This is a genomic window from Agrobacterium sp. 22-226-1 (assembly GCF_053522345.1).
Map to the genome: position 1 here is coordinate 1 of NZ_JBNWCP010000024.1, position 56,035 is coordinate 56,035.

54 protein-coding genes (1 of these 54 cut by a window edge) are annotated in these 56,035 nt (G+C 57.8%); 21 read left to right on the forward strand and 33 right to left on the reverse strand.

Annotated features, from left to right (window positions below):
* The first annotated feature begins 332 nt into the window (after window positions 1-332).
* Both ACQZ5K_RS25155 and ACQZ5K_RS25160 read left to right on the forward strand, forming a co-directional pair.
* Window positions 333-1,727: a hypothetical protein gene (locus ACQZ5K_RS25155; RefSeq protein ID WP_448741789.1), complete on the forward strand. Its 1,395-nt coding sequence runs from the start codon at window positions 333-335 to the stop codon at window positions 1,725-1,727.
* A gap of 25 nt (window positions 1,728-1,752) precedes the next feature.
* The gene (locus ACQZ5K_RS25160; protein ID WP_448741790.1) at window positions 1,753-2,265 is read left to right on the forward strand and encodes an N-acetyltransferase family protein; all 513 of its coding nucleotides are present in this window, start codon (window positions 1,753-1,755) and stop codon (window positions 2,263-2,265) included.
* Between the two features lie 256 nt (window positions 2,266-2,521).
* On the opposite strand, the gene ACQZ5K_RS25165 is transcribed toward ACQZ5K_RS25160, so the two are convergent.
* The 3 genes from ACQZ5K_RS25165 to ACQZ5K_RS25175 are packed head-to-tail and all read right to left on the reverse strand — an operon-like array spanning window position 2,522 to window position 5,957.
* Entirely contained in the window at window positions 2,522-4,180 is a 1,659-nt protein-coding gene (locus tag ACQZ5K_RS25165; protein ID WP_448741791.1) for a hydantoinase/carbamoylase family amidase, read from the reverse strand.
* Window positions 4,180-5,115: a dihydroorotate dehydrogenase gene (locus ACQZ5K_RS25170; RefSeq protein WP_448741792.1), complete on the reverse strand. Its 936-nt coding sequence runs from the start codon at window positions 5,113-5,115 to the stop codon at window positions 4,180-4,182. The genes ACQZ5K_RS25165 and ACQZ5K_RS25170 overlap by 1 nt, the downstream gene beginning before the upstream one ends.
* Complete coding sequence (locus ACQZ5K_RS25175; protein ID WP_448741793.1) at window positions 5,115-5,957, reverse strand: dihydroorotate dehydrogenase electron transfer subunit; 843 nt, start codon at window positions 5,955-5,957, stop codon at window positions 5,115-5,117. Before ACQZ5K_RS25175 ends, ACQZ5K_RS25170 begins: the two co-directional genes overlap by 1 nt.
* 435 nt (window positions 5,958-6,392) lie before the next feature.
* Here ACQZ5K_RS25175 and pyrF point away from each other — a divergent pair, with 435 nt between their 5' ends.
* Together pyrF and ACQZ5K_RS25185 are read left to right on the forward strand one after the other, a co-directional pair.
* Window positions 6,393-7,250: an orotidine-5'-phosphate decarboxylase gene (gene pyrF / locus ACQZ5K_RS25180; RefSeq protein WP_448741794.1), complete on the forward strand. Its 858-nt coding sequence runs from the start codon at window positions 6,393-6,395 to the stop codon at window positions 7,248-7,250.
* A gap of 70 nt (window positions 7,251-7,320) precedes the next feature.
* The gene (locus tag ACQZ5K_RS25185) at window positions 7,321-7,617 is read left to right on the forward strand and encodes an NUDIX domain-containing protein (protein WP_448741795.1); all 297 of its coding nucleotides are present in this window, start codon (window positions 7,321-7,323) and stop codon (window positions 7,615-7,617) included.
* A gap of 362 nt (window positions 7,618-7,979) precedes the next feature.
* Here the strand turns inward: ACQZ5K_RS25185 and ACQZ5K_RS25190 are convergent, their stop codons facing one another.
* From ACQZ5K_RS25190 to ACQZ5K_RS25205, 4 genes are all read right to left on the reverse strand, one after another.
* Window positions 7,980-8,888 carry a helix-turn-helix domain-containing protein gene (locus tag ACQZ5K_RS25190; RefSeq protein ID WP_448741796.1) on the reverse strand — a complete coding sequence of 303 codons (909 nt, stop codon included), beginning with the start codon at window positions 8,886-8,888 and terminating at the stop codon, window positions 7,980-7,982.
* 324 nt (window positions 8,889-9,212) lie between these two features.
* Complete coding sequence (locus ACQZ5K_RS25195; RefSeq protein WP_448741797.1) at window positions 9,213-10,454, reverse strand: MFS transporter; 1,242 nt, start codon at window positions 10,452-10,454, stop codon at window positions 9,213-9,215.
* Between the two features lie 333 nt (window positions 10,455-10,787).
* Window positions 10,788-11,357 (reverse strand): pyridoxamine 5'-phosphate oxidase family protein, encoded by a 570-nt coding sequence (locus tag ACQZ5K_RS25200; RefSeq protein WP_448741798.1) that lies wholly within the window; start codon window positions 11,355-11,357, stop codon window positions 10,788-10,790.
* Window positions 11,358-11,392: 35 nt separating this feature from the next.
* Window positions 11,393-12,364: an MBL fold metallo-hydrolase gene (locus ACQZ5K_RS25205; RefSeq protein WP_448741799.1), complete on the reverse strand. Its 972-nt coding sequence runs from the start codon at window positions 12,362-12,364 to the stop codon at window positions 11,393-11,395.
* A 125-nt stretch (window positions 12,365-12,489) separates the two neighbouring features.
* Here ACQZ5K_RS25205 and ACQZ5K_RS25210 point away from each other — a divergent pair, with 125 nt between their 5' ends.
* Entirely contained in the window at window positions 12,490-13,386 is an 897-nt protein-coding gene (locus tag ACQZ5K_RS25210) for a LysR family transcriptional regulator (protein WP_448741800.1), read from the forward strand.
* A 68-nt stretch (window positions 13,387-13,454) separates the two neighbouring features.
* On the opposite strand, the gene ACQZ5K_RS25215 is transcribed toward ACQZ5K_RS25210, so the two are convergent.
* Window positions 13,455-13,829: a VOC family protein gene (locus ACQZ5K_RS25215; RefSeq protein WP_448741801.1), complete on the reverse strand. Its 375-nt coding sequence runs from the start codon at window positions 13,827-13,829 to the stop codon at window positions 13,455-13,457.
* A 40-nt stretch (window positions 13,830-13,869) separates the two neighbouring features.
* A complete protein-coding gene (locus ACQZ5K_RS25220; RefSeq protein WP_448741802.1) occupies window positions 13,870-14,676 on the reverse strand; it encodes an AraC family transcriptional regulator in 807 nt (268 codons plus the stop codon).
* A gap of 74 nt (window positions 14,677-14,750) precedes the next feature.
* Here ACQZ5K_RS25220 and ACQZ5K_RS25225 point away from each other — a divergent pair, with 74 nt between their 5' ends.
* A complete protein-coding gene (locus ACQZ5K_RS25225) occupies window positions 14,751-15,122 on the forward strand; it encodes a hypothetical protein (RefSeq protein WP_448741803.1) in 372 nt (123 codons plus the stop codon).
* 198 nt (window positions 15,123-15,320) lie between these two features.
* Here ACQZ5K_RS25225 and ACQZ5K_RS25230 read toward each other — a convergent pair whose 3' ends face one another.
* Window positions 15,321-15,632: a hypothetical protein gene (locus tag ACQZ5K_RS25230; protein ID WP_448741804.1), complete on the reverse strand. Its 312-nt coding sequence runs from the start codon at window positions 15,630-15,632 to the stop codon at window positions 15,321-15,323.
* A 193-nt stretch (window positions 15,633-15,825) separates the two neighbouring features.
* Window positions 15,826-16,218, reverse strand: coding sequence for a winged helix-turn-helix transcriptional regulator (locus ACQZ5K_RS25235; RefSeq protein ID WP_448741805.1), 393 nt, complete (start codon window positions 16,216-16,218; stop codon window positions 15,826-15,828).
* 81 nt (window positions 16,219-16,299) lie between these two features.
* On the opposite strand from ACQZ5K_RS25235, the gene ACQZ5K_RS25240 reads away from it, so the two are divergent.
* Window positions 16,300-17,031: an SDR family NAD(P)-dependent oxidoreductase gene (locus tag ACQZ5K_RS25240; protein ID WP_448741839.1), complete on the forward strand. Its 732-nt coding sequence runs from the start codon at window positions 16,300-16,302 to the stop codon at window positions 17,029-17,031.
* Between the two features lie 532 nt (window positions 17,032-17,563).
* Window positions 17,564-18,049: a hypothetical protein gene (locus ACQZ5K_RS25245; protein ID WP_448741806.1), complete on the forward strand. Its 486-nt coding sequence runs from the start codon at window positions 17,564-17,566 to the stop codon at window positions 18,047-18,049.
* Here the strand turns inward: ACQZ5K_RS25245 and ACQZ5K_RS25250 are convergent.
* Window positions 18,046-18,690, reverse strand: coding sequence for a response regulator (locus ACQZ5K_RS25250; RefSeq protein ID WP_448741807.1), 645 nt, complete (start codon window positions 18,688-18,690; stop codon window positions 18,046-18,048). The genes ACQZ5K_RS25245 and ACQZ5K_RS25250 overlap by 4 nt on opposite strands.
* On the reverse strand, window positions 18,687-20,120 hold the full coding sequence (locus tag ACQZ5K_RS25255; RefSeq protein WP_448741808.1) for a sensor histidine kinase: 1,434 nt from the start codon (window positions 20,118-20,120) through the stop codon (window positions 18,687-18,689). Before ACQZ5K_RS25255 ends, ACQZ5K_RS25250 begins: the two co-directional genes overlap by 4 nt.
* Before the next feature lie 279 nt (window positions 20,121-20,399).
* On the opposite strand from ACQZ5K_RS25255, the gene ACQZ5K_RS25260 reads away from it, so the two are divergent.
* Complete coding sequence (locus ACQZ5K_RS25260) at window positions 20,400-21,029, forward strand: hypothetical protein (protein ID WP_448741809.1); 630 nt, start codon at window positions 20,400-20,402, stop codon at window positions 21,027-21,029.
* A 660-nt stretch (window positions 21,030-21,689) separates the two neighbouring features.
* On the opposite strand, the gene ACQZ5K_RS25265 is transcribed toward ACQZ5K_RS25260, so the two are convergent.
* The 8 genes from ACQZ5K_RS25265 to ACQZ5K_RS25300 all read right to left on the reverse strand — a co-directional run bounded on the left by ACQZ5K_RS25265 (window position 21,690) and on the right by ACQZ5K_RS25300 (window position 32,223).
* Window positions 21,690-23,114 carry an amidase gene (locus ACQZ5K_RS25265; protein ID WP_448741810.1) on the reverse strand — a complete coding sequence of 475 codons (1,425 nt, stop codon included), beginning with the start codon at window positions 23,112-23,114 and terminating at the stop codon, window positions 21,690-21,692.
* 10 nt (window positions 23,115-23,124) lie between these two features.
* Window positions 23,125-24,255: a M20/M25/M40 family metallo-hydrolase gene (locus tag ACQZ5K_RS25270; protein WP_448741811.1), complete on the reverse strand. Its 1,131-nt coding sequence runs from the start codon at window positions 24,253-24,255 to the stop codon at window positions 23,125-23,127.
* Window positions 24,256-24,329: 74 nt separating this feature from the next.
* Window positions 24,330-25,490, reverse strand: coding sequence for a M20 aminoacylase family protein (locus tag ACQZ5K_RS25275; protein WP_448741812.1), 1,161 nt, complete (start codon window positions 25,488-25,490; stop codon window positions 24,330-24,332).
* A gap of 33 nt (window positions 25,491-25,523) precedes the next feature.
* Window positions 25,524-27,026 (reverse strand): M81 family metallopeptidase, encoded by a 1,503-nt coding sequence (locus tag ACQZ5K_RS25280; protein WP_448741813.1) that lies wholly within the window; start codon window positions 27,024-27,026, stop codon window positions 25,524-25,526.
* Window positions 27,027-27,044: 18 nt separating this feature from the next.
* A complete protein-coding gene (locus tag ACQZ5K_RS25285) occupies window positions 27,045-28,715 on the reverse strand; it encodes an ABC transporter ATP-binding protein (RefSeq protein WP_448741814.1) in 1,671 nt (556 codons plus the stop codon).
* Complete coding sequence (locus ACQZ5K_RS25290; RefSeq protein WP_448741840.1) at window positions 28,712-29,569, reverse strand: ABC transporter permease; 858 nt, start codon at window positions 29,567-29,569, stop codon at window positions 28,712-28,714. The genes ACQZ5K_RS25285 and ACQZ5K_RS25290 overlap by 4 nt, the downstream gene beginning before the upstream one ends.
* Window positions 29,570-29,598: 29 nt before the next feature.
* Window positions 29,599-30,540: an ABC transporter permease gene (locus ACQZ5K_RS25295; protein WP_448741815.1), complete on the reverse strand. Its 942-nt coding sequence runs from the start codon at window positions 30,538-30,540 to the stop codon at window positions 29,599-29,601.
* A gap of 72 nt (window positions 30,541-30,612) precedes the next feature.
* Entirely contained in the window at window positions 30,613-32,223 is a 1,611-nt protein-coding gene (locus ACQZ5K_RS25300) for an ABC transporter substrate-binding protein (protein WP_448741816.1), read from the reverse strand.
* Between the two features lie 380 nt (window positions 32,224-32,603).
* Here ACQZ5K_RS25300 and ACQZ5K_RS25305 point away from each other — a divergent pair, with 380 nt between their 5' ends.
* Window positions 32,604-34,202: an IclR family transcriptional regulator gene (locus ACQZ5K_RS25305; RefSeq protein WP_448741817.1), complete on the forward strand. Its 1,599-nt coding sequence runs from the start codon at window positions 32,604-32,606 to the stop codon at window positions 34,200-34,202.
* A gap of 499 nt (window positions 34,203-34,701) precedes the next feature.
* Here ACQZ5K_RS25305 and ACQZ5K_RS25310 read toward each other — a convergent pair whose 3' ends face one another.
* The 4 genes from ACQZ5K_RS25310 to ACQZ5K_RS25325 all read right to left on the reverse strand — a co-directional run bounded on the left by ACQZ5K_RS25310 (window position 34,702) and on the right by ACQZ5K_RS25325 (window position 38,610).
* Window positions 34,702-35,451 carry a GntR family transcriptional regulator gene (locus ACQZ5K_RS25310; RefSeq protein ID WP_448741818.1) on the reverse strand — a complete coding sequence of 250 codons (750 nt, stop codon included), beginning with the start codon at window positions 35,449-35,451 and terminating at the stop codon, window positions 34,702-34,704.
* A 138-nt stretch (window positions 35,452-35,589) separates the two neighbouring features.
* Window positions 35,590-36,720 carry a sugar phosphate isomerase/epimerase family protein gene (locus ACQZ5K_RS25315; protein ID WP_448741819.1) on the reverse strand — a complete coding sequence of 377 codons (1,131 nt, stop codon included), beginning with the start codon at window positions 36,718-36,720 and terminating at the stop codon, window positions 35,590-35,592.
* A gap of 78 nt (window positions 36,721-36,798) precedes the next feature.
* Window positions 36,799-37,671 carry an amino acid ABC transporter permease gene (locus ACQZ5K_RS25320; protein WP_448741820.1) on the reverse strand — a complete coding sequence of 291 codons (873 nt, stop codon included), beginning with the start codon at window positions 37,669-37,671 and terminating at the stop codon, window positions 36,799-36,801.
* A 3-nt stretch (window positions 37,672-37,674) separates the two neighbouring features.
* Window positions 37,675-38,610, reverse strand: coding sequence for an ABC transporter substrate-binding protein (locus ACQZ5K_RS25325; RefSeq protein WP_448741821.1), 936 nt, complete (start codon window positions 38,608-38,610; stop codon window positions 37,675-37,677).
* 528 nt (window positions 38,611-39,138) lie between these two features.
* Between ACQZ5K_RS25325 and ACQZ5K_RS25330 the strand changes: the two genes are divergently transcribed.
* From ACQZ5K_RS25330 to ACQZ5K_RS25365, 8 genes are all read left to right on the forward strand, one after another.
* The gene (locus ACQZ5K_RS25330; RefSeq protein WP_448741822.1) at window positions 39,139-40,353 is read left to right on the forward strand and encodes an ABC transporter ATP-binding protein; all 1,215 of its coding nucleotides are present in this window, start codon (window positions 39,139-39,141) and stop codon (window positions 40,351-40,353) included.
* 19 nt (window positions 40,354-40,372) lie between these two features.
* Entirely contained in the window at window positions 40,373-41,413 is a 1,041-nt protein-coding gene (locus tag ACQZ5K_RS25335) for an extracellular solute-binding protein (protein WP_448741841.1), read from the forward strand.
* A 9-nt stretch (window positions 41,414-41,422) separates the two neighbouring features.
* Window positions 41,423-42,250: an ABC transporter permease gene (locus tag ACQZ5K_RS25340; protein WP_448741823.1), complete on the forward strand. Its 828-nt coding sequence runs from the start codon at window positions 41,423-41,425 to the stop codon at window positions 42,248-42,250.
* Window positions 42,243-43,064: an ABC transporter permease gene (locus ACQZ5K_RS25345; RefSeq protein WP_448741824.1), complete on the forward strand. Its 822-nt coding sequence runs from the start codon at window positions 42,243-42,245 to the stop codon at window positions 43,062-43,064. The genes ACQZ5K_RS25340 and ACQZ5K_RS25345 overlap by 8 nt, the downstream gene beginning before the upstream one ends.
* Window positions 43,065-43,095: 31 nt before the next feature.
* Window positions 43,096-44,520: a M24 family metallopeptidase gene (locus ACQZ5K_RS25350; RefSeq protein ID WP_448741825.1), complete on the forward strand. Its 1,425-nt coding sequence runs from the start codon at window positions 43,096-43,098 to the stop codon at window positions 44,518-44,520.
* 1 nt (window position 44,521) lies between these two features.
* Entirely contained in the window at window positions 44,522-45,196 is a 675-nt protein-coding gene (locus ACQZ5K_RS25355) for a flavin reductase family protein (protein ID WP_448741826.1), read from the forward strand.
* 280 nt (window positions 45,197-45,476) lie between these two features.
* On the forward strand, window positions 45,477-45,863 hold the full coding sequence (locus ACQZ5K_RS25360) for a phage integrase N-terminal SAM-like domain-containing protein (RefSeq protein ID WP_448741827.1): 387 nt from the start codon (window positions 45,477-45,479) through the stop codon (window positions 45,861-45,863).
* A 6-nt stretch (window positions 45,864-45,869) separates the two neighbouring features.
* Window positions 45,870-46,163 (forward strand): tyrosine-type recombinase/integrase, encoded by a 294-nt coding sequence (locus ACQZ5K_RS25365; protein ID WP_448741828.1) that lies wholly within the window; start codon window positions 45,870-45,872, stop codon window positions 46,161-46,163.
* 144 nt (window positions 46,164-46,307) lie between these two features.
* On the opposite strand, the gene ACQZ5K_RS25370 is transcribed toward ACQZ5K_RS25365, so the two are convergent.
* The 3 genes from ACQZ5K_RS25370 to ACQZ5K_RS25380 form a co-directional block, all read right to left on the reverse strand.
* Window positions 46,308-47,222: a helix-turn-helix domain-containing protein gene (locus ACQZ5K_RS25370; protein ID WP_448741829.1), complete on the reverse strand. Its 915-nt coding sequence runs from the start codon at window positions 47,220-47,222 to the stop codon at window positions 46,308-46,310.
* A gap of 122 nt (window positions 47,223-47,344) precedes the next feature.
* On the reverse strand, window positions 47,345-48,067 hold the full coding sequence (locus ACQZ5K_RS25375) for an alpha/beta fold hydrolase (RefSeq protein WP_448741842.1): 723 nt from the start codon (window positions 48,065-48,067) through the stop codon (window positions 47,345-47,347).
* Window positions 48,068-48,323: 256 nt separating this feature from the next.
* Window positions 48,324-48,497, reverse strand: a complete 174-nt coding sequence (locus ACQZ5K_RS25380) for a nucleotidyltransferase family protein (protein WP_448741843.1) — start codon at window positions 48,495-48,497, stop codon at window positions 48,324-48,326.
* A 303-nt stretch (window positions 48,498-48,800) separates the two neighbouring features.
* On the opposite strand from ACQZ5K_RS25380, the gene ACQZ5K_RS25385 reads away from it, so the two are divergent.
* Complete coding sequence (locus ACQZ5K_RS25385) at window positions 48,801-49,367, forward strand: ATP-binding protein (protein ID WP_448741830.1); 567 nt, start codon at window positions 48,801-48,803, stop codon at window positions 49,365-49,367.
* 141 nt (window positions 49,368-49,508) lie between these two features.
* Window positions 49,509-50,114 (forward strand): GNAT family N-acetyltransferase, encoded by a 606-nt coding sequence (locus ACQZ5K_RS25390; RefSeq protein WP_448741831.1) that lies wholly within the window; start codon window positions 49,509-49,511, stop codon window positions 50,112-50,114.
* A gap of 143 nt (window positions 50,115-50,257) precedes the next feature.
* Here ACQZ5K_RS25390 and ACQZ5K_RS25395 read toward each other — a convergent pair whose 3' ends face one another.
* Window positions 50,258-50,761 (reverse strand): GNAT family N-acetyltransferase, encoded by a 504-nt coding sequence (locus ACQZ5K_RS25395; RefSeq protein WP_448741832.1) that lies wholly within the window; start codon window positions 50,759-50,761, stop codon window positions 50,258-50,260.
* Window positions 50,762-51,264: 503 nt separating this feature from the next.
* On the opposite strand from ACQZ5K_RS25395, the gene aspS reads away from it, so the two are divergent.
* The gene (aspS, locus tag ACQZ5K_RS25400) at window positions 51,265-52,581 is read left to right on the forward strand and encodes an aspartate--tRNA(Asn) ligase (RefSeq protein ID WP_448741833.1); all 1,317 of its coding nucleotides are present in this window, start codon (window positions 51,265-51,267) and stop codon (window positions 52,579-52,581) included.
* 159 nt (window positions 52,582-52,740) lie between these two features.
* Here the strand turns inward: aspS and ACQZ5K_RS25405 are convergent, their stop codons facing one another.
* The 4 genes from ACQZ5K_RS25405 to ACQZ5K_RS25420 form a co-directional block, all read right to left on the reverse strand.
* Window positions 52,741-53,325: a GNAT family N-acetyltransferase gene (locus ACQZ5K_RS25405; RefSeq protein WP_448741834.1), complete on the reverse strand. Its 585-nt coding sequence runs from the start codon at window positions 53,323-53,325 to the stop codon at window positions 52,741-52,743.
* A gap of 183 nt (window positions 53,326-53,508) precedes the next feature.
* Window positions 53,509-53,754 carry a hypothetical protein gene (locus ACQZ5K_RS25410; RefSeq protein ID WP_448741835.1) on the reverse strand — a complete coding sequence of 82 codons (246 nt, stop codon included), beginning with the start codon at window positions 53,752-53,754 and terminating at the stop codon, window positions 53,509-53,511.
* Between the two features lie 35 nt (window positions 53,755-53,789).
* Window positions 53,790-54,068 (reverse strand): hypothetical protein, encoded by a 279-nt coding sequence (locus ACQZ5K_RS25415; RefSeq protein ID WP_448741836.1) that lies wholly within the window; start codon window positions 54,066-54,068, stop codon window positions 53,790-53,792.
* Window positions 54,069-54,091: 23 nt separating this feature from the next.
* Window positions 54,092-56,035: the 3' portion of a prolyl oligopeptidase family serine peptidase gene (locus ACQZ5K_RS25420; protein WP_448741837.1), read on the reverse strand. It continues 195 nt past the right edge of the window; 1,944 of the gene's 2,139 nt are visible here — the last part of the coding sequence; its start codon lies off the right edge, out of view; the stop codon is at window positions 54,092-54,094.

The following is a 56,035-nucleotide window of genomic DNA, read 5'->3' on the forward strand; positions in this document are numbered from 1 at the left end:
AGCCCCCGCTGAAAACACGCAGGGCAAGGTTCAAACATGGGTCAATTCTCGATGGAAATATCCTGGGCTACCGGGTCAGTTCTCAGTGGAAATCAACAGACGTGGAATAGCGGCAATTTTTACACGATTGTCTCGTCGAATTGCCGACGCTCCATGATCGAGTTCGTCACTTCGCTGTTGCATCCGGCAATACCAGCTGACTTCTGCAACGAGCGACTGCCACTGACGCTTGTCGACGACGCCAACGAGCCGCTCCCCAAAAAACATAGATGGCGCGCTCCTCAGGCGGTGACGCCGATAAAAGCTCAATCAACAGGATCGGGTGAGAATTGATGAGTGTCAGCTTTAGAGAATCCCCTATTTCCGCCTCACAAATCAGACAGGCGCTCACCATTCTGATGCCGGAGCTCGAAAGGTTCTGGCAGCGTCCGCTCCTGGACTACGCCCACGCGGTATATGATGATGTCCACAGAGGACAATGCTCCGTTCGTAACGATGCGATGGGGCGTTTGCAGTTGCTGGTCCGCGATGTGGCAATTCGTGCAGGCGTTGATGAGGATCATGCGCTGGACGCTGCCCGGCAGGTATCAGAGATGCCCGTGCTACAAACCGGACCGCATTGCTTCCTGGTTGTGGATCCGGAGGCATTTTACACACATCTGTTCAGCGCTTTGGGTTTAAGTTCCCACAAGCGTCGGTGGCACCTCTACTTCGGCTGTTCGACGGTCAAATTTACGGAGAGACCCGGAAAAGGTCCCGGCTGGCTCGATGTCGGCGGTGAACTCGTCAATGTCTTCGGTTTATCGAAACGGCGCATGGGATCAACCAACCTTTGCGGTCGCAACGGCCCTTATTATCTGGACCTCAGGCCTGACACTGTATCCGCCGCAAACCGGAACGCCGAATGGCTGGGAAACGAGCTGCCCGAGGCCGCGTTCCCGACGGCTGCCGACGCGATCATCGCCGCCAATCGGGCGCTCTGGAAGAAGTCATTCCCCTTGTCACTCCAGTTGCTCCAGTTCAGCGACGCGGACGTGGGGGATCTTGTTGCCGATCACTTCGAAGACCCGGATTCCTGGCTATCGCGACGTTTCACGGGCGATGATCAAGCTGCGGAAAGAATGCTTGCGACCATCGATACGCTGAACCAAGGTCCGTGGGGAGGGTGGATCAGGCGAACAACTGACTTCTTCTGGGGGCTTTTGGACGGGCGGATCGTTCCGCTTCATCTCGATGGCGGTGTCCTGACTGGTTCAACTTCGTCAAGCTTCCGCATCCCGCTTACCCCCGAGCATCTGGCAAGGTCGTTGCGCCAGCGCGAGCTGGTTCCGAATTTGCTTATGATAGCACTCGTCACATCGATCCTGCCGGGCGTCAGGTTACTTGGAGGCAGCCGGCAAACTGTCTACCACCCGCTGATGCGGTACGTCGTTGCTGCCGCACTTGATGTAAACCACGACCGGGCGCTTCTGGCCGCAATGCGTGAAGACCGGCGCTCCGGAATGTGGGGCCATCGCGTTCTTCGTCCGGCAAACGCCTTTCCGCTTCAGGAAACGGAAGAGATTGGACATTGGCTGGCAGTTGCTGCGGCATATGGTGAGCAGCCACTCGAAGTGGCGGCAGGCGATCTTGCTTTCTTCGCCGGCGATCCGATTTGGCGGGAGATGTACGGACATCTTGCAAGCCAGAGGATTACGACAGCGTCACCTGAGTGGGCATGGGCATAGCCAGTATTCACGGCGAGGCAACTTGATGAAAATAACGGGATGGCAGATCCGGAAAATTTCAGATGGAGAGATGGATCTGTTTCGCCAGATCCGACTGGAAGCGCTGAGAAACGAGCCGAACGCCTTCGCGAGTATCTATGGGGACTGGGTAAAATTCTCGGATGCCGAATGGCGTAAACGGATGACTATTCCGATCTTCGTTGCTTTTGCCAAAAGCCGACCGATCGGTTTGATGGCGCTAAAGCAGTTACAACAGTCGAGGATGAGGCACCGCGCAACGCTTACAATGGTTTACGTGAACAAGTGCTTTCGCGGAGCAGGTCTTGCAAACGAGCTGCTGGACACCGCTATAGGGTACGCCAGGGAAAACGGGATAAGACAGATTGAACTGGGAGCGCGAGCCGATCGGACAGCAGCAATTCGATTTTACAAACGTGCCGGCTTTGAGGTGATAGGGACCGTCCCACAGGGATACATTGAGGATGGCCTCGAATTTGAGGAAATCCTTATGGCCAAGCGATTGAAGGCGGGAACTTGAACCCCGTGAGAGTGTCTGAAGGTGCCAGGCAGACGAACGAGCCAGGCACCGGACAAGGTCGATTGTGTACGTCAGGAAGGGAATCGGCCGTTAGAAATAGAGGCACCTAACCCCTTTCCCGGCCGATGGGGCGATGCCATTCAGTTGGATCGAGTGTCCAGCTTTGAAGATAGCGTCTGAGGGGGGCAGATCTTCGGGTCACCTCGCGTCGACCCAAAAGCGGACCGAACAAACACCCACGATGATCCAAGCCAAGTTAGCGGCCTTGTTCTCCAGCAATAAACTTCATCGCCATCATCGATACAGCCTTCAGCTTCTGGTCTGCGTCCGAGCCTTCAAATACCTTATCAAGCATGTCCACGGCGTTTTGGAAGCGGTCCAGTTCGCGGTCAAAAACTTCCGCCTGCGTGGCTTCGCCATAATGCAGATCGGCGAACTCCTGGGCTGCCACCGCAAGAATGAAATAGCCAGCAGCCCGCTCGGGATCCGCCAGCGCGGCCTTCCGGGCCACGGTAGCGGCGCTGTGGTAAGCACGAGAGCCGTTGCCTTTTTCCCGGATGATATCGGTAATCGTATTAAACATGAGGTTCTTCGCCTTTTCTTTTTGCCGAGGGGAGAGCGCCCTCGAAGGTAACGCAATCGGGTTGATCAAAAACTGATAGAGAATGTCCGTCGCGACGTCGAAATCCTCGATTGTCATCGCTTCTTGCGGATTATGTGATCCGTTGCGATTGCGGATAAAGATCATGCCGGACGGAATACCCGCTTGCGAGAACACCGCCGCATCATGGCCGCCACCTGATGCAAGCAGGCAAACAGGTGAACCTGTCGCCCGGGTGGCCTCCCCCAAGTGCGCGATGAGTTTCTTATCGCAGATGGCCGGGCTCGTCCATAAAGCCTCACCGGTATCGAAACGAACGGCGCGCTCGCGCTCGATACGGGCGATCTGGGCAAGAACAAACGAATGCATTCTGTTAAGCATCTCGCTATCCTTGCTACGAATATCGAGACTGAACTCAATAACATCGGGGATCCGGGTCAGTGCATGTTTCTGTTGATCTGTCGAAACCATACCACTGGTTATGACAAGATCACGGCCGGCGGCGACAAATTCATGCCAGGCGGCATCAAGAACGTTGAGAAGTTCCGCCATGGCGAGCACCGGGTCGTGTCTATAGGCGAGGGGAACTGCACCGGAATGACCTGCCTCACCATAGCAAGCGATTTTTCTGTAACGAAAATTACCGCGTATACCCGACACGATGCCGGTCGGCAGATTGCGCTCGACCAAAACAGGACCCTGCTCGATGTGGACTTCGATATAGGCGCTCACCTGGTTCGCGTCGATAATCGCTTTGCCAGCGCGGATCGGCTCCATATTGATACCCACGGCTTCCATATGGTTGGACAGCGTTTGACCGTCACCTCGATGTTTTGCGGCAAGCTCCTCCGGTGAAAGGATGCCAAGCAGGGCTTTGGACCCCACGTAGCAGGGACCAAACCAGGCGCTTTCCTCGCCGCGCATGGCGATGACCTTTACCGGCTGGGAGAAACTGTTTCCCTCTCGCCGGGCGCGAACCAGGCACATAATACCTGACAAAACCCCGGCCAGTCCGTCAAAGTTCCCCCCGCGAGGAACGCTGTCAACATGTGAACCACATAATACAAAGCGATCGGCCGCCTGATGTTCGGGTAGCGAGAATATGACGTTGCGACCCTGGTCCCAAACCGCGGCCAGTCCTTCAGCATGGGCAAAATCCATCAGGAGCTGCAGCGTACCCGTTTCGACATCGGAGAATGCGGGTCGACTGACGCCTTCGAGATCAGCTGATTGTTTGGCGACCTGTCTGAACAGATGGACAGCTGTGCCGGACAGATCGTTAATTTCGCAGGTGTTCGCGAGGGTTGCAGGCATCAGGTATACTCCGCAAGAGCGATCGTTTCTCTGGCAAGTTTTGCAGTGCCGATCAGTGCATCCACACTGGCGAGGCCGCGGGCAATGAGCGCAGCTTCGAGCTCACGAACAAGACGCGGCATGGTAGTCGGCCTGATAAATGTGGCGGTCCCCACCTGCACGGCACGTGCGCCGGCCATCAGGTATTCGATGACGTCGTCAACCTTAGAGATGCCCCCGCAACCGATCACCGGGATGGAAACCGCGTTAGCGCATTGATACGTCATGCGCAGCGTGATTGGTTTTATGGCCGGCCCGGAAAGACCGCCCATAACGTTGCCAAGCCGGATCTCGCCAGTGCGACTGTCAATCGCCATCGCGAGCATGGTATTGGCCGCGACAAGTGCGTTGGCACCTGCAGCTTCGGCTGCCTGAGCCACCTCCACCACTTCACCTGTATTAGGCGACAGCTTTGCCCAGAGAGGCAGATCTGTTGCGTCACGAATTTTCCGAATCACGTTTTCGGTCGAAGCGGGGCGCATGGCGAAGGCCTTGCCATGATCTTCAATATTTGGACAGGAAATGTTGATCTCGATCGCGTCGACACCCGGAATGCTGATTTCCTCGGCGAACCGGGCAAAATCGTCGGCAGTCCCCGAAGATATGCTGACGACAAGAGGCGCCTCATACTGCGTGTAGAAAGGAATTGTGTTTCTGACGAACCAGTCCGCACCCTTGCTGGGTATCCCGATCGAGTTCAGCATTGCACCACTGATCTCACAAACACGTGGCACAGGGTTGCCTGAACGCCTTTCGCGGGTGATGGTCTTGGTCACATGCGCACCAATGCAATCGAGATCGAAAACATCTGCCAGCTCTTCGGAAAATGTGCCGGACGCCGGCATGATCGGGTTTTTTAGCGAGAGAGTTCCGATCCGCGTGGAAAGATCTGTCATCACAGCACCTCGTCGAGGTCAAAGACAGGACCTTCACGGCAGACCCTGAGATTGACTGCCTCTGCCGAACGCTTGAAGGGTCTTACACAGGCCTGACACATTCCAATGCCGCACGCCATATGCTGCTCCAGTGCAACCTGCCCCCCGATGCCATGTCTGGTGGCGATGTCCCGCAGCATGCGCATCAGGCGGGCCGACCCGCAAGTGAAGAACGAATCGACCTGGTGGCTTTTGACCAGCTTATCGACTAGCGGTGTCAGGCTCTCCACGCCGGAATTGCTTTCCAGATCGGTAACGGTGATGACTTCCGCGCCATAGGCGTGAAACAGGTCTGTGGACATAAGAAGTTCGGGAGAGCGTGCGCTGCAAATAGCGGTCAGTCGCCGCCCCGTGTACGCACATTCCCTGGCAAGCGGTGCAAGCGTCGCCAGCCCCACACCCCGCGCCAGAAGAAGAGGCCGCTGCCATTCAGCCTTTAATTCGAAACCCTGGCCAATCGGGCCGACGATATCGAGCGTGTCGCCTGCCTTCAGTTCAGACAGCGCACGCGTACCTGCACCCGCCACCTTGTAGAGGAAGGCAAGCTCTCCTTCTTCCAGGTCATACGAGTAGATACTCATCGGTCGACGGAAAAATGGCTGAAATTGATCCGTCTGCGGGCAAAGAATGTGAAAGAACTGGCCCGGCCGGCAATCGAGCACTGAATCGGGGGCCGAGAGGACAATCAGGCGGTACTGGTCGTTTACCGGTTCGTGTCGTTTTATGATCGTCTCAACCTCATGAATGGATCGATGAGGTGGAAGGGGAGCAGAAGCTGGATAGGCACAAAGACTGGCTGACATGTGTGAATCCGGGAAAAGACGCGCGACTCTCCAGCGGCCAAGTCCGCTGTTGAGGCAAGCATCGACAGAAAGGAAAGTACGCAGACGGAAACACCGGCATCGCGCGATGGAAACTCGGATCAGCGTCGAGCGACAAAGCGATAAAGTGTCATGGGCACTCCTGCGTTCAAAAACAGAACATACGTCTTCAATGCCTGAACAGTCAACAAAAATCTCAATTTTGAGATTTATCGCATTAATAGTCAGTCAAAGGATGCGCTTCCCGGCGACTTCAGTGCAAATCCATCGAGACTGAAGCGCTGTCAGGTTGTCGACGCTGACAAAACCCACTTTTGATATAAGTCTCATCTCTGATAAAACTCTTGGTATTGCGACAGTTTTCATATATATGAGAATAGTATCATTATTAAGACAAAATGGCGACAAAGGGTATTCATGTCATCCACCAGCTTTTTCTCGCGTTTTATGCAGGCCGCCAAAAATGTGTCACCGCTCTGCGTCGGGTTCGACCCTTCACCCACGGTCCTTCAATCCTGGGGGCTTGCGCCCGATGCAAAGGGCGCAGGCCAGCTCTGTCGCGTTCTTCTTGACGCGCTTGACGGGTTGGCTGGTATCGTGAAACCCCAGGTCGCGTTCTTCGAATCCTTTGGCCCCGAAGGCATGCAAGTGCTTTCTCGTTTCATACGCGACGCGAAGTCGCGGGACCTGCTGGTTATCGCCGATGCGAAGCGCGGAGACATCGGTTCGAGCATGGAAGCCTATGCGAGAGCCTGGCTTGGGCCCGAAAGCGCCTTCGGTGCCGACGCGGTCACCGCCAGCCCGTATCTGGGAACCTCGGCGCTATCGCCGCTATACCGGCAGGCGGCTTCGACGGAGACGGCCGTGTTTGTGGTGGTCCGTTCGTCCAATCCGGAAGGTACATCCATTCAAGCCGCCTTGACGCAGGGGCGCAGTGTTGCTCATGACGTCGCGACGTCGGTCACGGCCTGGAACGACGCACTGGAAAATGAGGCCGCTATCGGGCCAGTTGGCGCAGTCGTCGGCGCCACGGGCGGAGCCGAAAATGCGACACTTCTGGATGCGCTGCCCCGATCCCTTTTCCTGTCCCCGGGTATTGGCGCCCAGGGGGCAACGATGCAGGACGCGCATAAAATGTTCGGGTCGAGTGCATCACGGGTAATTCCTACAGTGTCCCGGTCAATTCTTTCAGCAGGGCCCGACCGAGATCGACTTCGCGAGACAATCGCCGACTTCGCCCGTTCAGCTCGCTTCCTGCAGGAGCAGGGGCGCTGATGCCCACATTTTGTCCTTCCTGGAACCCGCGGACATTGCCGAACTCGTTGTGGCCTGCTCACGGCGCGACATGAGTATAACCAATTTTGCAGTTGAAGGACTTGTTCTAAACGACGAAGGGCAAGCGATTCTTATCAAGAGGGGACCGATGTTCCGCGACAATATTGGCCTCCTCGAAGGGATTGGGGGGCAATGCAACAACGCAGGGCGATTTCGGGACGCGTTGCATCGGGAAATCGAGGAAGAAGTTGGAACAGCGGCCGTAATTGAAATCGATCGGTTTTCTCACGTGCGCCTCCAGCATGAAGGGGAAGGAGCGTCGGGAGCTGGCGCGAACTGGATTGTCGTCTCCTATATCTGCTGGTAACGCTCCGGTCCCCTGACAGTTACCGAACCGACAAAGAATAGCGGCTTCCATCTGGTTGATTCGTGCGCATTCAGCGCCGCGGATCTCGCACCTTCGGCAAGATTTTCGCTGGACATTTACCGCGCGTCCACCAAGCAGGCTTCGCCTGACGACGCGACAGAAGATCGACTCACATTGAGGGAGTGACATGGCCGTGGCAAGGCTTGCAACATCGGGTATTTGTCAATTTTTTCTGTCAAACAGGGAAGAGATTCTCTTTAGGAGGGTAGTGGTGATATCTTCTTCAGCAAACGCCCGTGTTGCAAGACGCAGGAAACTGCCCGGTTCCGACGTCGTCGAAAACCCCAACGTTTCGCTCGACCCTACTGGTCGTCATCCACACCGTATTTGGCTATCAGACTATCAATGAAGTCCGCAGCTTCGGTCGCTTTCAGTGCCTGTTCCCACATCTGACGTGAGATATCCTCATGCAGTCGCACTCCATCCTGGGAGCTGGTTATCAGACCGACGCCGACGCGAATATTTGGCTGCTCTCCCAAACGGAACGGACTGATGGCCAGCACCGAGTGATCGGCCTGACGAAAAATCTGGAAGCTTGTGGAGGGGACCGATTGCGGAAGGATACCCAGTTGAACACCCAGCGGCTGCTTTCGGAACAGGCTGCTTATGTGGCGTACTTCCCGGCACGCCATGACCCGGCGGCGCCTCTGAACGTCTTCCGGCAAATCCTGGCGACCAACCAGACCATGGAGGAGAAAACGCTCGAGATCTGAAGAGGCAATCAGGCTTACGAGCAAGGGCCGGCGCAATCGGTAGTTTTTCTTCCGTCCCTTTAACGTATCGATCAACCGGCGGATCGCATCTTCGGTTGCGTCATCCATGGGAGCTGTATCGAGAAAGACCTCCTGAAGCATCTCGTCGTACACTTCCGATGTCAGGAGATAAGAGATCGGACCAAAGAAACCAATGATTTGCTCGCTTTTCTCCTCGAGCTGACGCATGCGCTCAAAGAAGGAGCCAGCGGTGTCAATGTATTCAATGTCAACGCCGAGGAGGCTCTGGATAGAAACGCCCAGAACCTTGGAAATGCTGACGAGGAGCTCGATCTTGAGAATCTCCCCTTTTTCCGCACGATAAAGGGCGGCACGAGAAATGCCAAGACGTTTCGCCATTTCCTCCGGGGAAAGACCGTGACCGATACGATAGGCCTGCAATCGCGCACCAATCTCGTCGATCCGAATCACATCGCCATATGCAGTTTCGTCAGTCATCCTGATGCCGCCGCCAACTTCCAAAGACTAATACATGAGCGATACCGTTCGCATACCGGAAGGATCGGAGCAACATGCCACAATGTCTGCACGGTATTTATACAAATCTAAACTTCTGGACCCCCGGGCAAAATACCGTGAAGCGATGGCTCTATGCGACGACCGTGGAGCCTTTCAGTTATAGGCATGCGGGAATTACGGCGAGAAAATCAATATATGTTCCTGTCGCATTGACAACGCCGCATAGGCGGCGTCAGTCACGTTCACCCTGCCGCGTTCCGCGGCAGGGCCTCGAATTCCCAGGGGTTGCTGCCCGCTCAATCGTCAGGAAAGCTCACGTCCGCGCCGTTCCGGGATCAGGAGCCACATGGCGACCATGTCGAGAATATACAACGTCGCCAACAGAGCGATCGCGAGTTCAAATCCGTAGAACGACGCAATAGTACCGACCACGACGGGGCCAAATCCACCAACGCCGCGTCCGACATTAAAGAGGACGTTTTGTGCGGTAGCGCGGGCCGCGGTCGGAAAAAGCTCGCTGATAAGGGCACCGTAACCGCCAAGCATTCCGTTGACGAAGAATCCCATAACTGCACCTGCCACGAGCAGCTCATAGGGGTCCGTCAGTTGCGAATAGATCACAACCATAACCGCAGCCATGAACATGTACCCGAAGAAAGCAGGACGACGACCGATCCGGTCCGCAATGTGACCAAACATGAAAATGCCCAGTGCCATCCCCGCAATCGTTACGGTCGTCCAGATCGCCGATTGTGTCAGCGCAAAGCCAAACCGGGTAGCAAGATAGTTCGGGAGCCAGATCATCACGCCGTAATAGCCGAAATTCTGAACCGAGCAGAGAATAGCCATCCCGATACTGAGTTTTGTGGTGTCCCAGTCTTCCACCAGAAGTCGCAGCGAGGATTTTGTAGATTTTCCGGCTTTGTTTGCGACAAAAACCTCGGGCTCGTGCAAGGAGTTTCGAATGAAGTAGGCAACGACAGCCGGGAAAATCCCGATCGCGAACATCCCCCGCCACCCGATCACAGGCAAGAGCATTGGCGTCACAATCGCTGCTGCCAGGACACCAAGTTGCCACCCCAGACCGACATAGGATGACGCTCTGGCGCGTTTGTTTGCCGGCCAGGCCTCGGCCACCAGGGCCATCCCGATGCCGAACTCACCGCCAAGGCCGAGACCGGCCATCGTCCGGTAGAAAAGAAGGTCCCAATAGCCCTGTGCAAGGGCGCAAAGTCCAGTGAAGACGGCAAAAAGCACGATGGTCCAGGTCAGAACTTTGACACGGCCCAGTCTGTCGGAGAGCATGCCAAACAGAACGCCCCCGATGACGGCGCCAATGAGCGTCGCGGTAACGAGCGATGCCGCCTGGCCCGGGCTGAGGGAGAGGTCGCTCGAGATTGCTTTCAACATAAACCCGAGGATCAGCAGATCGAACCCGTCCATCGCATAACCGATAGCGGCGCCCAGCATCGCCTTCTTGGCCTTTCCATCCACTTCACTCGGACTCAAACTCACTTCCTCACGATACGCGGTGTCCATGGTCATTTTGTTCCCCTTTTTGACCTAACGGCGAAAAGAAGAATAGATCACACTGATGTCTCAATAGTCAACATTAATCTCAGTATTTAGACGCTCACTTAAAAACATCTTTAGACGAGATAGGCAGGACCGATATTCAATATGGGAAGGGGCACCAGATGCGCCCGATGTCCGGGGGCAATGGTATCAAATTCCGTTTCGTCTCAAAGGCTGCAGCATGAACTTAGGGAACCGATAAGTCCGATCGCCCCAGATTACCCCGTGCACATGGCGGGATGGACAGTGCCGTTTCGGCTCGACAAAATTCCCGAAGCCCTGAAAACGGGGCAGCAACCCTGTTCACTCCATTCGCCAACGTTCCAGCTCGGCAAGTGTAAAGCGCGGTGTTATATGCTGGGGGCAGTTCCAGTCGTATGCTTCCACGGCGATGAGGACAAGACGTTCCACACGAGCGGGATAGTCGGGCACGGTCAGCCTCTTTGCCAGCAACGGATCATCTGCTGCATCGATGATCCGCATACGGGTGAAAATCTTCAGGCGCCGCCGGTGTGCGTAGTCCATCAGGAACAGCGAGACGCGGTCATTGGCTGTCACATTGCCTGTCGTGATGTATTGCCGGTTACCGCGAAAATCCGCAAAACCCAGCAGCGTCGGGTCGAGGACGGTTAGGAAACCGGTCGGCCCACCCCGGTACTGGACGTAAGGCCAACCCGTTTCTGAAACACTGGCGAGATAAAAACCGTCGCGTTCCCGAATGAAGGCTGCTTCTGCGGGGCCGAGGCGCTGGCTTCCGGGCGTCTCGTCCGCGCCACCGCGCGCGGCAATGCGCGCCCATTGTTCGGCGCTTCCATAGTGATCCTGTGCGGCCGCCACGGAGGACGTTGTTGCAATATCAAGATATTTGCTCATTTTCCATCTGCCTCTCCAGGCGGCCGAAACCGACCTCAGTCTTGCAAAGCCCAATCCGCAACCTGCCAACGGATTTGTCCACGGTCGGCAACGACATGGCCTAACCCCGGAAACGGCATGTGCGTGGCGGCAATCAGTGCGCGTTCCGACGCGGCGCGAGGGAAAAAGCGATCACGCATTGCCTTGGCAGCTGCCTGGTCCTGCTCGAACAGAAAGAACACGTCGGTCGCTCCTGGATGTACAACCGGGAAGATCATGTCTGAGACCATGATAAGGCTCTTTCCCTCGTCTTCCACCCGAACGCCGATATGGCCGGGCGTGTGGCCGGTCAGGTCGACAATCGTTACGCCGGGTACAATTTCACGCTCTCCATCGATCGCTTGAAGTCTGGGGTAGAGGCGCACGACCTCTTCCGCCATCTGAAAGCTCGTCTGGAGGAATTCGGGTGCGCCGCTGCGCTTGGCGGGGTCGGTCCAATGCCTGACGTCGCGCCGATCGATATAGACCTCCGCATCCGGGTAATTGTTCTTGCCGCCGGCGATCAGGCCGCCCATGTGGTCCTGATGCATGTGCGTCACGATGACCGCATCGATCTGATCAAGCTGCAGACCAAGTCTGGCGAGGGCTTGCGGCAGGTTGCCGGTTTGCCCGATGGAGCCCGCTGCGCCTGCATCAATCAGGATGCGACGTTGACCATCGTCTACAAGATACTGGTTGAACAGAAACCGCACGCCGCTTGGCCTGGCGGTGAACTGGGCGACTGCCTGCCGTTCCACCTCGGCCGGGGCACGCCCGGGAAAAAAGGTGTAGGGCATATCTGCATAGCCGTCCGTCAGCGCGGTCACAGTGAAGCGGCCGATGCGGATCTGCGCCAGCGGCGTCACGCTGGCCAGCGTCGTGACGGGTTGCGGTGTTGCGGCAAGGGCCCGCGCCCCATGTATCAGTCCTCCCCCGAGGAGGCCAAAAGGAAGAGCGCTGGCGAAGGCACGACGCGAAAGATTGGGCATGACGTCTTTCTCCTTATTCTGACGATGAGGGAAGGTTCCTCGACATCATGAAAGCTAGGATATCCAAAACCGATACGGTATCCTGCAATTTCAAGAGATTCCCTCTCAGTTTATGGAAGGATAGAATGGACCGTTTCGAAGCGATGTCAGTACTGCTCGCAGTGGTCGATGCCGGCAGCCTCTCGGCGGGGGCACGGCGCCTGCAGGCGCCGCTCGCCACAGTCAGCCGCAAGGTCGCCGACCTTGAAAAGCGCCTTGGCGCCCGTCTGGTGCTGCGTACCCGCCGCGGCCTGTCCTTGACGGATGAAGGGCGAAACTACGTCGCCGCGTCACGGCGTATCCTGGACGAACTGGAGGCGGCAGAGCGGCAGGCCAGCGGCGACTACGGCGCGCTGCGCGGGGGACTGCATTTGACCGCGCCAATTGCCTTCGGCGAGCGCCACGTTTTGCCAATCGCGCTGGAATTCCTCAAGGAACAACCCGAAATCGATATGCGGCTGACGCTGACGGACCGCCAGATAAGTCTGGCAGATGAACATGTTGACGTCGCCCTTCGCATCGGACATCTGGTAGACAGCGCGCTGATCGCAACACGTGTTGGTACGGTCCGCCGGGTTGTGTGTGCCAGCCCTGACTATTTCGCCCGGCGGGGCATTCCGCATGAACCTGACGATCTCGCCCGGCACGACGGTATCAGCTTTCAGGGCTTCGCGACCGCGCCCGAAGTGCGCTACCGCCGCGACGGGGCCACTTTCAATGTCGAACCCCGCCCGAGGTTTGCGGTCAACACGACAGAGGCCGCAATTCAGGCGGCCGTATCGGGCATCGGCATCATCCGCGTGCTCTCCTACCAGGTTGCAGACCAGTTACGTTCCGGTGCGCTGCAGGAAGTACTTGTGGAGTTTGCACCTGAACCGCTACCCGTAAATGTCGTTTACGGACCAGCCGATCCCCTGCCAACGAAGGTTCGATGCTTCCTGAACTGGATTACGCCCCGCTTGCGCGATCAAATGGCCCGTTAAATTCCGATCCGGAGCCACCGCCGATTTACATCATTTCATGAAACCAATCGCGTATGAGAACGCCTGCTTCATTTCGTCGGAGGCGTCCGTGTGGTCAGTTTATTTCCGTCAGGGTCGCGAAGATATGCAACGAACGCCCCGTTGGGACGCGCCGTAGGCGGGCTCTCGATTGCTGTTCCACCATGTGCAACACCGGCTGCATGCCAGGCCAGGACATGGTCGGGGGACGCCGCCGCTATACCGATTGTTCCACCGTTGGCAGCGCTCGCCGGTTTGCCATCAATGGGCGTCGTAATCATCAGCCGTCCACCTTCATGGACGTAGATCAATCGGCCTCTGGCGTCCATCTCGCCGGGCTTGCCGCCCAGAGCGACGAAGGTAGCATCGTAGAAAACTCTCGCGCGCTCCAGGTCGTTGCTGCCGATCATGACGTGGGTGAACATGCTTTGTCTCCTCTGGACTGCCCGTCCGTTTTCGTGACTGTTAACGGTCGAAGTTGCCTAGATATCTCGATGGCGACGTTCCGAGCGCCTTCTTGAACATGGTAATGAACGCCGACACCGATTCATATCCGAGGTCGCCCGAAACCTGCTGCACTGTTGCCCCCGCTGAAAGGCTTCGGATTGCGACGATCAATTGCAACTGCTGGCGCCAGCGGCCGAAGGTAAGGCCGGTCTCCTGCTGAACGAGACGTGCGAGCGAATTCTCGCTCATTGCCATTCGCGTTGCCCACTGCGCCATCGTACTGCGATCGGACGGGTTATTCGCCAGTTCCGACGCAATCTGCACAAGCCGCGATTCATCCGTCAGCGGCAGATGAAGATACTCTACCGGCATCCGTGACAAGGCCGACAGAAGCAGCGTCGTCACGAGTTCCGAGTGAGCTGTCGCAACCTCGGACTGATCGGCCATCTCGATGATGAGTTCCCTGACGAGTGGCGAGAGGGAAAGCGTGCAACACCGGTTCGGCAGATCGGCAGCCCCCGGTTCCACGAACAGGAAGAACAAACGCGCGTTGGCAGTGGCGACATTGCTGTGAGGCATGCCCCCTGGCACCCAGACGCCGCAGTGAGGCGGAACCATCCACATGCCGCTCGGAACCCTGCATGTCACACCACCGCGCAGGGGCATGACGAGCTGGCCCTTGCGGTGTTGATGTTCGGGCGCCTCGCGTTCGTTTTGCGGCACGTCGATCCTGACTGCGCGCACGGGCGCAGGGGAGCTTTCGAGCTCGTGGTCGGCCAAGGCGCCGGAGAGGGATATTCGCGACTGGTGGAATTTAGTGATCATCTGATGATATATCTAAATTCTTCCGCGTGCTTTGTCGATAGGGTCACACCCGGCGAACAGGCTGGAGAACGATCATGGCACTTCAAAAATTCAACGACCGTTGGTGGTCTGACATTGTCAGGACCGAAATTCGTCTGCCACTCAAGGAGCCTCGCAGTCTTTGCAATTTGACTCCACCCCGAACGCGGACAAAGTCGCCGCGCGCCGGCCTCTTTAAAAGAATCACGACCGGTCTCCTTTCGAAAACCCGCGCGCTTCTCGGCCGTCGACCGGGGGCCGTGTCTACCGGTGCGTGCACGGACCAGGTCGAGGCCTACCTGCACGCCTGCCTCGCCGCACCGTTCTTTTGCTATGTCTCGCCAGCGATCTATGGCCTGCCGAACAGCGTCACCTGTGATGAACAAGGCGCGGAGCAGAACATCTCCAGGCCGGGAGATGACATTTGAGTGTCCGACCAGTCGTTACCAAGGGGAACGTGATCTTTTCGCTGAAGACGTTCGGCGCAGCCATGCTGGCATATCTCGTAGCCCTTTTCGATCCGTGCAAACCGAAACAAATGCCAGACGGCTCTTTTCAGTTACCCGGAGACATGTCGCAAACATCGCCTTTGGCAAACACGCCGACGGTCTCGTCGCGCGCCCTTTTTACCATGAAAGGTAAGCTGCCTTTCTCACGGGGTATGCGAAAGGCTCGCCATTCGCCGAGATGAAACCCATACGATACATGCAACTGCGCGCCTGGGGAGAGTCATAGGTGCCTCCGTAAAAACCGACGCGGACGTGTGATGGGTAAGATTCGAAACTGCATCTGTCCAGTGCTGCGCGATAGGCGGCCTCAAGTACGTAATCACCTGTCACCGGGACGGCACCGTAAAGATGCAATTGTGTCCGCGCTTCCGCGACTTCTGCTGCAAAGGTAATGCCTAGAATCAGGCTTAAAGCCAGCTTGAGTTTCATGAGACGCCTCCGAAGAAATAACCGTGACGAGCAACGGAAATTCGTCCGGTTTGTTCCCTGGCCTGGAGGCATTCCCGCGATTGCAGCTGGCAGTTAACTTGCCTGCCCACGGTCGGAACGCATGCGATTTTCTTTTCCGCCCCCCCGGGAGTGACTTCAGCTTTGCGCTTCCCAAGCGGCCACAGCGGCATTGTCAGCGACCATTTCCCCTGTTGTCATAGCGTAGCGCAGCCGCCTCGATTTTGTCGCCGTTGACCGCTGCCCATGAGCACAGTGCTTCAAACGGCTCCCGCAGCGAATGGCCCAGTGGCGTAATGGCATATTCCACACCCACAGGCTGCGTGGGCAGGACGGACCTCGTTACCAGACCGTTCCGCTCAAGCCTCTTCAAAGCGTCGGCCAAAGCCTTGTGCGTGATCCCGTCGAGACGACGCTTGATCTCGTTGAAACGTGCGGGCTTCGGACAGATCACCGTCAGGATCAGAATTGTCCATTTATCCGCGATCTTGTCGAGCGCGGTGCGAACCCGCGCCATCTCGTTGAGGGCGCCTTGGGATAATGCTTCAAGGTCGATATATTCGTCCATATCTAGGCTACTTCAGGTGCGTAATTGATACCAGATATCGAACGTATATCATAGCGAGACCGTCAATTGAAAGGATTTGCGATGGCTCGAATGAATAACAAGGTTGCCCTGATCGTCGGGGGCGCCAAGGGTATCGGCTTGGCAATTGCAGAGCGGCTTTCAGCCGAAGGGGCGAAGGTCTTCGTCACCAGTCGCCGAAGCGAAGATGCCGAAAAGGCGGCAACGACTATCGGTCATGGCGCGGTCGGCATTGCCGCCGATGCCGCGATGCCACATGATATGGTAGAGACTGTCGAAAAAGTGCGACAGGCACACGGCCGTATCGACGCACTCGTCTTGAATGCAGGTCTTGCTGAGCCTGCGCAGATCACTGAGATAACGCCCGAACACTTCGACCGCCATTTCGACGTCAACGTCCGCGGTATGGTCTTCGGCTTCCAGGCGGCTTTGCCGGCAATGATGGAAGGTGGATCAGTTGTCCTTATCGGATCCATTGCCGATAGCGGCGGCTACGCTTCCTATGGCACCTATGCTGCTACCAAGGCAGCCGTACGTTCCTATGCCCGAACATGGACGGCAGAACTCGCACCCGCCGGTATCCGCGTCAACGTCGTTGCACCCGGACCTACTGACACAGAGATGATGGCTGCGGTTCAGCCTGATATGCGCGCGGCGATTGTCGCTCCGATCCCGATGGGGCGAATGGCGCGGCCTTCTGAAGTGGCTGCGGCCGCCTTGTTCTTGTTGAGTGATGATGCGAGTTATATCGCTGGCGCCGAACTGTGCGTCGACGGCGGCTTGCGGCAGGTCTAAAGTTAACTGGAAACGATGTACCCGATCTGAGCAGGTCGGGTACAGCAAACGCTTGATAACAGATCGATGTAAACCGAACCGTTCAACATCGAAAAATGACGTTTGGTATCAGAGTTGGAGATCCCGGTGGAATTTGAGACTTTTGAGAACCTGCGCCGCGGAAAATATCCAACAAAGTGCTCCTCGTGAAGCTGAAGAAACTGTCTCGGCTCTGCCGAAGTTTGACAAGGTCGCAGTTCGTGAAGGTGCTGTCGCCGGGCCTTGAAGTTCCATAGCATTACAGCGTCGATTTCGCGCTCGTTCCCGTTGCCTGGCAGCGCACTTTTTGACTTCAGTCTGTCCCGCCTGCGACGTTGGTCTGAAACTTTTGAAGACAAAGGGTTGCTCAAGCGATTGCTGAAGTCGTAACCGTTCGATTGGGCTTGACCACTCAGGGCGTTGTGACGACTTGTATGAAATTGGGCAATTGCCAACTGGCGTCAGCTATAAATCGCATGCTGCCGGATCAAATTCAAACGTCAGGAGACAAGAGGTGTTATTGCGTCGCAAGCTGATCGCCATCTTCCCTTGCCTGGTGTTGACCCTCTTCAACACTGCTGCCCCCTACACAATAAAAGTTCACGGTGTCTCTGCGACCGTTGCTGGACAGGTGGCCGATGCCAAGGATGGCAACGGGAATGGTGGTGGTGGAGGCGGCGGCAGCGGAGGAGGTAGCGGGAACGGAGGAGGTAGCGGGAACAGTGGCGGCAACGGTAACAGTGGCAGCAACGGCAACTCGGGCGGCAAGGGAAGCAATAACGGCCAGTCGTCGGGCACCGGAAATGCTGCGAAAAGCCAAACCGATGTTGATGACGCAGAGAATGCAGGTCGCGGTGCCCTGACTGTTCGCCATAGGGACGGCATCAGCGAAAGTGTCCAGCGCGGACGATACGTGATGAAGGACGCGAAAGGCCGAACAATCGTCAACCGCGATGCAACGACCGCAGACGAGCAGCGGCTCAGATCGTTCCTTCGTTAACGGCGCCTGTCAATCTCGTCGCGAAACGCCATCGCGGCTTCCGTCCGGTTGCTGACGCCAAGCTTGGTGAAGATCTGTGTCATATGGTGTTTGATCGTCTTTTCGTGCAGGTCCAGTTTCAGCCCGATATGCTTGTTGCTCAATCCGGCAGATGCCAGCTCCAGGACCTCCTGCTCCCGATCCGTCAACGCGGTAAAGGGATTGGCCCGTGCGCCAGATCCGCTTTCCGAAATCAGGCGTGCAGACAGGGTCGGCGCAACGTAGCTGTCGCCTGCCGCGACGCTTCGAATGATATCGGCAAGTGCACGGGACCCAACTCCTTTCAGGACGTAGCCCTTCGCTCCACTCTTCACTGCTGCCATGACGTCATCGCCTGCCTCGGAAACCGTCAGCATCACGATCTTCTGGCCGGGCAACTGATCAAGTATAAGCGGGATAGCTTCGAGGCCGCCTCCAGGCATGGAGATATCGAGCAGCAGGATGTCCGGTCGGTGCTCTGCCGCTATGCGTAGCGCGTCTTCCTTGCTGCTGCCTTCTCCGACGACGTTGAACCCGTCCATTTCCGTCAGGCTTCGGATAACACCTTCCCTGAAGAGGGGGTGGTCATCCACAACTGCCAGGCTGATTTGTTGCGCCGTCATGCCTGCTCCATTTCCTCTATATTAAGCGACATTCGCACGGTGGTTCCGCGTTCTGAGGAGAAAAGATAGAAGACGCCACCCAGGCTTTCAACGCGATCCCTCAGGCCGGCAAGGCCGAGTTTCTGGGGTGAAACATCGCTCGCGCGGAAGCCCTGTCCATTGTCGATAACTTCGATGATAATCAGTCCGTCTTCAGATGTTTGCGCAACCTTTTGCCCGACGCCGCCGGCATGGCGATATCCGTTGTTCAGTGCTTCCTGTACAAAGCGATAAATGCATATCTTTGCTGAGGTCGAGAGGCTCGCAGGCATCTTGTTCAACGAGAGTTCGACAGAAGCGCCCGTCCGTTGCTCGTGCGCGAGGATCGCACGTTTCAGCAGGTCAGCAATGCCGTCCGTCTCTATATGCGGCAACATCAACCCGCTGCAGATACCACGGATTTCCGCCATAGCGTCATCGAGGCTTGTCTTGATGTTCGTCAAGGATGCTTCGCGATCTTCGCCAGGAGTGCAAGGATCGGTGAGCATCGGACTGTCAAGGCGCAACGAGGCATAGGCGACCAATTGTGCGGGACCGTCATGCAGGTCAGCACCGATGCGGCGCAGATAGCTCTCGTTAAGTGAGGTGGCCCTTTGCGTGGCGCGCTGAACACGTGCGCGTAAAGCTTCGTTCTGCCGCAGCAGGGCAGACAGTTCAGCGACGCGGTCACTGAGTGCCCTGCGCTGGCTGTCAATGGTACGGCTTCCACGCAAGACGATAATCGACAGGAGGACAAAAAATGTCATCGTAAATGCAGCAACCATGAACCAGCTCAACAGCCGGGCCTGATTGAGGCTCCACTCGAAATCATGGGCAACCTCGAAAAATTCAGAGACGGCGACGACTTTGCCAGACCAGGGCTGCAGGACAGGATTGTAGATTTGCAGAAGTGGATTTTCACTGTCGCGTTCGGCTTCGCTCTCGACGTCGCCGATCCGATTGAACCTTGCTGCCATTCGACCGGTGAAGGCCGTTCTGAGGTCATCAGAAAGCGGGAACTGCTTGCCGGAAAGATTCCTGTCGCTGGAATAGAGAATTGTTCCATCGCTACGCCAGAGCCGGAATGAAAACAGGCGCTTACCAAGTGCGCCCTGACCAAGTGTCTCATCCAGGGCCCGCGTTATCGAATCGTCCAGAGCCTGGGTGGTTTGCATATCAGGCAGAAGAGGGGCGATCACGCTGTCGACATAAAGCGCTGTCGTCGCCGCGGAGTTGCGTGTCACGGCGTTTTCGATCAGGCTGGCAACGAAGTAACCCACGATAGCCATCGCACAGACCGCGACAAAACCACCCGCAAGCAGGAATTGCCTTGCAAGGGATTGAGAATTCCAGCGTGCGACGAGATTTGTCAGGGGCACTTTGTATTTACGGCCTGTCTGCAGAACACGCATTATCAGCACTCATCTCCCACCCCTTATAGCTATCCCGGCAAAGCGGATTGTCAACCGTTGCCTTGGGGGAGGCGCGGGTTTGCCCCGAAGATGGGCCCGTTCTCACGCCCTACCATCAGGGACCATCAGGCGCGATCAATCGGACTATGGTCCGAATTCCCAAGGCATAGGTCCGAGCGGAGTGGAAACCTGAAATTTTGGCAATATTGTAGTGCGCAACAAACTGCTGGCACCGCGGCTCCAGCTCAAGCCGTGGCAAATTTTATGAAGGACGTGCTCATGAAAATCCGCTCTGTGATCGGTATCGCAAGCCTTGGTTTTGTCCTCGCCGTTGCGCCGATGGCAGGAGATACCGCCGGCTTCATGCATGCTGCTTTTGCCAAGGACGGAAACGGCGGTGGCAATGGTGGTGGCAATGGCGGCGGAAACGGCGGTGGCAACGGGGGAGGCCATGGTGGAGGGAAATCCGGCGCTGGCGAAAGCCGGGCTTCCTCCAGCTCATCGGCGAACAAGGGCTCTTCGGCATCGTTGAAATCGCACCATTCAGACAAGCCCTCGAAAACACACGGCGAGAATTCGAAAACGCAAAGCGCAAAGTCGGGCACTGGCAGCCTTAATTCGATGAAGAGAAATTTTCATGCATATCTGAACTCCAATGATCCCAAGATGGCAGCGCTTGCAGCTTATGTGAAGGCGTATGCTGAATTCGAAATTCAGCATGGGGTAACGGCAGTGCCTATGGATCCCGCGCTTAGCGAGGACGCCCTCCTTTCGGCTCTGGAACAGTTGGCCAACAGGCCAGTGACCAGCCAGGAGCTTGCGGAGGCGAAGAGTATTCTGGGCGCCGGAACAGACACAGGGAAAATCGCAGAAGTTCGCGAGGCCCTCGAACAGCAAGCGGGGAACTGAGACAGCAGCGGGAAAGGGAGCAGCGACATTGGGACGGTTCCGTCAGCGATGGGGTGACAGGTTCGGTCGTCATGTCCGTTGCGACGAAATTTCTGCCCTGCCATTTGCGAGTCTGGTGTTGATCAACGCCCTTCCATTGCCGGTGTGATAACCGGCATTATCGCCGGTTCAAGCCGCCCGCCGCGGGCTTGATCCGGCGATATCATGTGAGCGAGACGCATGTCGTGTGCGTGAGTGGGAGACGGACAAGTTCCAATCAATTGCTGCTGTACCGATTATGTCGAGCCCGAATGGAGCGGCTGTATCCCGGCAAGTGGCTGCGGTTTCCAACCTCCGTCCGTCGTTTTGCCGCGTACTTGCCGACACTCAAACCGATGTCGATCACGCTGTGCACCCGAAAGCCGCCAACGCCCGGCGTCAGGCGAGCAACGACCGCCACGGCAGTCTTGCATTTATCAACGCCTTCAAACTCCATTTCCGGGAATAGAAAGTCGAAGAAACGGCCTGCAGCTTTCCCGGGCGCCGTTACGCGGCTGCCGCCGCCTTGATTTTGAGCTTCCCGTCTCACCGCGACAAAAATAATCGAAGCCTGGATCTGGTGTTTCGCCAGGTTCTTCGGAACGGCTCACGTTTCAAAAGACGGCCTGAGAGCGCCGGGCTTCAGACGACTGCATCGCCTGTCCGGATTTCAGCTGACTGCTCATACGCCAGCGCAAACTCCAGCGTTTCCCGGTCACGGCGTGGCGGTCCCACCAACTGTATACCGGTCGGCAGGCCATTCACCCCGAAACCCGCAGGAACGGCCGCCACGGGAAGTCCAGCCAGCGTGGGACCGATCACCACCTCCATCCAGCGATGATAGGTGTCCATGGATTTGCCGTCGATTTCGGTCGGCCAGGAGATGTCGATATCGAAAGGGAATACCTGTGCACTCGGCATCAAAATGAAATCATACCGTTCAAACAATCTGCAGAGATACTGGTACCAGGCTGTCCGGACGACGGACGCATTGAAGATATCGGTGGCACTGCACGAAAGCGCGATGTCGAATTCAAACATCTGTTGCCGATTAAGAAGCGACCTCGTTTCTGCCTGGTCATAGAAGGTGCGCAGACCGTGGGTCACGTTGAAGCTGCGCAATATCATCCACGCTTCCCACAGCTTCGGCAGTTCAAAATCCGGCACGAGTTCATCGATATCGCAACCCATGTTCGCCAGAACGGCAAGAGCCTTGCGATCGACATCCAGAACGCCGGCTTCAAAGGGAAGATATCCGCCGAAATCACCGAACCAGGCGACTTTCATTCCCTGGGTTGTTGCAGGACTGCGGACTGCGAGGCTTTCGTCCGCCAGGGACAGAGGGTCGCGCCGGTCATAACCCGCCTGCGTTGCGAGAAGCAGAGCGGCATCCTCCACCGTCTTGCCCATGGGGCCAGAAGTGGCAAGCTGGCCGAGAAAAAGCTCGTTCCCTTTTGCGCCTGGTACTCTGCCGAAGCTCGGCCGGAAGCCGATTACGTTGTTGAAGGTGGCAGGATTGCGCAGCGAGCCCATCATGTCAGAGCCATCCGCGACCGGCAGCATTCGGCAGGCGAGCGCCGCCGCCGCACCACCCGAAGAACCGCCGGCGCTTCTGGTCGTGTCGTAGGGATTTCGGGTTGGGCCATGGACGGGGTTGGACGTGTGGGACCCGAGGCCAAATTCGGGCGTGTTGGTCTTGCCGATGAAAATCGCGCCGGCGGCGCGGACGCGTTCCACATGGAGACTGTCTGCACTGGAAACGAAATTATCAAAGAGCGGGGACCCCCAGGAACATGGCAGGCCCTGAACTTCGGAGAGATCTTTTATCGCTTGAGGGAACCCGTGCATCCAGCCCCGCGAGCGCCCCTCCCCAAGTTCCCGGTCACAGGCGCGCGCTTCGTCCAGCAACTCTGTGCTTGATCGACGAAAGATGATCGCATTGACGACCGGATTGAGAGTATCGATGCGATCGAGGTAGGCTTCCATTACGGAAAGGCAGGAAACCTGCCGCGAGTGGATTGCCCTGGAAAGCGCGGCTGCGGAAAGCCGGGTGATGTCGCCTGTCATCGATCTATCCTCAATCCAGCATCGCCAGAAGGCCGGCCATCAGCCTGCCGCGATCGACCAGGCTGTCAATTTCGATGTGCTCTTCGAGAGTGTGATAACCTGCGCCACGCAGTCCCAGACCACAAAGCGTGGCAATGCCAAGCGCGCCCGTAAAATTGCCGTCGGAACCGCCGCCTGAACTGCCGTGGGGAAGGCAAACGCCAAGACTGTCGGCAAGCATGCGCGCCTTTTCATAAAGCGCCATGGTTTCAGGTCGGGCCGGTGGCCAGACCGGTCTGGTGACGCCGCAGGTGACCGAGAACTCCACCTCGTTTTCGATCCCTGACAGATTGAGCATTCGGGCGACCCCGGAGGCGAGATCGTCATCGGTTTTCGCCATGGACAATGCTTCGGCCGTGCACAGCGAAGAGACACAATTGACCCATTGCCCGCCATGAATGACGCCGACGGAAAACGTGCAGTCGTCATCGCTCATTGCATCTATTTCAATCACCTTGCGGGCCATTTCGCGAATTGCGGACCGGCCGGATTTCGGCGATACGCCGGCATGCGAGGGTCTGCCACGCGCCACCAGATTGTAACGGGCAATGGCATAGCGACCGGTGACCACCCCGTTCTCCTCACGGGCGGGTTCGGGAACCAGGACGTATTTGTTACGCCGGGCCTCTGCCTCGATCAGATCCCGCGTCGAGGGTGTGCCGATCTCTTCGTCGGGGGTCAGCAGGACAGTAACGGGAAGGCGGGTGCCGATGCCCGTGTGCAGAAGCTGCCTCATTGCTTCGAATACCAGAAAATTTCCGCCCTTCATGTCGAGGATACCCGGGCCATAGGCACGTCCGTCATCGATACGAAAGGGGAGTGCCTTGAGCGTGCCAACCTGGTGAACCGTATCAAGATGACCGGAGACGAGAATTCCAGGCGTGTCGCGGGTATCGCCAAAACGTGCACGCAGGCTGCCGCCAAGCCCCAAACGGCCGGGGATTCGTTCTATTGTGGCACCAATCGTTGCGAAATCAGTGGCAGCAAGATCCATCATGCGATCCACGGCTCCAGCATCGAAAGTCGGGCTTTCGCATTCTATCCAGGGCTTCAGACGCTTCAGCATTGCGTCCGTTTCAAAGGGAAGTCGGGTGAAATCCATGGTACGGGGTCTCGTTTCGTGGGGACGTCCAACGCTCAGGAAGCAATCCCGATCTCGTGGCAGGGCAGGGGGCGTCAGGCGGCCAGACGTTTTTCGACGACACGCGCCAGAAGGCTCGCACCAACCGGCAGAATGTTGTCATCCAGAACAAAGCCCGGATTGTGCAACTGCACCGATCCGGCATGGCCAACCGTGCAGTAGACGCCAGGTACCTTGTAGAGCATATCGGCAAAGTCCTCGCTGCCCATGACGGGTTCGTCCTTTGTATAGACAAGGTCTGCACCCACTATGTCGCGGGCGGCATCAGCGAACCCCTCTACGAGTTCTTCCGTATTGATGAGGACGTCGAAGACATTGCGAATGTCCGTTACAATCTCGACATCGAAAGACGCGGCAAGGCCGGCTGCGATGGTGCGCATACGCTCACGGATCTGTTCATTCACCTCGCGGTCGAGATAACGCACCGTGCCGGAGACCGTCGCTTCTTCCGGAACAACATTATATGCGGAACCGGCATGAATCTGCGTGACCGACAGCACGGCCGACCGAAGTGGAGAAATGTTACGCGACACGATCGATTGCAGGGCCGAGACCAGATGAGTTGCGACAATCACAGGATCTTTGGACCCTTCGGGCCGCGCACCGTGGCTGCCGCGTCCCTTGATGTGGAAATCGAAGAAATCCGCGCCGGCCATGGCGGTGCCCGGTTTGATTCCGATCTTGTTTGGCTCCTCATTAGGCATATTGTGCAACCCGTAGAGTTCATCACAGGGGAAACGTTCAAACAGGCCGTCTGCCAGCATGGCACGGGCTCCACCGCAGCCTTCTTCGCCTGGCTGAAAGATGAATACGGCCGTGCCGGCAAAATTGCGGGTTTCGGCAAGGTAACGTGCCGCACCAAGTAACATGGTCGTGTGACCGTCGTGGCCGCAGCCGTGGAAGCGGTTCGCGATTTTCGAAGCGTAAGGCAGGTTGGTGCGCTCCTCCATCGGCAGCGCGTCCATGTCGGCCCGCAGGCCGATGGTACGCCCGCTCCCCTTCGCCCCCTTGAGAACGCCGACAACACCGGTCTTGCCGATGCCGCGATGCACCTCGACGCCGTAGCTCGCAAGCTTCTCGGCAACGATGCCGGAAGTGCGTATCTCCTCGAAACCGATTTCCGGATGAGCGTGGATGTCACGGCGAAGGGCGGTCATTTCATCATGCCAGGAGGCAATTTTCTCGATAACGGGCATTGCTGATATCCTTGAGATCAAAAAAGCGACGGATCAGGAGAGGGCGGTAGAGAGGGGGGAAAGACGGATGCCCGGGCGAAGCCTCCTCCACGGGAGGGCCGCCGGATCCACGGCCATTGGACCGGGTGCGGCACAAACAAGAATTGTCTCGGCAAACGGTTCGAAATCTGCGCGGAAATGCACCGAGCTCTTGTTGACGAGAATGCTCGACGTTTCCGGCTCGATGCCGAGATAACGGAACAGGCCGCGGTCAGCCATCTGCACCTTGTGCGAGGCAACGGCTACTCGAACGCCACCGATCCTGAGGCACGCCGAAGGTCCCAACCGCATCAGGGTGTCGCCGTAGTAGGGACCGTTGACGCGCGTCAATCCGTCGGACAACGCTTCAACCACGAATTCGGCCTCAAGCGGCTCATCACCGGGGATGCCGGATTTTCCACCGAGGGCGATGCGGATCGTTGCGCCGACGCCCGCTGCCTGTGCTGCCAGCGCAGCCTCAGGGTCGTAGAGCAAACCAAGCGCCGCGTTCTGTGCACCGTTGTCGATAAGAGCCCGCAACATTCCGGTCGTATCGGAATCACCACCGGCCCCGGGATTGTCCTGCGTATCCGCAAGCACAACGGGCTTTGCAGCGGTTGCGGCAAGACGTATTGCCTCCTTCACGCCCTCATCGGCACTATAGACGCGACCGGCAAAGGCGGGCTCACTGACATCGATCAGGGCCTTCAGTTCATCGGCGGCAAGGTCTGCTGCTTCCTGCGTCGTTCCATAGGAGAGAACAGTCGCGCCGCAATCGTTGAAATCGGCAGCCGGGAAGCCGGGAAAGAAGGAGAGCGAGACAATTGTTTGCTCTTCCTCCAGTCCCGCAAGCCGGGCGTAGATGGATTGCGCCGGCTCCATCTCCGTACATTGCCACGATATCGGGATCAGGTAGTCGATCTGGCGATAGGATTTCGCAAAACGCTCACCGTCCATCAGACGGTCAAGCAAACCTGCGGCCCGTTTGCCGGTCAGGGCCATATCCACATGCGGATAGGTGCGGTAGCCGATCATGACGTCGGCGTCGCGCACTGATTGCCGGGTTATGTTACCGTGCAGATCGAGACTGACAGCGACAGGTATGTCGTTGCCGACGGCGCTTTTGATGCGGGCGAGAAGTTCGCCCTCACCATCGTCCAGATGTTCACAGACCATGGCCCCATGAAGATCGAGATAGATGCCGTCGAGGGGCAGCGCTGCCACGATGCCCGCAACGATCTCACCGGCAATACGCTCAAACGCATCCTCTGTAACATGGGCAGAGGGAACGGCGCTGGCCCGCAGTACCGGAACCACCTCCCAATTTGCCTGCCGGGCATAATCGAGCGCGCCCTCGATACCGGTATTGGCACCCCTGACGAGAGCGATCATCTCCCCTCCACGGCAGAGCGGCAGATGGCCGGACCCCTTCAGAAAGGCATCATAAGTGGCTTTGGTGGGGGCAAACGTATTGGTCTCATGAATGAAACCGGCAAAGGCGACACGCCGGGATATCATCAATCATTCTCCTGGCAATTATGCAGCTTCGGGGGCGAGTGGCCGGAAATTGGCGAAATCCCAATGTCGCCCCGGGGCGGCATCGATAAGCTGACGGGTGTATGCATGAACCGGATTGGTCAGCACCTCGTAGCCGCTGGCATATTCCACAATGCGGCCTTTCTGCATCACGATCACGTCGTCACATATCTGGGCGGCAACGCGCAGATCATGGGTGATGAACAGGATGGAAATACCGAGCCTTTCCTGCAAGCCCGCAAGGAGGTCGAGTACCTGTGCCTGAACCGAAACGTCGAGTGCTGACACTGCCTCGTCGGCCACGAGAACCTTGGGGTTCATGGCCACGGCACGGGCGATCGCGATGCGCTGGCGCTGGCCGCCTGAGAACTGGTGAGGATAGCGGCTCACCGCATCCGGGGGCAGACCGACAATTGCGAGAAGTTCGCGCGCCCGCGTCAGGGCCTCCGCCTTGGGCGTACCGTAATTTATTGGCCCTTCGGTAATACTTTCCCCCACCGTGATGCGCGGGTTGAGTGAGCGATAAGGATCCTGGAACACCATCTGGATATGCCGGCGATACGGCTGCAGGGTACGGCGGGAGAAATCGGCAATTTCCTGTCCGGAAATGCGGATCGAGCCGGAGGTGGGGTCGATCAGCCGCATGATGCAGCGGGCGACGGTCGACTTGCCCGAGCCGCTTTCACCGACGATACCGAGCGTACGGCCCTTCTTCAGTGTGAAGGATACATCCGTCGCTGCCTTTGTTCCGGCCGGGGTTTTGCCGAAAAAGCCTTTCTTGCCATACACCTTCTCAAGTTCCGAGGCGGAGAGCACCACCTCCTCCGAAACAGCCGGGCGCGGCGCGCGTGGTACAAGGCTTGGCACGGAGGAAAGAAGAGCGCGGGTATAGTCCATTTCCGGCGCGCTCAAAATCCTGTCGACGGGACCATTCTCGACCAGGTTGCCACGGTTCATGACATAGACGGTGTCAGCAATCTCCGCCACTACCCCCATGTCGTGGGTGATAAAGAGAACGGCGGTGCCCTGCTTTTCCTGAAGTTCATTGATGAGCTTGAGGATCTGCTTCTGGGTCGTCACATCAAGTGCAGTGGTCGGCTCGTCGGCGATCAGCAGTTTGGGTTTCAGGATCAGTGCCATGGCGATCATGATACGCTGGCGCTGACCGCCCGAGAGCTGGTGGGGATACGCTGCGAAGATGCGCTCGACATCAGGCAGATGCACTTCCCGCATCATGTCAAGAACGGCCATCTTCTGTTCCCTGGCTGAAAGCGTCGTGTGCTCCTGAAGCACCTCGCAAATCTGCCGGCCAACCGTCAGCACCGGATTGAGTGCTGTCATCGGTTCCTGAAAGATCATGGCAATGCTTTTCGAGCGCAGTGCCCGCATGCGACCCGCGTCGGCCTTGAGCAGGTCCTCACCTTCGAACAGGATCGCGCCGCTCACAGGTTCAAGTGAATTTCGCGGCAGGAGCCCCATTGTAGCGAGCGAGGTCACCGATTTGCCTGAACCGCTCTCTCCCACGAGGCAAACTGTTTCGCCGGCGCGAATGGTGACTGAAATGCCGTTGAGGACCGGGGCGCTGTCGTCGTCTCCACTCAGGCGGACGACGAGGTCATCGACGCGCAATACTTCGGACGCGGTAGCGGGATCGAACGCAACAGCCGTCATTTCGTGGCCTCCCTTTTTTTCATGCGCGGATCAAGCAGATCGCGCGCTGTATCGCCGAGAAGGTTGATGGAGAGAATGCAGAGCGAGAGCACCAGGCCTGGCCAGAAGATCAATTGCGGATTGATCTGGAAATAGGCACGTCCCTCGGCCATGATATTTCCCCAGGTCGGGATTTCGGTGGAGACACCCGCCCCTAGGAAAGACAGGATCGCTTCTGTAAGAATGGCCGAGGCGCAGACATAGGTGGCCTGCACGATGAGTGGTGCCAGGGTATTCGGCATCAGATGCCGCCAGAGGATTTTCGGCAGGCCGGAGCCGGCAGCGATCGCGGCTTCGACGTAGGGCTCTTCGCGCGCAGTCAGCACGACCGAGCGAACGAGACGCACGACGCGAGGAATTTCCGGGACGGTAATGGCGAACATCACGGTCCAGATATTAGCCCCGGTCAGCGAAACCACGGCGATGGCGAGCAGCAGGCTCGGAATTGCCATCAGTGCGTCCATGATGCGCATGACCACGGCATCGAGGAGCCGGAAGAAGCCGGAGAGCAGGCCGACCCCAAGTCCGACAGCCACCGAGATGACAGTCGCTCCGATACCAATAAAAAGGGAGATGCGAGCCCCGTACAGGACACGTGACAGCAGATCCCGTCCGTAGGCATCGGAACCGAGCGGGTAGATCTCGCCCGCGGGCTTGAGGCGGGCGGAGGGCGTCATGGCCACGGGGTCGTGCGGAGCAAGCCATGGCGCGAGAACGGCCACGAGAATGATCAGGATGAGGATGGCAAGCGCGATGGCCGGAACGGCGATAACTTGTCCGCGTTTTTTTCTGCTGGCGAAGACGGGCAGCCGCATGGCGGCGCCAAAAAGCGTGGAATTGGCCATCAGTACCGTATCCTCGGATCGAAGAAGGAGTAGGAGAGGTCGATGACGAGATTGACCAGCACATAGATACCGCTTGTCAGCAGGATCATGCCCTGAATGACGGGGTAATCGCGGGCAAGAATGGCATCGACAGTGAGCCGGCCAATACCGGGAATGTTGAATACGCTTTCCGTCACCACCACACCGGAAACAAGCAATGCAAAACCGGTCCCGATTATGGTCAGCACAGGAACTGCGGCATTGCGCAGCGCGTGGCGGAACAGGACGGTGTTTTCCTTCAGCCCTTTGGCGCGGGCGGTTCGCACATAATCCTCGCCCAGTACTTCGAGCACGGAGGCGCGCGTCATGCGGGCGATCAGCGCGATATAAATGGAAGCAAGTGTGAGGGCGGGCAGAATGGCACGTTCCGCAAAAGGACCGACGCCCTTCGTGATGCTCCGGAAGCCCTGCACCGGAAACCATTTGAGATCGATGGCGAAGACCTGGATGAGGATATAGCCGATCACGAAAACCGGGACGGAGAAGCCGACGACCGAAATCGTCATGACGGCATAATCGATCCATGTGCCGTGGCGCCACGCAGCAATGACCCCGAGTGGAACGGCGATCAGCACCGACAGGACGATCGTGACGAGTGCGAGGCTCACAGTCGGTTCGATGTGCTTGCCGATCATCGCGGTAACCGGTGTATTGGAAATCAGCGACACGCCAAGGTCACCCTGGAGAAGCAGCCAGAACCACGAGAGGAACTGCACGACGATCGGTTTGTCGAGGCCGAGGGCGGCGCGAATTTTCTCAAGCTGCTCGGGCGTGGCCATGTCGCCGGCGATGATGGCGGCCGGATCGCCGGGCGTCAGACGCAGCAGGAGGAAAACGAAAACGGCAACCGTGATCATCACCGGAACGGAGGCCAGAATTCGGCGGAACGTATAGGCGAGCATAAGCATCCTCACGTCGGTTGGGCAGGCAGGGAAGCGGCATCTGCAGGATGCCGCCATGTTCCTCCACGGGGCTCAGTCTTCTGTTTTCTCGATGTTCCAGAACACGGGAACCGGTGATTCCAGGAACCCGGAGAGCTGGTTGCGCCACACGGAGGGGTTCTTGTACTGGCCAAGCGGGATGTAGCTGACCTCGTCCATGGCGTGGGCCTGGAGCTCGGCGGCTGCAGTCTTCTGCTCGCCTGGTGTCGCTGCGGCGATGTATTTGGCGCGCAACGCTTCCAGCTTCTCGTCTGTCTGCCAGCCAAAAAACCCCTTGGCGCCGCGACCGTTCAACATCGGGTTGTTAAGCGGCGTCATGATTTCCGGCACAATCCAGTTGGTGAAGAACATGTTCCAGCCACCCTCGGCCACCGGCTTCTGCGAGGCGCGACGAGTGACGAGCGTCTGCCAGTCCATGGGCTGAAGTTCGACGTTGAAGCCCGCAGCCCTCAGTGCAGCCGCGGCCACGACCGGCTGGGCTTTAACGGTCACGACGTCGGTAGGCTGAAGGATGACAACCGGGGTTCCGTCGTACCCGGCCTCCTTGAGGAGTGCCCTGGCGCTTTCCATGTCGCCCGCGCCGGTCAGGGTTTCCGAACCGGCCAGTGCTTCAAGGGGCGTACCGCAGCCGAAGACGGAGCCGCAAATGGTGTAGTAGTCCGGATTGCCGATCAGCGCGTCGAGAACATCCTTCTGGTTCATCGCTTTAAGAGCGGCCTGGCGGACCTTCTTGTTATCAAATGGCGGGTACAGGAAATTCATGCGTCCCATGGTCTGCGAGCCAAGCGTGTTAAGCGTCTTGACGGTCAGTTCGTCATTGCTCTCGACAAGCGGCAGAAGATCAACTGGCGGAGCTTCGATATAGTCGATCTCCCCGGACTGGATAGCATTGATTGCCGTCTGGGCATCGGGCATGCTCAGCCACTCCACACGGTCGACCTTGACCACCTTGCCGCCAGCCAGCCAGCTGGCAGGCTCACTGCGCGGCACGTAATCGGCAAATTTTTCATAGACCGACTTGACGCCCGGCTGGTACTCAGCCGTGACGAACCTGAAGGGCCCGGAACCGATGAATTCGGTAATAGCGGTATCAGCCGGGGTAGCGGCAATGCGCTTCGGCATCATGAACGGTACAACCGAAGAGGGTTTGGCCAGAACTTCAGGCAAAAAGCCGAAGGGTTCTTTCAGCTTGAAAACAAATGTCTTGTCATCCGTGGCCGTCAGGCTTTCGGTCTTGTCGAAGAGGATCTGACCGGAGGTGTCCCGCTTGCCCCAGCGCTGAAGCGAGGTTATGCAGTCTTCCGCTGTCACAGGCGTGCCGTCATGCCATTTCAGACCGTCGCGCAGCGTGAATGTATAGGACAGCTTGTCATCCGAAACGGTGTAGTCAGCCATCTGGGGCTGGGGCTTGAAATCGGCATCAAGCGCCAGCAGCGTGTCATAGATCATGTAGCCATGATTGCGCACGATGTGAGCGGTGGTGATGATCGGATCGAGAATACGCAAGCCCGAATGCGGTACGGCCATCATTGTTGTGGCTGATGCATTCGCTGCAAAGCCCGCAACACAGGCTGAAAGGGCAATGATTGCTGCAACGAGCCGGCTTTTTGCCCGGTTTGCTTTTCTGGTCAACGGAGCTTGCATGATTTCGCTGTTCCCTTTTCTGGTTGGCAGGTGGCGACCGGAAGGCGCGTGCGGTGGCCCGCACGCAAGCGCACGGCACCCGTCTTGTCCGGACCGTTTCTGATAATGTCGCCGCGATCACCTGAAAGTTTGCGCGGCGGAGGGCACGTGTGCCGCCGCAAAAGTACGGCGAAACATACAATCGCCATACCTTCCACAGCTGCGGCAGGTAAACCGCAACGGGACAGGCCGGCCAGGTACAGCCCTGCCGTCACATGGAGGGCATGTGGGCATAGCTGACTATGACGTCATTCCGAATGAAGCATGTTGTGCAAGGCGTTCCCCTTAGGATTATTTTACCGCGATGCGATTGCTATTCTCGACTATCGATTATAGGGTCGTTGAAAGCCTTGTCAACGATCTTGCTGCGTCGCAAAATGAATTTTACCGCACCTTCAGAGGCAGCCGATCACCGGGCCCGCATTGCCGCGCTGGAAAAGGCATTTGCCGTGCTTGAGATGTTCGGGCCGGATACGCCTGAACTGAGAATTGCCGATGTTGCCAGGCGAGGCGCTATGAACCGCTCCAGCGCCCAGCGTCTGGTACATACGCTTGTTAAATCCCGCTGGCTCGAACGCGACGCACTGAGCGGTGTCCTTTCTCTCGGGCACCGGGCGTGTTATCCCGCTCATGTCTATCTTTACAGCAACCAGTTGATTGATCTTGTGATGCCGCTGGTTGTGGAATTGAATGCACGCACCGGCCTCAGTACCGATCTGTGGCTCCTTGACGGGAAAACCGCGGTGACGCTGGCCCGGGTCCCGTCACCTGCCGCATCCCTGGCACTTGCCCCGGTCGGCAGCCGCCTCGCACTTCCGGAGACCGCACCGGGCCGGGCGCTTTTGTCTCTTATGGATGAGGCAACACTCGATACATTTCTGGCAACATGGACAGGCGACGCGGAATCGTTGCGCAAGCGCATAGCCTCTGAGCGCAGCGTGGGGTTTTCCTTTGACAGTACCGGCGAAGGCGGATCCCGCCATGTCATTGCGACCGCTTTCCGCGACGCATCCGGCCAGCCGGTCGCTGCGGTCTCACTTTCCGGTCTTGCGAACAGGGAGGCGACAGGCACGGTAACCGGGCAACTTTGCGAGACAGTCTCACGCATGGGGGAGTTGATGGTGACACGGGCGGTACGCCCGGCCAATCTCGAGCCAAACCCGCGCACGTTGTGGCCACTGGTCGACGACGAGAACGATCCGCTCGCGGTGACCGCAGTTTCCAAAAGCTTGCATCTGTTGCAGTTTTTCCATCCGCAAACGCCGCTGCTCACCCTGACGCAACTTTCACAGCAAACCGGCTTTCCGGTACCGACCGTCCAGCGAATTACAGATACGCTGACAGGCCTGGGCTATTTGAAGAAGGACCAGCCCAAACGCGCTTTCCATGTCTCCGAACGGGCGCTTGATCTTCTTTATCGTTTCCAGATGGGAAACGCGTTGCTCCGGTCGGTATGGCCTCGGCTTATCAGGCTACGGGAGGAATGCGGGCTGCGTTGTTCCTTCTGCATCCTGGACGGCACGGAAATCATCCACCTGCTGCATGTTCAAAGCCGACCGCAACCGGCTTTCAGAACCGCCTATCCCGGCAGACGCCTTCCGGCCGTATCATCCTCCGGTGGTCGGGCGATCCTGTCATGGCTGCCACCGGAAGAGATTGACGGAGTTCTTTCGGAAAGCCCCATCCAGCCCGGTACGCCCTTTACCGTTACGAACAAGGACGAAATCCGGAAGGAGATTCTGGAAGCGAGCGTTCGAGGTGTGGCTTTCACGGATCGCCAGTCGATCCGCGACGAGGTGAATGTTGCCGCCGCGGTACCAGGACCAAACGGTCGTCCGGCAGGCGCCATCGTCGTATCCGCTCCTGTGCACAGCTGGTCTGTCGAGCGGCTTGAGCGTGAAGTTGTGCCCTTGCTGGTGTCCCACGCCCGCGGCGGATAAGATCGTCTCGGGCGATGCATCACGTCGGGAAAATGACCGCACGCGGTCGCGCAGGCTCCGAAACCGCTTTCGCGCCGCAGGGCCGTTCGTGTGCAGTTTGCGAGCGCCCGTCTGCCGGCGTGAACCTTGCGCAAACCCGCTGCGAGGATGACTGCTTCAACCGAAAACAGAGGAGCCGGCAGGGCGGCAGCTGTGATTGCCGATTTGTCTCTGACTGACCGGGGTAACTGAAAGGCCATCAACGTCGTCACGGCCATCGCCCAGGCTACAGAAATCCCGGAAGCATGAACCCGGGGCGACCTCAAATGAAGGGCGAAGCGGGCAAGGTATCGGCGACAGGGAATCCATAGGAATTGACTACCGCACTGGCAGCATGACTGCGCTGCGGCGGTCGTTACCTTATGCTCGACTGGAACGGCCCGTTACCGAAGTCTGGCCCCGGGGCGGCTTGCTTGTGTGATGCCAGAAACCTCAGTGCACATGGTTTCCGGATGACGTCTCAGGAAAAATTCTCGAGCACTGCCATAAATGTATGCCGGTCACCCTGTCCCTCGGTCAGGCGCACACGGCCCTCGATGTCGGCGAGGTGATGGTCCATCAGGGCTTGTGCCTTTGCCAAATCCTTTGCCTTGAGCGCCGACACGATCAGGCGGTGGTGGTCCGCACCGCAATCGTCGCGCTTCTCTTCCCCGTAGAGTGCCATGACAAGCGAGAGGCGTGCGACGATCTTGGTCAGCACCTCTGTGAGCACTGCATTGCCGCCGAGATCGGCGAGCACGATATGGAACTTGCCAGCCAGCGTGGTCTTCGACTTCTCGTCGCCGTGATGATGGATCTGCTCTTCCTCATCCGTCAGGTTCTTGAGGGCATCGAGCTGTTCGGCCGAAGCGCGCTCCATGACGAGTTCGAGGATCGCATGTTCCAGCTTGCGGCGGGACTCGAACAGGGCGCGGGCCTCCTCTATACCGGGCTCTGCGACGAAGGTCCCGCGGTTCTTCTTTCGCTCCAGCAGATGGTCGCTCTCAAGCACGCCGAGAGCACCACGCACGACGGTGCGACTGACGCCGAAGTGGTCGGCTATCGCGTCCTCGAGTATCTTGGTGCCAGGCTTCAGCGCGCCTTCGCCAATAGCATTGGCGAGTGTGGTGCGGATGCGCTCGGACACGTCATCATTGACGTTCTCGACCACTTCGACGAAGTTGCTGGCTTTAGGTGCGGCCTTGGGGAGTTGACGGCGTGCCCTTTTCATCTGCTGCTCCAGAATGGCAATATAATTTTCTTCGTGATAATATTGCTGCGTATATGCTCTTCCGGACAGGAAGCCAAGCTTTGACGCATATTTGAAGGCGAGACCGGCCTGTTTCTTGCCGATCCCGCCCGCGCTTGCTCAGGCCGCCCGTCGTTTCACAACCGGAGTAAACAGCGAAATTCCGTTGTCCTTGCATATGGTTTCAATGTGGTGTGCGGAAGTCTTTATGAAGGTCACGGCCTCATCGAAGCCATAGGCCTGCTCCTTATAGGCCGGATAACCGTAATGGCTTGCCTCATAGGCTTCCCAGTCCGGAATCTCCCCGGAAGAGACGCGCTTTTCGAAGATGCTGACCATGGAAAGATAGGCTTCCAGTTCCTCCGCATTCAGATCCGGATGGCCGGCGCGCCAGGCCGGATCGTCGATCTCGATGCACTGGCGGGGGTTGGCCTTGCGCGGCTTGTCCTCGACGGACGCCGCCACCTCCAGAGAAAGGTTCAGCTCAGGATTGGCCTTGGCGAGTATCGGGATGATCGTCGCGAAATCCACGATGCCGCGACCGACGGGGCGGGTCTGGAAGTCGAGGCCACCGGTCGCGCGGGCGACATAGGCGTCCTTGATATGGGTCTGGCGAACGTAAGGGGCTACACGCTTTGCTGCATAAACAGGATGTTCGCCGCGCTGCAGGCCGTTGGCGGTGTCGAAGACGACGCCCATGCAGTCCTCACCGACTTTTTCGATCAGCCGCAGGATTTCGAAGGAGGTGATCTCGTCATGGGTTTCCATGTTGAGATGAACGCCGTTGGCGCGGGCAACAGGGGCCAGTTTCATCAGCACCTTTTCCGTTGCAAGCAGTTGCTCATCCCAGGTGACGTCGGTGCGGAAACGATCGTTGGCGAGGCGGCCACGATATTCGGACTTGAAGTTGCCGGGCGACACCCAGAGCTCGCGGCAATCGATCGCAGCACTTGCCTCGATCATCCGGGTAAAGCCCAGGATGACGTCGCCATCACCGATGGCACGGAATTCCGGGGCTTCGGCGCTGCAATAGGGATTGATCTTGCCAACACCCGCTTCGAGATAAAGCCCGAGTTCATCCGCCCTGGCGCGAATGTCAGCCAGTTCGCCGGTATCGAGTGTCTCGCTCATATCGAGAACGGTGCTGAAAAAAATGCCGGCGAGGCCGAGTTCCCTGACGTGGTCGAGACTTTTCAGCGGGCCGCGTTTCCTGGCTTCCGGCAATTTCTGTCCGTCTATACCCAGTCTCATGATCTGCTCCTTAATGTTTCCTGATCGGATGCGCTGCAAAGGCGTTTCCGTTTTGGTTGGTGGATGGATGGGGAGGCGTCAGGCGCGTCGCGGACTGTCCTTCTGCGCGCCTGTATCGCGGCCTCTGGGCGCAAGACGTTCTTCAAGGAAATGCTGTGCGAGTGAAGCGATAGTGGTGATAATGAGATACCAGAGGGAGGCGACGCAGAGCATTTCGATGACAAGGAAGTTGCGGGCATAGATTGCCTGCGCCTGGGTCAGCAGGTCCTGCATGCCGATAACGGAGACGATGGCGCTTGCCTTCAGCATACCGATCGCCTGGTTGCCTGTCGGCGGCACGATCAGCCGGATGGCCTGTGGCAGGACCACCGTGCGCAATGTCTGGAGGGGACGTAAGCCCAGCGAGGAGGCGGCTTCCCGCTGGCCGCGATCGACGGCGGTGAGACCGCTACGGATGATTTCGCTCATATTGGCCGCCTCATGCAGCCCGAGCGCCAGAAACCCTGCGAGCGCCGGCGTGACGAGTTCGTTGATGGAGATGGACCAAGAGCCTATCCCGACTTCCGGAATGAAGAGGGCAATGTTGAACCAGAAGAAGATCTGGACGATCAGCGGCACGCCGCGGAACCACCAGACGAAGGCGACTGCGATCGCCTTCAGGACGATGTTCTGGCTGGTTGCCATAATGGCGACGATGCAGCCGAAGGCGATGCCGAAGACCATGGCGCCGGCGGTCAGTTCCAAAGTCAGGATAACACCGCCGAGGATGACCGGATCGATCATGTAGCGGGGGATTTCTCCCCACTGGACGCTCTGGTTTCTGGCGATAATCGTGATGACCAGAACAAGCGCGAGGATCGCGCAGGTACCGGTCGTAATCTGCCCCCACCGTATCGGCTTGCCGAGCGGAGGTGCGATGGCCATGCTGGCGGGTTGAGCAAACAGTGACATGGCTCAGTCCACCGGCATCGAGGCAGCGTCGTTGAACCTGACGGTCTTTACGGCGAGCGGGCCAAGGCCCCATTTTTCCATGATCGCCTGATAGGCGCCGCTATCGACCATGTGTTGCAATGAGGCGATAACAGCATCGCGCAGTTCCGGGTTATCCTTGGAGACCAGCATGCCGAGGTAACCGACGGCGAGGCGGACATCCGGAAGCGCCTGCAGGCCAACGCCCTTGCCGGTCTGCTTTTCGGTCGTGTAGACGCTCGTCGCGTAGCCGTTGACGGTTGCGTCGGCGCGGCCCGTGCGCACGGCTTGCAGGACGTCAGGCATTTTCGGGATAGACATGATATCGACAGGTGCCGTCGTGCACTTTGACGATGCGGCAACGACCAGCCTGTTCTGGAAGGTGCCGACAGGCACCGCAACCTTCTTGCCGCAGAGGTCTTCCATGCTCCTGATACCGAGCGGATTACCCTTGATCGTCATAATGGTCGTTGCATCATACATGTAGTCGATCACGTCGACCTGTTTTTCCAGTTCCACGTCATCATTGATACCGGAGAGCGTCATGTCGAAACGCCTGGAAAGCACAGCCGGAACGATGGCCGCACCGGCGCCGACATTGGTCATTTGCACATCGACGCCGAGAATGACTCCGAGGGCTGCAGCAATGTCTGCATCGATGCCGATGAGTTTTCCGGCCTCGTCCTGGAAGCTGATTGGTGGCGTCAGGTCCGTCGCAACCTTGATGACTTTCCTGTCCCTGATCGCAGCGGGCAGGCTGTCGGCCAGCTTCTGACTGAAGGCGATACCCGGAAGCCTGGCCACATCGGCATCCGGCACCATCTTCACAGGCGTGCCTTCCGCGGCCTGTGTCATTGATGCGAGCAGTGCGAACGCGAGGCCGGTCAGGCCGACTTTGAGACTGTTTCTGAAGCTGTGCATGCGGAACCCCTTTTCATATTTCTTTCGTCGTGAATTTTCAGGGTGGTTCGATGCAATCGCCATGCCACGTCAGGCTCTTCGTGCGCATCCCCTTGTTTTTCATGCGTTATTTTCCATGTCAAATTTCCAAAATGTTTCGAACATACTTTCGCATACAGTTTCGAATAAAAATCGATGAAAAAATAGCCTGCGGACTCCAGTCGCGTCGATTCCGTTGGTGACGAGCTGTTAAGGCCCTGCGCTTGCTGGTTATTTTCCGAATTTTCGAGTTCCGGGCTTGCGCCATAAACGCGTAGCAGAGCCGTAAAACCGCTGATTTATCCGCTGACCCGCCAATATCCCTGCACAGCAAATCATCACCGGTTCCAAAACATGCACATTTTATAGATTATTATTTTCTTACTATTGTTTGTAATTATCTTTATGCGAATTTATGTACGACACAAAAAATTACGTAAATTCATACAGTTGATATTTTTTCCACAGCCGCAATAGCCCAACTGGCATGCGACTTGCAATTCCTTTGGCATGACACAGGGCGAACTCAAAATTGCCGATCGATTACATCTCCGCCTGCCGGCGAGGGCAAAGCTCCCGTCAGATCTGGCCCAACCCAAGGAAAGTTTCATGCCGCAGATCTCGAATGCAGCAGAAAGCAAACAGCTCAGCGTTCGCGGCCTGACCCATAGTTATGGCGGGCAGAATGCGATCAGCGATATCTCTTTCGAGATAGAAGCCGGTGAGATCGTTGCGCTACTGGGCCCGAGCGGCTGCGGCAAATCCACGGTGCTGCGCGCCATCGCAGGGCTGATCCAGCCGAAAAGCGGCGTGATCCAGCTCGGTGGCGAGGACCTTGCCAATGTTTCGGCCCGTGCGCGGGGGATCGGTATGGTCTTCCAGAACTATGCACTGTTTCCACACCTGACGGTAGCCGAGAACATCGCCTATCCCCTGGCCTGCCAGAAGGTCGGGCGCTCCGAGCGGCACGAACGGGTCGAGGAAATGCTGTCGCTCGTGCAGTTGAAAGGATTTGGCCACCGGCTGCCGCGTGAGCTTTCCGGTGGTCAGCAGCAGCGCGTGGCGGTGGCCCGTGCCATTGCCGGACGGCCTTCGCTTCTGCTTCTCGACGAACCGTTCGGTGCCCTGGACCGTGCCCTGCGTTTCGACCTGCAGGTCGAGCTTCTCCATCTGCAGAAGACGCTTGGCATCACCACGCTGATCGTCACGCATGACCAGGAGGAGGCGCAGAGCCTCGCTGGACGCCTGGCGCTGATGAACAAAGGCAATGTCGAGCAGATTGATACGCCGATGGCCGTTTATGACCGGCCGAGGACTCTCTTCGTCAATACCTTCATCGGTCAGGCCAATGTGTTGCATGGAACGGTGGACCGCGTGGAGACGGAAGCAACCACTATCTCGCTGGCGAATGGCAGGGTCCTCGTTCTCCCGCGTCGTCTGAATTTCACCACCGGCTCCAGGGTCACGATCACCTTCCGCCCCGAAGATGTGCGTCTCTCCGCCACGCCGAGCGCATCTGCCCTGCCGGCACGACTGACCGTGTCAGTGCCGCTTGGGCCTACCCTAGTCCATGATCTCCTTCTCGAAGACGGGACAAACCTTCGTTCCTCGGAGGTGCGCGGGCCTTCGACCTTCATCCCCGAGCCGGGAGCACAGCTCTTTGCCGAGATCGACACCATGAGGTGTCACGCCTTTCCGAGCGAACCGGAAGCATTCCGTGAATAACAACAACAGAGGTGAACAGATGCAGGACTTCAACATCACACGACGCCATTTCGGACTGCTTGCCGCCGGTGCGGCTGCAGCCGCAACCGTTCCTTTCGCTGCCCGCGCGGCCGGTGGCACTGCTGTTGCCGCCACCTTCCCGGGCAATTGGGAGGACGGCTATCGCACAGTGCTGACACCACTCGTGAAGGAGGCCGGCTTCGATCTGACTGTCGCTCCGGCGATGGCGCAGGACCAGCTCGCCAAGGTCATGGCAAGCCCCGGCAACCCGCCTTACGACACACTTCTGATGTCGCCGGGTCAGATGGCCATCGCCGTCGAGAACGATCTTATCCAGAAGATCGACCCGTCGAAGCTCAAAAACTGGGGAATGCTCGATCCGGCCTTCCAGGGTGAGTATGGCCCAACCGTCACGGTCGAGGTCAACGGAATTGCCTATAATCCCGATCTCGTCCCGGCGCCGAAGGGCTACCGCGATCTCTTTGAAAACCCAGCTTACAAAGGGCTTGTATCGTGGACCGGCTTCGCCTCCAACACGGGCGTGATGGCGTATACCGAGATCGCCAAGATTTACGGCTCGGGTCCAACCGACATGGATGCCGTCTTCAAGCTGTTCAAGGAACACCCGGAGCATATCAAGGGCGTGGTGGCCAGCACGAACCACCAGATGACGCTGTTCCAGCAGGGTGAGATAGCAGTCTTCATGTGCTCGACGGGCAATGTCGCGAAGTTGAAGGCCATGGGGCTGAAGGCCGAATTCGTCCAGCCGGAAACGGGTTCGCCCGCAGCGCCAGTCAATATTCATCTGACCAAGGGCGCCAAGAACGTCGACGCGGCCTATGCCTATATGGATGCCGCAATTTCGAAGGCTGCGCAGGACAAGCTGAAGATGCCGCCGCAGGAAATGTTCCCGACGAACAGGCAGGTCGAGCTGACGCCGGGCATCGAGGCCTATGTGAAGCGCGAGCAGCTTGCCTCTCTCGTCTATCCGGACTGGGCTGCCATCAACAAGAACCGGCAGGAATGGATCCGCCAGTTCGACGCCCTCGTCGCCGGTTGAGGTAGCACCATGAAAGCGAGCGGCTTCCCCTACGTTATCCCGATGCTTCTGCTGTCGGTGGCGTTCTTCGCGACGCCGCTCGCCGTCCTTGTCGGGTTCAGCTTCATTGGACCCGACGGCCTGTCCCTGCACAATTACGCGCGCTTTCTTGGCGATGCGTTCAACTATCGCGTTCTCGTCAACACCGCCAAGCTCGGGGTACAGACCATCGTCACCACGACGCTGCTAGGTGTGCCGATCGCGCTGTTCTACTGGCACAGCGGCAAGACCGCACGCCAGATCATCATTTTCCTGACGCTGATCCCGATGTTGACCAGCAATGTGGTTCGGACTTTCGCCTGGATCGTCATTCTCGGGCGGCAGGGACCGATCAGCGAGACATTCGTGGCGCTTGGACTGGCCGAGCGTCCCTTCACACTCATGTCGACGGAACTCGGCCTGGTGATGGCCATGTGCCAGATCGACCTCCCGCTGATCATCCTTCCGCTGGTGGCGATCCTGTCGCGCATCCCCGTAACCTATACCGAGGCTGCGCAGGTTTCGGGCGCCGGGCCGTGGCGCATCCTGGCCACGGTCCTGTTGCCGATGATGCTGCCTGGACTTCTGGCGGGCTGGATTCTCGTCTTTGCCAGCACCAGTGCTTCCTTTGTCACCCAGGCGGTGATTGGCGGCGCGCGCAACGTCTATGTGCCGCAATTGATCTATCGAGAGGTCGGCACGCTGTTCGACTGGCCGATGGCCTCTGCCATCGCCGTCGTGCTCCTCATGTCGACCGGTTTTCTTCTCGTCGGCATGACCATGATTTCCCGTCACCGGAGGCTTGTCGGCCATGCGTAGAAAATCCGAAAACCCGGTCCCCGCCATTCTCTACAAGGCATTCGTCTTCGGTTTTGGCGGCCTGAGCCTGATCTATCTTGTGGCCCCGATCGTCATCGCGATCACTATGTCGTTCACGCCCGGGCAGACGCTCAAATACCCACCGGAGGGCTTCTCGCTGCGCTGGTATGAGGCGCTACTCGATCCTATCCGCTCCGGGACGGAGCATATTGCCGCCGGAAACTCGCTGAAGATCGCAGGCCTTGCCGTTCTCGGCTCGCTTCTCTTCGCCGTGCCCGCCACGATCGGCATGGCACGGCTGCAGCGTCGGTCTGTCAACACGATCGAGCCGTTGCTTCTCGCCCCGCTGGTCTTGCCGAGCCTCGTTTATGGCCTGGCGGCGCTGATCGTCGCCAATTTCGTTGGCTTGCAGCCTTCGCTCTGGCTGACGGTCGTCGGCCATGTGGTGGTCTTCGGGCCTTTGATGTACCGCGCCGCTTCGGTCGTCGCGCAGGGTATCAATCCCTCGCTGGCAGAAGCTTCGACAGTGATGGGAGCCACGTGGTTCACCACGCTCAGGCGCGTGATCCTGCCCTTGCTGACACCCGGCATTCTCGCCGGCGCATTTCTCGTCTTCATCCAGTCCCTCGACAATGTTTCCGTCTCGCTTTTCCTTGCCGATGCACAGACGACAGTGCTGCCGCTCAGGATGTTTGCGCTGATCGAGGAGTCGCTCGACGTGCGCGTTGCGGCAATGTCCGGCCTGCTGATCGGCCTGACACTGGTGGTGATGCTGGTGGCAAGGCGGGTGCTGGCGCCTGCGCGACAGGCCTGACGAACAACAACAATATTGGAAGGAATAGCCCATGAATATGACCGCCAACAGAACAGGAGCCTATCGGATCGGCTCGCTGCTCGCCGACTTTCAGCCGGATTTCGATTTCGCAGCGCCCTTGCCCCTTCCGGTCGAGGAATTCGAGGATCGTCTGCGGCGTATCCGCCGCCAGGCGGTGGAGGCCGGACATGACGCCCTGATTGTCCACACGGGTGGTGTGGGCTGGTTTCACACGTCGAACCACTATCTGCGTTATATTTGCGACTGGATGCGAGAGGGCGTGTTGATCATCCCGACGGATGTCGACAAACCGATGGTGCTTTTGTCCTTCTTTACCCAGTCCGTGCTTTTGCCACCGGGTGGCGAACCCGTTCTGGTGGAGGACATCTGGCAGATTGGCCCGATCGGGCGGGAATATGCCGATCGTCCGGGCGACAGCGTCGTCAAGACCGCCGAAAAATGTGCCGAACTGCTGGCAGGCATGGGGCTGTCGAAGGCGCAGATCGGCCGCATCGGCGACCGAACCTCGCTGACCTTCTGGGCAGCACTAGATGAACTGATGTCGAAGGTGAAGTTCGTTGCCGACAACGCCATTCTCGATCGCATGCAGAAAATCCGCTCACCGCGCGAAATCGAGATGTTTCGCGCTGCCGCCCAACTTGTCAGCATTGCCACGCAGGCGGCCTATCATGTGGCAAAACCCGGCATAACCGACCATGAAATCTACGCCGCCTTTACCCAGGCGCAGCTTTCTTTCGGCGGCGAGACCGGCGATGGCTACCAGATCGGCATCAACGAGTTCGGTACCCATTGCGGCAAGCCTTACGGCCATGTCGTCCGGTCGGGCGACCTGATCAATCTCTATGTCTCCAACGTCACCTATCGGGGCTACACGGCTCAGACTGCAAGGATGATCGCCGTTGGCGAGACCACCAAGCGCCAGGAAGAGGTGCTCGCCGCCTGTACCGAAGGTGTCAAGCGTGCGGAAAAGCTGATCCGCCCCGGTGCCCTGATGCGCGACGTGAACAACGCGGCCTTCGAGCCCATGATCGAGCGCGGCATGCTGGCGTCGCCGGAAGCCCGGACCATGCCTTACAACTGGGCACCGATGGATGATGGGAGCGCGAGGCTTATCCCGCGCCAATATGTCAAGAACATCGACTGGGAGGCGCAGGGCCGCACGCTCATGCATGTCTATCCGGCGACACATGGCCCGCATAACCCCAATCTCGGCCATTCGGTCGGCATGGCCGGCGGCCAGAACAGCTTTAACATATCCTCTCACAACTACGATCGGATGGAGGAGGGCATGGTCTTCGTGCTCCACACACAGTGGCTTGAGCCACTATCTGCCGGCTGCAATGTCGGTGACATGTATGTCGTGACCAAGGACGGGTTCGAAAACCTGTCGCGCCACACTCCGCTTGAAACCCACCGCATTGCTGCCGAGGCCTGAGATGACCGATACGACCCGAGCTCACACCCATTTCGATTTCTCCAGGCTCACCGAGCGCGAGCGCTACAAGATCCTGATCGGCACCGTTATCCCGCGCCCGATCGCGCTTGTAACAACCGTAGACAGAGACGGTCGCCCCAATGCCGGGCCGTTCAGCTTCTTCAATGTGCTGACCCATGATCCGGCAATCGTTGCGATCGGCGTGGAAAATTACGCCGACATGCGCTTCAAGGATACGGCCCGCAACATCCGCGAGACCGGTGAATTCACCGTGCATATCTGCGACAACGCACTCGTGGACCAGATGGAGATCTGCGCCATCAAATTTGGTCCTGGCATCAACGAGATGGAAGAGGCGGGTCTCGAAACCGTGCCGGGCGAGATGGTGTGCAGCCCACGCATTCTCGCAGCACCCGCAGCACTTGAGTGCCGTCGCCACACCACGTTGCAGGTAGGTCCCGCCCGCGAGATCATCCTCGGCGAAGTCGTAGGCGTCTTCGTGCGCAGCGACGCCGTCAACACATCCAACCTGCATATCGACCAGCAAATGATGGACGCCGTTGGCCGCATGGGTGGCCATACCTATGCCCGTACACGCGACCAGTTTGATATCAAGACGCTGACGCCGCAGGAATGGGAAAGCCGTAAACGAAGCGAAAGGACGGCTGCGGAATAGAGGAGGATCCTCGTTGGCGGGGCAAGGCCTTAGCGTAGGCAATACACGCGAGCGGCGCAGCTGGAAGATCGGCTGTTCGAAAGTCATGCGACGACCGCTTACGGCTATTCCACGCGACCAGGCTTTGCCCAGCGTCTGAAATGGGGCCCCAGAAGGAACCCGCTGCGCGGGAGGGCGTCTGCGGCTGAGGTAGGGGACGCGAGCTGGAGTTTGCACCTCGATTGAACGTCGCCCGGCAAGGGCAGAGCATGACGAGCTTCTTCAACGAAGGAGCCTGATCATGCAGTACCCCGATCTCCACACGCCTATCAGCCCGCTGCGCCGGCGGTTGATTGACGATATGAACAGGCGGCGTTTTTCACGCGAAACGCAGCGCAACTATTTCCGCGACATCGGACGCCTGGCGACCTTTCTCGGGCGATCAGCAAACACGGCGACTGTCGACGACCTGCGCTGGTTCCAGATCCAGCGGCAGGAGGATGGCGTTCCCGTACCGACGATGAACAGCATCGTACCAGCGCTACGCTTCTTCTTCACCCAGACCCTCGACCGCCCGGACCTGGCGCGCAGGCTCGTCCGGCCGGCGCATCCGCGTAACCTGCCAGTGGTGCTGAGCCGCGACGAGGTTGCCCGGTTACTCAATGCCACCACCGGCCTCAAGCATTAGGCTGCATTGTCGGTCGCCTATGGCGCCGGCCTGCGTGTTGCGGAGGTCTTCATGCTGAAGATCCCCGACGTCGACAGCGAGCGGATGCTGCCGCGCATCGAGCGTGGCAAGGGCGGGTGCTATCGCAACGCCATGCTTTCTGAGGACCTCCTCACCTTGCTACATGAGTGGTGGAAAGTGGGGCGACAGCAGGGTGTGATGCATCGCGACGGCTGGTTATTCCGAGGCCGACACGCGGTGAAGTCGATCGGCACGCGACAGCTCTATCGGGTTAGCGAGATCTCGAAGGCAGTTGTGTAGGCAGACATGAGGGCGTAAAGCAGCTTCAACCCTTAGGAGGAACCTCCGGGGAAACGGGCGGCCCCACAATGTGCAGGGCCGGTTTGCCTCAGACTTACTGCACCTCCATAATGTCCAAGACCTATGGTCGCCTCAGTGCCAGTGCTAAACAGCCGACGCTCTCGTCGCTCTCCAAGCCCCCGGCGTCACTCCGACAACGCGCCGGAACATTCGCGTAAGGTGACTTTCATCGGCAAATCCACACGCAAGAGCAACCTCCGACAGTTTATGGCCCCATAGCAGACTTTCCTTGGCGCGCTCGATACGTCGTCTGAGGAGCCATTCATAGGGTGCAACGCCAGTAGAGCGCTTGAAACCATGCGCGAACTGGCTCGTGCGAAGACCGCATAGTTGGGCAAGTTCCGCAAGCCCGATGCCGCCGACGAGACTGGTCTCTATGACATCCTTGGCCAACCGCTCCTGCCAGGTGCTGAGTCCCCCGACGATCGGGCGGCGAATGGTGAGATTACCGTAGTGGGCGCAAAGATAGATACCAAGGCTCCACATGTAATGATCGGCCATCAGGGAATCCATGGTTTCGGGGGCATCGAAGAACGGATAAATCCTGAGGGCAAGGCGTCGAAGGACCGGATCGTCGGTCATATGATAAAGGCTGTTACCAAGATAGGTAACATGTGGCACTTCCAGGTCGTCGGCAATTTCCCGCATGAAACTACGCTGCAGGATGACTTCTTGCGTATGCCGCGGCGTTGTAAAATCGATATGGGCAAGTTCCGAAACATAGAGAAAGTGGGTCTGGCCCTTCCGGTTGGGATGAGAGTAGTAGCGCCCGTCGAGGAATACCTCGCTCCTCTCGTCATTGAAGTGGACACCGATGCTGTAGGCACCCTCCCAAGTCGGGAAATCTGGATTAGTTTCGGTTGGTTTGAACCCGTAATTTACATCAGCAGCGATCAAACTAGAACAGGAGAGGCCGCGAACCGACAATTTTAGCTCGGTCCTGTGTGGCAGACCGACGGGGACGGTTGCGACTTCCACAAGCTTCACGTTCAAGGTCATAGTAGCGTTCCGCGTCAAACAAGATGGCAAAGCGCAAAATATCACGACTGCTGAATTGTCAATTGAACGATTCTGCAGTGGTGGGCCGCCGCAGCATAGACAACGGCGACCCGAGAAAGCAATCAGCCGCTCTTTTTGCTGTTGGCGGCCTCCTCTATGATCTTGGCGACTGCTTTCGGATTGGACACATAAATCGCATGGCTGCCAGGGATCTCGACGGTCTTGGCGCTGGCCCGCTTGGCCATCCCGCGCTGGGCATCTGGCGGGATCATCTTGTCATCGGTAGCGACAAGATACCAGCTCGGCTTTGCTTTCCACGCGGGCGAGGTAACCGGGCCCTCGAGAGCGCCGACGCCCCATGGAACCTGAGAGGACGCCATGAAGGTAGCGAGGTCGGGACGCACATCGGCCGCAAATGATTGCGCGAACTTTGACTTGTCGAGAAACAGGAATCCGTCGACGGGCGGAAGGATCGGTGGCGCAGCGGCTCCGGGGACCGGGTTCGCGATCAGGGTGGAGACGGATTCACCTGCGTCTGGCGCGAAAGCAGCAATGTAGACGAGCGACTTTACTTTTGGATCGGTCCCGGCCTCGGAGATGACGACGCCACCGTAGGAATGGCCAACAAGGACCACGTCGCCGGTCGCCGCTGCGATGGCGCGTTTCGTGACAGCGACGTCATCTTCCAAGGTGACCGTCGGGTTCTGCACGATGGTGACATCGTAACCGTCACTCTTGAGGATGTCGTAAACACCCTCCCATCCCGAACCATCGACGAAGCCGCCGTGGACAAGAACGATGGACTTCGGTGTGCTATCGGCTGCCATTGCTGCTGGTGCTCCCATGGTTGCGGCAAGCATCACACCCGACGCAAGCAAGTTGAAAAAACTGGACATTGGATGGCTCCCTCATGTGTCCTTGGCGAACTGTTCGCCAACACACGATGACTAATCCGGCTTGCACGCTTTCAGGGTGAACGATCCTGCAGCGCCGCAGGATCGTTCAATGTTCCGATCCCATAGCTTAGCAGCACCTGACATTGGCCGTTTGGCAAAACTTGTTGGCAGGACAGCGAGAGTGCCGGATCGGTGCTCCGGCTACTCAGTTGGTGATCGCAGGAGCAGCGGCCTGCTCACGGATAGAAGGAGCCGGAAATGAAGGACGTGTTGCCTGCTTCTGCTCACTTTCCTCTGTCAGATCATCTGGATCGAAGTAGACTAGATCCATATCCGATACCCCATGTTCCGGACTAAACGCAAAACGCGCATTCCAGATCGTCTACGCAAGGCAGCCCGCAACCAGCCAACAGTCAGGTAGATTCAGGTGCTCCCATGCATTCCAGACAGTGCGAATGGCCGGGTTCTCAAAAACGGAAGCTTCAAATCGGGTTTTATCAGCAGTATCCATAATGCTTCCTCAATTTTCCGCGTTTGACTGTAGCCAGAGTGGTAGGACAGCGGAACAAAATTCGTCTGCATTGGGTCGACGGCCGACTTGGCGCAGAAGCGCCAAAACCTGCCATTGAGCATTATACGGCACAACACGATAAAGGCGGCTCTTAGTGATGGAGGGAACCGCATGACATATCAGCCGCGAGTATACTTAACGGGCGCGTCCTGCTCAGGCGTTTCCACACTTGGCAGTGTGCTGTCCGAACGCTTCGGCGTTCCACAACTGGATGTCGACGACTTCTACTGGATGCCGACTGATCCCCCGTACAGCATAAAGCGTCCACCTGAAGAACGTGTCTGCTTGATCAAGGACCGACAAAGCGAAACCGAAGGCTGGATCCTGACGGGGTCCTTCATCGGCTGGGGCGATCCTCTGATCCAGAAAGTTGATCTGATCGTATTTCTTCAAACACCTACGATCATTCGGCTCCAACGTCTTGACCGGCGCGAGACCGCCCGGCACGGCGCGCGCATTTTGCCGGGCGGAGACATGCACGAGGCGCATCAGGCGTTCCGGAATTGGGCCTCGTGCTACGATGACCCCTTGTTCACGGGACGCAATCTGGCACAGCATGAGAGTTGGTTGAGCAATCAATCCGCCCCAGTTCTTCGTCTTCAAGGCCAGCAATCCACTGCGGAACTGATGCACCGTGTGGCGGAAGAACTTTTACGTCTTTCACCCTATGGAGCCTGATCGGCAGGATGTTGCCAATGCCCGGCAACGCCCACGGCCGTCATGGCCGCAGAAGCGCCAGAAGCTGACCTATCGCTCGGCAGCAGCGCGTTAATACCGGTCATCGACAACGCACAACTTGCGCAGTGATCTGTTGCCTGAATGACTGAAGCACAAGGATTGATCATGGTTTCTGTAAATTTCCGGCAGGCCTTTGCAACTGACCATGCGTCCATTACCGACCTCCACGTTCGTGTAAGTAGTGAGGCCTATGCTGGCATACTCCCCCGGGAGTATCTGGCGAATGTGATACCTGGAGAGAAGGCCAAGCTCTGGCGAAGACGCCTTGCTCCTTCTGTCGACGCCGAGAGGCTGGTGATCACTTTAGCCGAGGTCCACTCTGGTCTGGCCGGTTTTGCATGTTTCGTCCTTGATGAGGAGACGGATTTTGGCACCTACCTGCACAACCTTTATGCAGACCGGTCTTTTCAGGGAAAAAGGCTCGGCCCGAGGCGCCTCATCGAAAGCATCAGTCGTTTTTCAGAAGAACGCCGGGAAAAGCCAGTTCACCTCCTGACGATCCGCGAGAACTACCCAGCGCGCGGTTTTTATGATCGCCTTAATGGTCATGTAGTCGAGCAGAAGCAGAATGTAATGAGTCGCTATCCGGACGTCACTTTCGTCAGCTATCAGTGGCCGCCTGCGCGAGCGATGGCTGCAAACGCTTCAAACCTTGGCATCCCTCTAAGGGAAGAAAACTGTCGTTGAATGTCGCTCTTTCCTCACCGCTAAGAACCCTAGTGACTAGCACCCGGCCCCTATGCCAGAGGGGAATGGAGAAGAATGTCGCGTCTGATTTGGTAATGTGGGTCGGCCGCCGTCATGACGCCGAAGCGCCAAAAACAGACGTTTCACAAGGAGAGAGCCACTGGCCCTTCCATAAGAATTGTTGGAAGTGTAATGCTTGGCCCCATCACCAGATTGATAACGCTAATCCGCCGTAGTCCAAGGCGCTGGTAGAATGTTTCAGCATTCAATGCCGCAAACACCTGGAACCGGACCACTCCGCGATCAGTAGCATCGGTGACGCACTGATTGTAGATTAGACGACCAATACCCTGCCGAGCTTGATCCGGGTCAGATGCGAAGTGTCGCAGATGAGCGACGCCGGGTTTGACCTCGCCGGTCCCTGGTCTTTCAGGCGTCCATCCCCCACAGCCGACAAGACGACCATTATCTTCAACCACATAATAGGTTTCAGAAGCTAGAAGGGTTGGGTTCGACTTCGTCATTAATGGAAGGGCTAAGGCAAGAACAGCAGTGTTATAAGATGCCGCCATCAATGTCGGGTAAGCCCTTTCCAAAAGAGTTGTTACAGCTGTGGCGTCGCTCAACTTTGCAATTCGCAGCTGCATTCTTCCATCTCCAATCTCGCGCACTATCATCACTCATTGATACAAAACGTCTCTTTGCCGCCATGTCGCTTGGATGTCAGCAATCTCTAATGACACACCTGAAGCTGATGGTCGGGCTTCCACCACATCACGGTCACTTGCAAAGGCGGCCCTGACATTCAGCTTCGGGCCGAGAGGCGTCTGCCGCTCAGCGCCAAAACCGGATATCGTTCGCAACCGCCAAAATGCACGGCGACGATCGAGGCAAGTCTCTTCGGTTCAGGTAGCTCATCGCGCGCGGCACATATCACGATTTAGGATTGGCGGTTTACAACCTTCTGTCTTTGCGGCTAAATCCCCCTATGAGTACGCGACACAATACCACTGTCAATAATAACGGCCCCTCCGGGGTCGTGGATGGTGCGCGCGCGGTTTAGCGTAGCTCATTAATCACCATAGCCCTGCCGGTTTCGGAAGGGCTGTAGGTTTGGCTTCTCCGTACCGGTTTTTTCCTGGAGAAAGTCATGTCTCATCCCTTCCTTTCGCACGATTGCCCGATTTCAGACCTGCCCCTTAGCATTGGGCAGCGTGTCAGGCTGCACGGGTTTGTCGATGCCATTCGCGATCAGAAACACATGCGTTTCATCATCCTGCGTGATGGAACAGGCAAGGTTCAGCTTACCCTGAGCAAAGACAATAAACCTCTCACCACAGCACTCGATACTCTGACGCCCGAAAGCGCACTCATGGCCACCGGCACGGTCGTTGCTGCCCCGGCAGTAAAACTTGGTGGACTGGAAGTCATGCTCGACGGCGCTGAGGTGTGCGGGCTGGCCGACAGCCTTATACCCATAGCGCGCGATTCCGGCCTCGAAAAATGGCTGGACCACCGGCAGGTAAGTTTGCGCTATCCGGAGCAACAACTGGTCTTTGCTGTACAGACGACCTTGGAAGAGGCGATGCGCGAGTTCTGGAAGCAGTACGGTTTCAGTGAGATTCACTCGCCCAAGCTGATGGGGACTGCAAGCGAGTCGGGAGCTGAAGTTTTCTCCGTCAAATACTTCGACACCACGGCCTTCCTCGCGCAGTCGCCGCAATTCTACAAGCAACTGGCTATCGCCGGCGGCATGGAGAAGGTATTTGAGATCGGCCCGGTCTTCCGTGCTGAGCCCTCCTTCACTTCGCGGCACGAAACCGAGTTCACCTCCATCGACATGGAGATCAGCTGGATTAAAGACCACCATGAACTGATGGACTTTGAACAACGCTGGCTCGCCCATTCCATCAGGGTGGTAGCGGAGATTCATGGCCCTGAGATCGAGGCTCATTTCGGAGTGAAGGTCGCTCCACCTACGTTACCGTTTCCACAGGTGACTTTTGCCCAGGCCCGCGAAATCCTCAGCCAGCTCGGTCACGTGCTGACGCGACAGGACGACCTTGACGCTGAAGGTGAGCGAATCCTTTGCGAACATATTGGTGCACAAACTGGGCATGAGTTCTTGTTCATAACTGACTACCCGGCGAGCGGCCGGGCCTTCTATCATATGCGCCATGAGGGTTGCCCTGACATTACGAAGGGTTTCGATCTCCTCTGGCGTGGCCTTGAAATCACGACCGGTGCTCAACGCGAACATCGCCACGACCGCCTTGTTGCGCAGGCACAGCAACGCGGATTGAAGCTTGACGGTCTTTCCGACTATTTTGATTTCTTTCGCTTTGGCTGCCCGCCCCACGGAGGGATGGGGGTGGGGCTTGGTCGCATCATGATGCGCCTTCTCAACGCCGCCAGCATAAGGGAGGTCACATTGCTCAGCCGGACACCAAAGCGACTGCGGCCCTGAGTTGCCGCCGGGTCTACCTGACGGCGCGCATTGATCGCGCGTCGTCCTCCGCTGCTTTACAACCAGTAAGTCCGCTTTAAGCCAAGAGGCGTCTCCCGCTTCGCGCCGGAAGCGGCCGAAGAAAGGCCCCCCCTCGCGTGAGCGGGTAGCTCACTCAGCTCAGGTAAGACGCTTTTCAAAGTAGACACGATTGAACCCGTTCTCCGTGCGCCTTGCCACCTCCACGTAGCCGAGCTTGGGATAGATTGATAGGTTCGCGATCATCTTCTCATTCGTATAAAGTTGCACAGCACCAACGCCAAGGTCGCGTGCGGCATTCTCGCAGAACAGGATCAGTTCTTTGCCTACACCTCCTCCCGCAGCACCAGGAAGAACGGCAACATTTTCCAGCATGAGATAATCGTCCTGTCTATAGAAAACGATGAACCCTCGAAAAGTACCGTCTTGACCTGTGCTGATATAGACTTGCCCCGCGGCGATCTGAGCTGCGAAATCCGCCACCATCGGCGCAGGCTTCCGCCCCATACTTGGTATGTAGCGAGCGTAAGCCTGCTCAGCACAGCTCCTGATTTGTGCTTCGTCTTCCAATTTCGCACGACGGATCATTGATTGCCCTCCAGCAGCATCAGAGTTTGCAGTGTGTAACATTCCCGTTCTGTTGACACTTTGGGTTTTTGGCTGACCATACCCGCTCGCAGCGCCCATCAAGTTGGAAATAGCGCCTTTGTCGCCGAGAGGCGTCATGTCGCAGCAGCGCCAGGAACGTTCATTGCGGCTATCGCAGAACTATTTATTTTGCGACAGCCGCTAGGTATGAGCGCATGCGAAGGCTTACGCGCGACCCTCGCTTTCAGCTCGATCAGCCTGTCGCCTTCGACCTCATTTTTTCTTCAGTTATTGCTTCCGTATCATCTGGCCGATGCTCGATCACGTGCCTGACGATCCCAGAAGGACTGCAGCAGAGCATCTTGCCCGTTCGGCAAAGTCGAGCTGCAGCTCGGATTGTCGATCGAGGCGTGCTATGTAGTCCTCGACACCCGCCATTGCGCGTTCCCGAAAACCCGGATCAGCCAGGCTTGCATGGTCTACCAAAGCCCGGACCACCGTTTCGAGCGCGAGCCGACGCGCGCCCTCCGCCGTGCCGTATTTGGCAGGCTGTTCATTGCCAGGCATGAGGTGTTTCCTCGTCTTTTATCGCAATTGAGTACTCAGTACTCGCCACGCTTCCGTCTGATCTCGCGGAGCATCCTGAGATTTTCACGGGCCTGCTGCGCGCTGATCAGGGCTCTTTCCTGGTTCATCAGTTGTTCGCGATCGCGGTGGTACTGTTGCTGGTTCATACATCCGCTATAGTGCCGCGAACCGTAGCATGCTCGAGTGTCATTGTAATGTTGATCCTGAGCGGAAGTGCATCCAGTCAGCATCAGGGCTATGAGGCCGCCTCCGCAGATTGTTATCATTTCTTTTGGCTTGTGGAATTTCGTCATCGTATTTTTCTCCTGTTGATCAATCATTTCCCCGGCACGATTCTCAGTCCCGTCCAATAGGCGGCGAATGAAAATATATCGGCGTTTTGCGCGACGGCCTTGTCGACCGGCAGACCACTGCCGTGGCCAGCACGGGTTTCGATGCGCACCAGCCGCGGTTTGCGGCCGAGGTCGCCTGCCTGCAGGGCCGCGATGTATTTGAAGGTGTGAGCGGGAACGACGCGGTCATCCGCATCGGCTGTGGTTGCCAGGATCGCGGGATACTCCTCGCCTTCTTTGATCGTGTGATAAGGCGAGTAGGCCAGCAGGTTGCGGAAGGACTTCTCATCGGCTGGGTCGCCGTATTCGCCTGTCCAGAGTGCGCCGCCCGTGAATTTGTCGTAGCGCAGCATGTCCATGACCCCCACACCAGGAAGTGCGACGTCGAACAGATCAGGGCGCTGGTTCGTAACAGCGCCGACAAGCATCCCACCGGCGGATTCACCCTGAATGGCAAGTCCTTTCTGCGATGTGATCCCAGTCTGCTTCAGAAATTCGGCGGCAGCGATGAAGTCGTCGAAAGAGGTCTGCTTTTTGTCGCGCTGGGCGGCGCGATGCCAGGCCTGTCCATACTCGCCGCCACCACGAATATTGGCGACCGCCAGCACGCCGCCCTGTTCCACCCAGGCAAGTCGCATGGGATCGTAGATGGGTGACTGGCTGAGGCCGAACCCGCCATAAGCGTAGAGCAGGGTCGGAGCAGGGTTGGTGACATCCTTGCGCCGGATGATGAACATCGGCACTTCGGCCTTGTCCTTCGAACGATAGAAGCGCTGCTCGACATGGATCCGGTCCAGGTCAATCGGTACTTTCGGCTCGGCCCAAGGGGTCACGACCTCAGAGGCCATGTCGTAGTGATAGACAGCTATTGGCGCATCATAGCTGGTGAAGACGAAGAAGGCTTGATTGGCATCGGCTTCCAGAAATCGGGCGCTTCCGACGCCTGGTAACTTCACGGTGCCGTCGGGCTTTCCGTCGAGCGTGAAGCGTCGCAGCTCCGACTTGACGTCAATCTGATAGTTCACCAACAGTCTGTCGCCTGCAAGAACGGCGCTGTCCACGACCGCGCCATCGGCAGCCTCGGCTATGATCTCCTTTGGCTTTGGGTTTTTTTCGGCGAGATCAAGCGAGATAATGCGCGCACGCCCGGCCCCAAGTGTCGTGGCGAGAAACAGGGTTTGGTCATGATTGCCGATGACGTACCACGCAGAATTCATGTCGGCGATGACCGTGCGCGGCTTCCAATCCCTAGACGCGAGATCGATGACGGTCAAAGAACTTTCGTTCGTGCCGGGTGTAGATGAGATGGTGAGGTAGCGTCCTCCCGAAACCCTGTCCGCGCCGTGCAACAATTCAGGGCGATCAGGGGTGGCGTAGATAAGACGATCTTCCGCTTGCTCTGTCCCCAGCCTATGGAAATAGACGGCGTGGTTGGCCACCACAGTAGCAGTTGCTCCGTTCACCGGCTTCGGAACGCGGGAATAAAAGAAGCCCGATCCATCAGGCGCCCAAGCCATGCGCGTGAAGCGCGCCCACTCAACAATGTCCTCAAATATGTGGCCGCTATCGACGTTTAGTACTCTGATGGTCCGCCAATCGCTACCACCCGTCTGCGTGCCAAAGGCTAGCAGACGTCCGTCGTCGGATGCGTTCCATCCGGCCACGGCATCTGCACCGTCCTCTGACCAATTATTGGGATCGATGAGCACGCGAGTGTCGCCAAAGATGCCTTCACGAACATAGAGGGATGGCTGGTTTTCATTTCCCTTGATGACGTTGAAGAAATACCGATCTCCGCGCTTTCGCGGGACGGTGTAGCGATCATAGTCAAGCAGTTCCGTCATCCGCTTGCGGAAATGGTCGCGTCCGGGAAGCGCGTCGAGATATGAGCGCGTAACGGCATTCTGTGCCTCAATCCAAGAGCCGAC

Excerpts from the sequence above, each read along its gene's own strand:
- ACQZ5K_RS25165 (WP_448741791.1), bottom strand. The coding sequence starts at position 4,180 with ATGCCTGCAACCCTCGCGAACACCTGCGAAATTAACGATCTGTCCGGC.
- ACQZ5K_RS25175 (WP_448741793.1), bottom strand. The coding sequence starts at position 5,957 with ATGTCAGCCAGTCTTTGTGCCTATCCAGCTTCTGCTCCCCTTCCACCT.
- aspS (WP_448741833.1), top strand. The coding sequence starts at position 51,265 with ATGTCTCATCCCTTCCTTTCGCACGATTGCCCGATTTCAGACCTGCCC.
- ACQZ5K_RS25230 (WP_448741804.1), bottom strand. The coding sequence starts at position 15,632 with ATGAAACTCAAGCTGGCTTTAAGCCTGATTCTAGGCATTACCTTTGCA.
- ACQZ5K_RS25275 (WP_448741812.1), bottom strand. The coding sequence starts at position 25,490 with ATGCCCGTTATCGAGAAAATTGCCTCCTGGCATGATGAAATGACCGCC.
- ACQZ5K_RS25285 (WP_448741814.1), bottom strand. The coding sequence starts at position 28,715 with ATGACGGCTGTTGCGTTCGATCCCGCTACCGCGTCCGAAGTATTGCGC.
- ACQZ5K_RS25240 (WP_448741839.1), top strand. The coding sequence starts at position 16,300 with ATGGCTCGAATGAATAACAAGGTTGCCCTGATCGTCGGGGGCGCCAAG.
- ACQZ5K_RS25410 (WP_448741835.1), bottom strand. The coding sequence starts at position 53,754 with ATGCCTGGCAATGAACAGCCTGCCAAATACGGCACGGCGGAGGGCGCG.
- ACQZ5K_RS25215 (WP_448741801.1), bottom strand. The coding sequence starts at position 13,829 with ATGTTCACCCACGTCATGATCGGCAGCAACGACCTGGAGCGCGCGAGA.
- ACQZ5K_RS25295 (WP_448741815.1), bottom strand. The coding sequence starts at position 30,540 with ATGCTCGCCTATACGTTCCGCCGAATTCTGGCCTCCGTTCCGGTGATG.
- ACQZ5K_RS25205 (WP_448741799.1), bottom strand. The coding sequence starts at position 12,364 with ATGCCCAATCTTTCGCGTCGTGCCTTCGCCAGCGCTCTTCCTTTTGGC.
- ACQZ5K_RS25260 (WP_448741809.1), top strand. The coding sequence starts at position 20,400 with ATGAAAATCCGCTCTGTGATCGGTATCGCAAGCCTTGGTTTTGTCCTC.
- ACQZ5K_RS25170 (WP_448741792.1), bottom strand. The coding sequence starts at position 5,115 with ATGACAGATCTTTCCACGCGGATCGGAACTCTCTCGCTAAAAAACCCG.
- ACQZ5K_RS25270 (WP_448741811.1), bottom strand. The coding sequence starts at position 24,255 with ATGGATTTCACCCGACTTCCCTTTGAAACGGACGCAATGCTGAAGCGT.
- ACQZ5K_RS25300 (WP_448741816.1), bottom strand. The coding sequence starts at position 32,223 with ATGCAAGCTCCGTTGACCAGAAAAGCAAACCGGGCAAAAAGCCGGCTC.
- ACQZ5K_RS25320 (WP_448741820.1), bottom strand. The coding sequence starts at position 37,671 with ATGTCACTGTTTGCTCAACCCGCCAGCATGGCCATCGCACCTCCGCTC.
- ACQZ5K_RS25370 (WP_448741829.1), bottom strand. The coding sequence starts at position 47,222 with ATGACCTTGAACGTGAAGCTTGTGGAAGTCGCAACCGTCCCCGTCGGT.
- ACQZ5K_RS25280 (WP_448741813.1), bottom strand. The coding sequence starts at position 27,026 with ATGATATCCCGGCGTGTCGCCTTTGCCGGTTTCATTCATGAGACCAAT.
- ACQZ5K_RS25235 (WP_448741805.1), bottom strand. The coding sequence starts at position 16,218 with ATGGACGAATATATCGACCTTGAAGCATTATCCCAAGGCGCCCTCAAC.
- ACQZ5K_RS25155 (WP_448741789.1), top strand. The coding sequence starts at position 333 with ATGAGTGTCAGCTTTAGAGAATCCCCTATTTCCGCCTCACAAATCAGA.
- ACQZ5K_RS25210 (WP_448741800.1), top strand. The coding sequence starts at position 12,490 with ATGGACCGTTTCGAAGCGATGTCAGTACTGCTCGCAGTGGTCGATGCC.
- ACQZ5K_RS25340 (WP_448741823.1), top strand. The coding sequence starts at position 41,423 with ATGAAAGCGAGCGGCTTCCCCTACGTTATCCCGATGCTTCTGCTGTCG.
- ACQZ5K_RS25325 (WP_448741821.1), bottom strand. The coding sequence starts at position 38,610 with ATGCACAGCTTCAGAAACAGTCTCAAAGTCGGCCTGACCGGCCTCGCG.
- ACQZ5K_RS25330 (WP_448741822.1), top strand. The coding sequence starts at position 39,139 with ATGACACAGGGCGAACTCAAAATTGCCGATCGATTACATCTCCGCCTG.
- ACQZ5K_RS25310 (WP_448741818.1), bottom strand. The coding sequence starts at position 35,451 with ATGAAAAGGGCACGCCGTCAACTCCCCAAGGCCGCACCTAAAGCCAGC.
- ACQZ5K_RS25355 (WP_448741826.1), top strand. The coding sequence starts at position 44,522 with ATGACCGATACGACCCGAGCTCACACCCATTTCGATTTCTCCAGGCTC.
- ACQZ5K_RS25335 (WP_448741841.1), top strand. The coding sequence starts at position 40,373 with ATGCAGGACTTCAACATCACACGACGCCATTTCGGACTGCTTGCCGCC.
- ACQZ5K_RS25360 (WP_448741827.1), top strand. The coding sequence starts at position 45,477 with ATGCAGTACCCCGATCTCCACACGCCTATCAGCCCGCTGCGCCGGCGG.
- ACQZ5K_RS25265 (WP_448741810.1), bottom strand. The coding sequence starts at position 23,114 with ATGACAGGCGACATCACCCGGCTTTCCGCAGCCGCGCTTTCCAGGGCA.
- ACQZ5K_RS25250 (WP_448741807.1), bottom strand. The coding sequence starts at position 18,690 with ATGACGGCGCAACAAATCAGCCTGGCAGTTGTGGATGACCACCCCCTC.
- ACQZ5K_RS25415 (WP_448741836.1), bottom strand. The coding sequence starts at position 54,068 with ATGACGAAATTCCACAAGCCAAAAGAAATGATAACAATCTGCGGAGGC.
- ACQZ5K_RS25220 (WP_448741802.1), bottom strand. The coding sequence starts at position 14,676 with ATGATCACTAAATTCCACCAGTCGCGAATATCCCTCTCCGGCGCCTTG.
- ACQZ5K_RS25190 (WP_448741796.1), bottom strand. The coding sequence starts at position 8,888 with ATGACTGACGAAACTGCATATGGCGATGTGATTCGGATCGACGAGATT.
- ACQZ5K_RS25195 (WP_448741797.1), bottom strand. The coding sequence starts at position 10,454 with ATGACCATGGACACCGCGTATCGTGAGGAAGTGAGTTTGAGTCCGAGT.
- ACQZ5K_RS25255 (WP_448741808.1), bottom strand. The coding sequence starts at position 20,120 with ATGCGTGTTCTGCAGACAGGCCGTAAATACAAAGTGCCCCTGACAAAT.
- ACQZ5K_RS25350 (WP_448741825.1), top strand. The coding sequence starts at position 43,096 with ATGAATATGACCGCCAACAGAACAGGAGCCTATCGGATCGGCTCGCTG.
- ACQZ5K_RS25315 (WP_448741819.1), bottom strand. The coding sequence starts at position 36,720 with ATGAGACTGGGTATAGACGGACAGAAATTGCCGGAAGCCAGGAAACGC.
- pyrF (WP_448741794.1), top strand. The coding sequence starts at position 6,393 with ATGTCATCCACCAGCTTTTTCTCGCGTTTTATGCAGGCCGCCAAAAAT.
- ACQZ5K_RS25160 (WP_448741790.1), top strand. The coding sequence starts at position 1,753 with ATGAAAATAACGGGATGGCAGATCCGGAAAATTTCAGATGGAGAGATG.
- ACQZ5K_RS25185 (WP_448741795.1), top strand. The coding sequence starts at position 7,321 with ATGAGTATAACCAATTTTGCAGTTGAAGGACTTGTTCTAAACGACGAA.
- ACQZ5K_RS25290 (WP_448741840.1), bottom strand. The coding sequence starts at position 29,569 with ATGCGGCTGCCCGTCTTCGCCAGCAGAAAAAAACGCGGACAAGTTATC.
- ACQZ5K_RS25405 (WP_448741834.1), bottom strand. The coding sequence starts at position 53,325 with ATGACGCCTCTCGGCGACAAAGGCGCTATTTCCAACTTGATGGGCGCT.
- ACQZ5K_RS25395 (WP_448741832.1), bottom strand. The coding sequence starts at position 50,761 with ATGCAGCTGCGAATTGCAAAGTTGAGCGACGCCACAGCTGTAACAACT.
- ACQZ5K_RS25390 (WP_448741831.1), top strand. The coding sequence starts at position 49,509 with ATGACTGAAGCACAAGGATTGATCATGGTTTCTGTAAATTTCCGGCAG.
- ACQZ5K_RS25225 (WP_448741803.1), top strand. The coding sequence starts at position 14,751 with ATGGCACTTCAAAAATTCAACGACCGTTGGTGGTCTGACATTGTCAGG.
- ACQZ5K_RS25345 (WP_448741824.1), top strand. The coding sequence starts at position 42,243 with ATGCGTAGAAAATCCGAAAACCCGGTCCCCGCCATTCTCTACAAGGCA.
- ACQZ5K_RS25375 (WP_448741842.1), bottom strand. The coding sequence starts at position 48,067 with ATGGGAGCACCAGCAGCAATGGCAGCCGATAGCACACCGAAGTCCATC.
- ACQZ5K_RS25385 (WP_448741830.1), top strand. The coding sequence starts at position 48,801 with ATGACATATCAGCCGCGAGTATACTTAACGGGCGCGTCCTGCTCAGGC.
- ACQZ5K_RS25200 (WP_448741798.1), bottom strand. The coding sequence starts at position 11,357 with ATGAGCAAATATCTTGATATTGCAACAACGTCCTCCGTGGCGGCCGCA.